A 57,218-nucleotide genomic window follows, 5' to 3' on the forward strand; every position below is an offset into this window, starting at 1 on the left:
TACCCCGGTTGGCCCCCTCCGTCCCCCCCCGGCGGCGGGGGCGGGCGCCCCCCCCCCCCCCCCGGCGACGGCAATGCGCAGCAGACTCTTGTCGCGGAGCTCAACGAGCTCCTTTGGCGAGCGGCCCGCCGCACCGGGCTTGATCGGGAGAGCGCTTCGGACGTCGTCCAGACGGCCTGGCTTCGCCTGTGGCACATCGGCAAAGAGCTGGACGAACCTCGCGCGCTGACCAAATGGCTGCTCACCACGGTCAGCCGCGAGTCCTGGAAGCAGATCGGCCACATGCGGCGCGAGGTCGTCGCCGACCCGATCGACATCCGGGAAGAAGTGGCGATCGAAGGCGTCGAGGACGGGCTGGTCCGCGATGTCGAGCGAGAAGCGGTGCGCCGTGCCTTCCTTGCCCAAACCGAACGGTGCCGACGGCTGCTCGCCTTCGTGGCGACGGTCTCCCGGCCCGACTATGACGTCATCGCCGAGGCGCTCGGGATGAAAAGGGGGAGCATCGGACCCACTCGGGGACGCTGCTTGGACAAACTGAGAAGAACGCTCTTGGACGATCCGTCCTGGAGCGGAGGTGAGGAGCGGGATGAAAATGCGACCTGAATATCAGAGTCAGGGTGAATACGAGCCATTGGATTCCTGCGACGAGCGGATCCTCTCGGTGATCAACGAACTGCATCACCGAGATGACCCGATGCCAGAAGACCTGAACGAACGGGTCGAGCTGGTGCTCGAACTCGAGGCGCAACTCGACGCCCGCATCGCAAAGGTATCCCGTTCCGGCGAGCTGGTCTTGACGCGCGGCGAAGCCGAACTGACCGTCGGCCAAGGGGATCCGGCCTCGATCACCTTCGACTGCGAATCGGTCACGGTAATGGTCACTCCGCGACCCTCGTCGCTCCAAGAACTGCGACTTGACGGATGGATCGGGCCGGAAGGAACCTACGAGGTCGAACTCAGAAGCCCGGATGGATCGCGAAGGGCCTCAAGCGATGAAACCGGAAGGTTCGTGCTCGAAGGCCTACCGGACGGGCAGATGTTTCAACTGGTGGTCCGGCCCAGCGAGGCGCTCCAGCGTGAAGGACTGCCAGCGGTGGTAGTGACTCCCGCAGTGCGGCTGTAGCATGTGAAGAATGCTTCAACGTGCCTGGCGGCTGATCTCAAGAGGTCAGCGTCTGCACCGTCGTGGTCGCATGATGGAGGCCGGGGACGCGCTTGAGGAAGCCCTTCGGCTCCTCGAATGGAATCCTGAACGGCCTCCCTTGAAGGGGACCGCTCGGGCGCGCCTGATCACCAAGGCGCTCATGGCAAGGTCGACGAACATGGCCACCCAAGGCAACTCCGCCGGTGGTCTGCGACTGCTCGACAATGCCGAGGGGTTCTCCCTGCCGGAGGATCGCGGCATGCTGTTGCATCAGCGCGCGTTCATCCTTTGGCAGAGCGGCCGACTCTCCGAGGCCCTGCAATGGTTCGACGAGGCAGAACCGCTCTTGGCCAGTTATGGGCCGGATTACTTCTATGCGATGCTCTTCCATAATCGTGCATCGTTGTTCAGGGATCTCGGCGAGCTCCAAAAAGGCATCGAAAATATTCGACGTGCGGTCGAGTTGTACCGGCACGTGAATGTCCCCGCGAACGAGGCGAAGGCAATCCATGCCGAGGCGCTGCTTTGGCTCGACCTCGGCGAGGTCGCCAAGGCGCTCATCGCGTTCGACGACGTCCGTGAACTCTACCGGAAGTACGCGCCTGACCTGGAAGCCTTCCTGCACGGCTCGCATGCTGAAGCGCTGCTGCACGTCGGAATGAACCGCCAGGCGATCCTTCGATGGGCAGAAGCGATTGCGGCACACCGGATGACAGGCGACTTCAGGACCGCTGCCATCCAGGAGTTCTGGCGTGCGGTCGCGGCGTTCGAGGACAAGCAGTTCGAGGTCGCCGAGCGTTGGGCCGAGCAGGCCATGGAATCGCTTTACCGGCAAGGAAATGAGCCGATGGCCTTCCTTGCGAGACTGCTCATCCTGCAAGGCCGGTTCGATGCCGGTCAAGTCGGTCCGGACTTCGCCGATAAGGTCTCGCGCCTTTGCGACGCACTCGAGCAACGCGATTGGACATTGCGCCTCAACCAGGCGAAGATTCTCGCAGCCCGCGCCAAGATCAGGGCCGGTCAGCTGGACGAGGTGGAAGCAGTCCTCGAGGAGGGGCCTGGGCCAGGCGGCCCCGGCTATGACGCCCTCGCTGAAAGTCTCGCCCGGCACCTTGCTCGAGCGGAGCTCGCAGGCGCGCGGGGATCGGACCCGATGCAAGAGCTGAAGAAAGGGCTGGACCTTCTCGACGAGTACCGAATGACGTTCGGCTCGGTCGAATTCCAAGCGGGAGTATCGGCGCTCGGCGAGCAACTTTCCAGCAAGGGGCTGACGTACACCACGAACCATGGCTCTCCTGCGGACATGCTCCGGTGGGCAGAACGCAGCCGGGCCCAGGCACTTCGCATTCCACCTGTGAAGTCCTCGGCTGATCCGGATGCGCGTGAAGCGCTGGGTCGACTTCGGCAAGCTCGCCAGGAACTCTGGGATCTTCAGTCCGAAGGCAAGGATGTGGCCGAGGCTCTTGAGCGGGTCCGTGAGCTCGAAGAGGCGATCCGCAACTACGATCGCACGAAGCCCGGCCCTGGCCAGCAGGCTGATCGCGTCACGCCTGAGGCTCTCCAAGAGCTGGCCGAGTCCCGCAACACCGCGTTGGTCAGCCTCTACGAGGTCGGCGGCGATGTGCGCGTCGTCCTCGCCGGTGGCAAGGGGCTCAAGCACGTCCGGCTGATGTCGCTCGATGCGGCCTCTGAACTCGAACGGCGCCTCGGTGCCGACCTCGACGCTCTCGGTAAGCCCTTTAGGCTCCCGCCGCGCCTTCAAGCAAGCGTGGAGGGTTCCATCCGCCGCAACGCCGCCGCGCTCGCCGAAGGCATCTGGGACCCGATCGCCGACTATGTGGGCGACCGTCAAGTCGTGATCGTTCCGCACAGCCGACTCGCCTGGGTCCCTTGGCCTTTGCTGCCGCAGCTGCGCGGTCGGCCGATGACCGTGTCGCCCTCGGCCGAAGCCTGGTGGCGGGCGGTTCACCGACCCGCAGCCACCGGACCGGCTCTGGTTGCCGCAGGCCCGGCACTGTCCCGCGCCGGCGGGGAGATTGAAACGATTGCGGGACTCTACCCGGGCGCGAACCTGATCACCGCTGACCAGTCAGATCCCGAGATCGTCTTGAAGGCGCTCGACGGCGCCTCTGTCGCTCACATTGCGGCGCACGGACACCACGAGCCGGACAACGTGCTCTTCTCCCGCCTCGACTTCGGTCTCGGGCCGCTGAACGCGTACGAACTCCTGGGTCTCGACCAGCCCCCGGGTCACGTTGTGCTCTCCTCATGCGACCTCGGCCGATCGACCGTGGCGGTCGGGAACGAGACGCTCGGCTTCACCGCCGCGCTCCTGCACGCCGGGACCTCGACCGTGGTGTCCAGTCTGGGCCGCGTCCCGGACGACATGGCCGCCGAGATGATGATCGAGTACCACCAACGCTGCGCCGCCGGCGCGACCCCGGCTGAAGCCCTTGCCGCCGTGGGGGAGCACCGCCCGTGGCATCCGTTCGTCGCGTTCGGTGCGTGACCCCGCCCGCCAACTCCTGAAAAGGTCTACCCCCGATGACCGAAGCCCCGCCCAAGCCAGCGCCCAAGTCGATGTTCCGCAACCCCGACTACCGGAAGATCTTCGTCTCCGTCGGCGCCAGCCAGATCGGCCTGCAGGTCGCGTACTTCTCGATCTCAATCATCGCGGTGGTCGTGCTGGATCTCAGTGAGTCGCAGATCGGCGTCCTGTACGCGATGGACCAGATCGCGCTGGTCATGTTCGGCCTCCTCGTCGGCGTGTGGGTGGACCGGTTGCGGGACAAGCCGATCATCGTCACGAGCGAGATCCTGCGCGCCGTGGTGATGGTGAGCGTTCCGGTGGCGTGGGCGCTCGACGCGCTCGCGACCTGGCACGTCTTCGCGGCGATGTTCCTGCTCGGATTGACCTCTGTCTTCTTCGATGTGGCCCAGTCGAGCTACGTGCCCAGGCTGATCGACAACAAGCGTCTCGCGAGCGGCAACTCCCGCATCCAAGGCATCCGGTCAGCTTCCGACACGGGCGGACCGCTCGCCGCCGGGCCGCTGGTCTCGCTCCTCACCGCGCCGGTCGCGATCGTCGTGGCGGTGGTGTCGTTCGCGGTGTCGGCGTTCTCGGTGGCCCGCATTCAATATCGCGAGGAGGAGCCGGAGAGGCCCGAGAAACCGCATCTCGGTGCGGAGGTCGTCCAGGGCGTCAAGTTCATCTTCCGCGACTCGATGCTGCGGAGCATCCTGCTCGTGAGCGCCTGGTGCAACCTGTCGGTCGGCGCGTTCCAGGCCATGCTCATGGTGTTCCTCATCCGGGAAGCGGACCAGTCGAGCGAGGTCGCCGGGTTCGTCCTCGCGGGTTCCGGCGTGGGCGGCGTGCTCGGGGCGATGCTGGTCGGCCGGATCTCGAAGAAGGCAGGTGTCGGCCCGACCGCGATTGCGGCGCTTGCGCTTTCGGGTCCCGGCATGGCGATTGTCGCGGCTTCAGGTCCCGGTTGGGGCGCGGCGGTCGCGTTCGTCGGGCAGGTCGTGTACGTGGCGGCGATCGTCGTGTTCAACGTGAACGTCATCAGCTACCGCCAGGCGGTGACCCCGGACGACATGCAGGGCCGGGTCGGCGCGACGCAGCGCGTGATCTGCTGGGCGGGGCTCGCGGTCGGGTCGATCGTCGGCGGGTTCACCGGCGACCTGTTCAGCGCCCGCACGGCTCTGCTGATCGCCGCGGCGATGCTCTTCGCGGGGTCCCTGCCGCTGCTGCGCACGCCGCTGCGGAAGCTGAAGGAGATCCCCGAGGAAGGCGCGCTGGCGTCCTAGTCCGCAGCCGAATTCCGAGTCGTTGGCACGCAGTAGATTCCAGAGGATGAAGGAAACCTGGGACCCGGACGCTCCTGGCGTCCTCCGCCTGCCCTCCGGCCGTCTCGTGCGCGGCCGCGGACTCGCCCGGCCCCTGCCGGAAGGCCCGACGCCGGACTTCGCGCTCTATCTCCTAGGCAAGCAGCCGCCCGCTGTCGCATGGGAAGCCGAGTGGGTCCGCTGGCCGGACTTCCGGCTGCCCAGCGACAAGTCCGACTTCGCCGCCAAACTCCGCGCCGCCTGGGCCCGCGCCGAGACCGAACGCGTCGAGTTCGCCTGCCACGGCGGCCACGGCCGCACCGGCACCGCCCTCGCCTGCCTCGCCGTCCTCGACGGCGTCCACGCCACCGAAGCGGTCGCCTACGTCCGCGCCAACTACGCCAAGAGAGCGGTAGAAACCCCCTGGCAAAACCGCTTCGTCACCCGCTTCCGCTGAATCGTCGCGATCGGGGGCTCGAATCTGACTTCGTCATCTCAACTGGAGTTGTCGAGTCGATCGTCATCTCAAATCTCGGCCCTGAGACTTGAGATGACGAGGCGGGCGGGCCAGAGCGAACCATGGCGATCGGCTCGCCTTAGCTTCCACGGAGCGCGGCAGTCGATTCGATCAAGCCGGACCGTTCGAGACGCGCGAGCACGTCGTCAATGGTCTCGGGCGGATTCCGCCGGGAGTCGGCTATGCGCTGCAAGCAGCCCCAGAGACGCTTGGCGTCCAGGTCGATCAGCTCGAGCAGGAACTCGTCAGGGCTCCATGCTTCGATGCCCCACTGTGCCAGCGCATCCTCGGGAAATCGCTCAGGTTGAATGTCACGATGGCGTCAGCCCGGCAGGCGATCGCAGCCGCGAGCACATGGCGGTCGTCCGCATCCGGCAGCTTGAGGCCGTCGATGAGTGATTCGTACCCTTCCACCTCGCAGTCGCGAAGCGAAGCGTTCATCCGATCCCGCAGCACTGCGAGCTTCGCCGGATCGATATCCGGTCGGTTCCTGCGGATGGCTCGCTCCATCTCGTAGAGAATGCTCCTGGTCCAACGGGCTTGGACGAGGTTCGCCTGGGCGACCCGGATCAGGATGTCGCGGAGCGTATTCGGGTACAGGGCGTTCGCGTCGTACAGGGCTCGAAGCGGCACTGTCAGATCCCCAGCTCCTGGCCGAGGTCGCCGAGCTCGTCGGCGGCCTTTCGGCGCTGTTCGTCGTCGGTCCGCTTGTACTCCAGAAGATCCGTGAGGAGGATGCGGCGATGGCGGCCGACCTTGCGGTGGGGGATCACGCCGTCCTCCAGGAGCCCGACCACGTAGGGGCGGGAGACACCGAGCAGGTCGGCGGCCTGCTGGGTCGTGACCTCAGCCTGAGACGGGATCACCGACACGCCGCGCCCTTCGGCGAGTTGGGCGAGGATCTGTGCGAACAGGGTGACCACGGGACGGGGCAGCACGAGTGAGGGCTCCCCGTGCTCCACCATCACCTCGATCATCTCCGGCTCAACCGGGTGTTTCGCGAGGTAATCCTTGATCCGTCGCAAAGCGCGTTGCGACACCTCCGCATCGACATCGCCGGGTTGCACGGAGCTGACCGATCCGATTCCAGTCATGACGAGCACCTCCTTCACCGGCCATCATGCGAAATATTCGAAATAAACGCAACCAATGAATGTTCGGTTCGATTAATTCGGGGTTTGCGAACATTCGCGAGGGCCTCCAAGGGTGGTAGGCGGTTGCAGCGTCGTTGGCATATGGTGGGGCGCGTAACCCCTGAAGACCGAGCACCCCTGTTGAGGTCCCGTATGGCGCAACCCGAACCGCAGCCGCGTCGAACCGCGGTGATGCGGCGCTGGCTGCCCGTCCTGGTGGTGGTCGCCGCGCTGCTGGTCGTCGGGCTGGCCGCGCAGGGGGCCGGGCTCCAGTGGCAGGAGGCCGAGCTCCCGCCGTCGACCGGCAGCCAGGAGTCGCCGCCGCCGCTGCTGGAGCAGACGCAGGAGATGCCGACCGACATGGTCGAGGGCGAGCCGCGCGACTCGTTCACCCTCCCGTCCTGGATCACCTGGCTCGTCCTCGGCATCCTCGTGGGCGTCCCGGCCTTCTTCATCCTCCTGTTCCTGACGCGCAAGCTCATCGACTGGCTCACGAACGCGCCCCCCAGCGACGGCGTCGCAGATCCCGAACCCGAGTACCTGCGCCGCGACTTCACCCTCGTCGAAGAGGCGGTCAACGCCGCGCTCGCCGAGATGGACCTGGGCGACGACCCCCGCGCGGCCATCATGGCCTGCTGGCTGCACTTCGAGCGCGCCTCCGAAGCCGTCGGTATCGAACGCGAATCCTCCGACACCCCTTCGGATCTCGTGCGCAAACTGCTGGTCCGCCACGACCTCGACGGGGCCGCGCTCCGCCGCCTCTCCGAGGCCTACCTGCGCGCCCGGTACTCGCCGCACCAGGTCGGCGAGACCGACCGCGACCAGGCCCGGGACGCGCTCATCGCGCTCCAGGCGCAGCTCGGCGTGAGGACCGGCCGATGAGGGAGTTCCTCGCCCCGTTCGGGCGCCTGCGGCTGTGGCCCGCCGTCGGGGCCGTCGCGCTCGCCTTCGTGTTCTGGGGCGCCGCCCGCATCAGCGGCGTCGACTTCGCGATCTGGCAGCTCGTCCTGCTCTCCCTCGCCGCACTCCTCGCGAACTCCGTCGTGAACGGGATGCGCGCCGACCACGAGAAGGCCCCGCCGCTCGTCACCAGCAGCGTGAACGACCCGAGCTGGCGGCCGTTCACCGACGTCAACCGCTGGGAGGACCGGCTCATCTTCGCCGAGGCCAAACCCGGCCGCTTCGAAGGTACGAACGCCAAGCAGCAGCTCGTCGAGGTCGCCTCCGAACGCCTCCGCCTGCGCCGCGGCCTCTCCCTCGCCGACCAGCCCGACCAGTGCCGGGAGCTCCTCGGCGAGACCACGTTCCTGTTCCTGACCCAACCCGCGCCCGACTGCCCCACCCCTCGGCAGCTCGGCGAACACCTGCAAGCCATCGAGGAGATCTAATGTCAGACACCCCGAGCGTCAGCCTCGACCAGGTCGCCCACCACGCGGGCGCGGTCCTCAAATCCGTCCAGTCCGTCATCGTCGGCAAGGAGGAGCCGCTCAAGCTCGTCCTCGCCGGCATCCTCGCCGGCGGCCACATCCTCCTCGAAGACCTTCCGGGCCTTGGCAAGACGCTCACCGCGCGCTGCTTCGCCCAGAGCCTCGGCCTCGACTTCCGGCGCCTCCAGTTCACCCCCGACCTGCTCCCCGCGGACGTCACCGGGTCCCTCCTCTACAACCAGAAGAGCGGCGAGTTCGTCTACCGCAAGGGCCCGGTCCACACCAACCTCCTGCTCGCCGACGAGATCAACCGGACGCCCCCCAAGACCCAGTCCGCGCTCCTCGAGGCCATGCAGGAGCGCCAGGTCTCCGTCGAAGGCGAGACCCATCTGCTCCCCGAGCCGTTCACGGTGCTCGCCACCTCCAACCCCGTCGAGTTCGAGGGCACCTACCAGCTCCCCGAAGCCCAGCTCGACCGCTTCCTCCTCCGCGTCTCCTTCGGCTACCCGACCCCCGACGAGGAGTGGGAGGTCCTGCAGCGCCGCATCTCACGCCGCGCCGAGACCGTCGACCTCGCGCCCGTCATCGACGCCGCGACCCTCGTGGGCATGCAGAAGGCCCTCGAGAACGTCACGGTCGAGGACTCCGTGGGCCGCTACATGGTCGCCATCACGAACGCGACGCGCGGCCACGCCCAGGTCCAGGTCGGCGCCTCGCCCCGCGGGTCGCTCGCCCTGCTGCTGGCCTCCCGCGCACTGGCCGTGCTCGCGGGACGCGACTTCGTGACCCCGGACGACGTCAAGGGCGTCGCCGGCGCGGCCCTCGCGCACCGCATCACCCTCAAGCCGGAGCTGTGGATGCGCCGCATCGACCCGGCCTCCGTGGTCGCCGACATCTGCCACGGCGTCGAGGCGCCCCAGACCGCCCAGGCCCCCACCTACTCCGCTCAACGATGACACTCGCCGGCGACCCCGCGCTCAGACTGCGCACCGACAGCGCCCGGCCCGCCGGCCGGGTCGCGGCCGAGCCGCCCGTGACGTGGCGCCGCACGCCGGCCCTGACGCGGGCCGTCGCCCTCGTCGCCGTCTGCCTGCTCGTCTCGGTCGCATTCGGCCGGATCGACCTGGTGCTCATCGCCGCGCCCTTCGCGATCGGCACCGCCGTGCTGCTCCAGCACCGGCCCACCCGCGTGCCCGAGGCGAAGCTCGCCGCGCTGGACGACGCGACATCCGCCGAAGGCGCGACGGCCGCCGCGAGCCTCACCGTGTTCAACCCCGAGCCCGTCCCGATCACGACCCTCGTGACCGCCGCCGCCGACCCCTGGATCGACCTGCACACCGGCAAGGGCGACTTCGCCGAACGCCTCGCGCCCGGCTCCGGCCGCGAGATAGTCGTCGCCGGACGCGCCCGCCGCTGGGGCGGCCACCACCTCGGCCCGATCCATGTGCGCTCGATCGCGTGCGGCGGCCTCCTCGAGACCACGGTCCAGCGCCTGCACGGCGCGACCGTCTGGGTCCTGCCGGTCCCCGACTGGTTCGACTCCGCCGAGACCCTCCCGTTCGCGGACGGCGTCACCGGCGTGCACCGCTCCCGGCGCGGCGGCGACTCCGGCGAGCTCGCCGAGGTCCGCCTCTACCAGCCCGGCGACCGCCTGCGCCGCATCGACTGGCGCACCTCGATGCGCAGCCAGGACCTCTACGTCAACGCCACCTTGTCCGAGCGCGACACGGACGTGACCCTCATCCTCGACCTCCAGGTCGAAGCCGGGATCTCCGGCGGTATCGACGGCGCCGCCTCGATCGCCGACCTCACCGTGCGCGCCGCCGGGGCCGTGGCCTCCCACTACGCGCTGCAGGGCGACCGCACGGCCTGCATCGAGTTCGGCGCGCGCGGCCGCCGCATGCGCGCCGGCGCGGGCCGACGCCATGCCGCCGCGACGCTCCGCTGGCTCGCCTCGGTCGACATGCCGCCGGACCCGCTGCCGCCCTCGCCCGAGATGCTGCGCCGCCAGCTCGCCGGCCAGCGCAGCCTCAACGTCGTGTTCACGCCCTTGCTCACCGACCGCTCGCTGGCGCTGGTCGCCGCGATCGCCCGCGCCGGTCGGCCCGTGCTCTGCGTCGACACGCTCCCGCCGCACGTCTCGCCGCCCGAGCGTTCACATTGGACGCCGTATGCGGAGCGGCTGTGGCGGCTCACCCGCGCGAACACCGTGATGGAGCTGCGCGACCTCGGCGTCGCTGTCGAGCCCTGGCAGGGTTCGGCCTCCCTCGACAACGTGCTCGCCGAACTGAACCGGAGGCGCTACCGATGAGCACCCCCTTGACGAAGCTTGCGAGTCATAAATGAGCACTGCCGAAGCCTGCGAGTCAAGAACGAGCGCGCTGACGAAGCCTGCGAGTCATGAATGAGTGACGCCCACCGGAGCCGGACCCTCGTCCAGGCACTCAGCGAAGGCACCCGCGACCGCTTCAAGGCTGGCAGGGCCGGCGGCGTCTCGTGGGCCCGCCGCGTCGCGCCCGCCGGGGTGCTGCTGCGGCTCGCGATCGCGCTGCCGCTGTTCCTCGCCGCCGAGCTCGCGGTCCCGCCGGAGTGGGCCGCCGCGGGGTTCTACGTGGGCGCGGCCGCGCTCTTCGCGCTCGTCGCGGCCCTGCTCCCGGGCGGTATCGCGCCGGTGCTCGCGATCCTGTTCGTGCTCTCCTCGTGGCTCATCAGCGGCGCCCTGAAGGAGGGCGACCCCTCCTTGTGGACGGCCACCGCCCTGGCCTGCCTGCTGTACACGGCCCACGCCACGGCGGCGGTCACCCAGCGCTTCCGAACAACTACCGCAATGGACGGTGAGATCATCCTCACCTGGGCCCGCCACCTGGGACTCGTCCTGGCGTCGACTGTGGCCGTCGCCGGTACCCTGGCCCTGTTCACCGCGTATTTCACCGGATTGGCCGCAGGTCTCGTCATCGGAGCCGGGATCGTGTCCGCGGTAACAGTGATCTACGTCCTCGCGCGTTCACTACACAAGAACCCCTGAGTAAGGACAGAATTGAACCCGTGAAACGTATAGTCGTGATAGGTGCCGGTCACGTCGGTTTTTACGTTGCCGAACGCTTGAGCAAGAAGCTGAAGAGCGATATCAAGCGCGGTCAAGTTGAACTGATGGTCATCGACCCCAACCAGCACATGACCTACCAGCCGTTCCTGCCCGAGGCGGCCGCTGGCTCCATCTCCCCGCGTCACGGTGTCGTGCCGCTCCGACAGGCCCTCAAGCTCTGCACCATCCTCACCGGTGCGGTCACCGAGATCGACCACGCCGAGCGCAAGCTCGTCGTGCAGCCCTTCGTCGGACCCAGCCGTGAGGTCGAGTACGACGAGGTCATCGTCGCCCCCGGCTCTGTCACCCGCCCCCTGCCCATCCCGGGCCTGGCCGACGTCGCCATCGGCATCAAGTCGATGGGCGAGGCCATCTGGCTGCGCAACCACGTGCTCCAGCGCTTCGACATCGCCGCGACCACCGAGGACCCGGCCGTGCGCCGCAAGGCCCTCACGTTCGTGACCGTCGGCGGCGGCTTCGCGGGCGCCGAGACCCTCGGCGAGCTCGAGGACCTCACGGCGAACATCGTGAAAAACTACCCGATGCTCGACGCCGACGAGATCAAGTGGTACCTCGTCGAGTACGCGAACAAGATCCTCCCCGAGGTCGGCCCCGAGATGGGCGCGTACGCGGCCCGCGAGCTCACCAAGCGCGGCGTCGACATCCGCCTCGGCACGACCCTCAAGTCCTGCATCGACGGCCACGTCGTCCTGACGGACGGCGAGGAGTTCGACACCGACACGATCATCTGGACCGCGGGCGTCATGCCGCACCCGATGCTCAAGAAGACGGACCTGCCGATCGGCCCGCGCGGCCACCTCGAGTGCAACACGCGCCTCCAGGTCGCCACCGGCGTCGAGGCCGGCAAGCACACCATCGGCGAGGTCGTCGACGGCGCCGGGGGCGCCGGCGACTCCACGCAGGTGCCCGACACCTCGGACTTCCCGATGGACTGGTGCACCCCGTCCGCGCAGCACGCCGTCCGCCAGGCCGCCGTGCTCGCCGACAACGTGTACGCCAAGCACGTCGGCCGCGAACTCAAGCCGTACGAGCACAAGTACATCGGCTCGGTCGCGGGCCTCGGCCTGTACAAGGGCGTGGCGAACACCTACGGCTTCAAGGCCAAGGGCCTGCTCGCCTGGCTCATGCACCGCGGCTACCACCTGTCGCGCGTGCCCGGTACCGGCCGCAAGGGCCGCGTCCTCGCGGACTGGATCGTCGGCTTCTTCACGAAGCGCGAAATGGTCCAACTCGGTGAAATCCAGGCCGGCCGCGAGCCGTTCGAGGCCATCGCCGCAGGCACTGACCCCGCACGGGCCGCCAAGTCCGTCGGTTAGTCGTTACAGTTGGAGCACCACGGGTATGAGACCCGTGGTGCTTCAGCCTTTAGCGAGGTGGAAAACTGGTGTCCATGAGAGCACGTGTACTCGTCGTTGACGACGACCCGGCCCTGGCGGAGATGCTCGGCATCATCCTCCGGACCGAAGGCTTCACCCCCACGTTCGTCACCGACGGCGAGAAGGCGCTTGCCGCGTTCAAGGAGCACCGCCCCGACATCGTCCTGCTCGACCTCATGCTCCCGGGCATGAGCGGCATCGACGTCGCGAAGGCGATCCGAGGCGAGTCCGGCGTGCCGATCGTCATGCTCACCGCGAAGTCGGACACCGTCGACATCGTGCTCGGCCTCGAGTCGGGCGCGGACGACTACATCGTGAAGCCGTTCAAGCCGAAGGAGCTGGTGGCCCGCATCCGCGCCCGCCTGCGCCGCGGCGACGACGTCACGCCCGAGCGCCTCGAGATCGGCAAGCCCGGCCTGCAGGTCCAGATCGACGTGCCGGCCCACCAGGTGACGCTGAACGGCGCCGAGGTCAAGCTGACGCCGCTCGAGTTCGACCTGCTCGTGGCCCTCGCCCGCAAGCCCCGCCAGGTCTTCACCCGCCAGGTCCTCCTGGAGCAGGTCTGGGGCTACCGGCACTCGGCCGACACGCGCCTGGTGAACGTCCACGTGCAGCGCCTGCGCGCCAAGATCGAGCCCGACCCCGAGCGCCCTCAGCTCATCCAGACCGTGCGCGGCGTCGGGTACAAAGCCGGATTGGGTTAATGGCGGCGGATCAGGGCCGGACTCGCGAGAGGCCGGCTTGGCTGCGCCGCCTCGCCGGGGGCGCCGCCCGCTTCGCGGGCCGCGTCTCACGCCCGCTGGTCGACCGCTTCCGGGCGTCGCTCCAGCTCCGCGTGGTCTCCTCGACCCTGATCGCCTCCACGATCCTCGTCCTCATCTTCAGCTTCGTCGTGGCCGGATCGGTCACCTCGGGGCTCCTCGACGAACGCCAGGACACGGCCGTCGAGGAGACCGAGAACGCGGCCGAGCGCGCCGCCGAGCAGCTCGGCTCCTTCTTCACCTCCTCTGACACGACGCTGCCCTCCCGGATGCAGCTCATCGTCAACGAGCTCGCCGAGGACCCGGTCTACGCGCCGTACATCATGCTGCGCACCGCGGACGGCGCCGTCGTCAAGACGCACCCGGTCGCGGGCGGGGCCGAGCCGAGCGAGGAGCTGCAGACCACGGTCGCCGAAGGCAAGGTCGCGACCCAGTACGCCGAGTTCGACCTCGACGGCGAGGGCCCGCAGCCCTACCTGGTCGTGGGCTCGTTCATCGACCTGAACATCGGGTACGAGATCTACGCGTTCTACCCGCTCGAATCGCAGCAGGACGCCATCGGCCTGCTCCGCACCAACCTCGCCCTCGCCGGGGTCGCGCTGGTGCTGCTCCTCGGCGTGATCGCCGCGCTCGTCACCCGCCTCGTCGTCACCCCGGTGCGCGAGGCCGCCCGCACCTCGCAGCGGCTCGCCGCCGGGCTCCTCCACGAGCGCATGGAAGTGCGCGGCTCGGACGACCTGGCGCGGCTCGCCGGGTCGTTCAACCTCATGGCCGAGAACCTGCAGAACCAGATCCGCAGGCTCGAAGAGATGTCGATGATGCAGCGGCGCTTCACCTCCGACGTCTCGCACGAGCTGCGCACGCCGCTCGCGACGATCCGCATGGCCGCGGACCTGCTCTACGACAACCGCGACGAGTTCGACCCGCTCACCAAGCGCTCCACCGAGCTCCTGCAGCACGAGATCGACCGCTTCGAGGACCTGCTCCAGGAGCTGCTGGAGATCTCCCGCTTCGACTCCGGGTTCGCCTCGCTCGAAGTGGAGGCCGTGGACGTCGGCCGCATCGCCGAGGACGTCGTGGAGGGCTTGGGCCGCCTCGCCGGCGAATGCGGCGTCGAGGTCACCATCGCCAAACCCTCCCGCCGCGTCATCGCCGAAGTCGACCAGCGCCGCGTGCACCGCATCCTGCGCAACCTCGTCTCGAACGCGATCGAGCACGCCGAGGGCCGCCCGGTCGAGGTCACCATCGCGGAGTCCGAGACGGCCGTCGCGGTGGCCGTGCGCGACCACGGCGTGGGCCTCAAGCCCGGCCACGCCGACCGCGTCTTCGACCGGTTCTGGCGCGCCGACCCCTCCCGCAACCGCAAGACCGGCGGCACCGGCCTCGGACTCGCGATCAGCCTGGAGGACGCGAAGCTCCACTCCGGCACGCTCCAGGCCACCGGCGCCCCCGGCAAAGGCACCCTGTTCGTGCTGACCCTCCCGCTCCAGGCGGGGAACCGGGTCATCAACTCGCCGATCCCGCTGCGGCTCGAGCAGAAGAAGGAGGCGCCCCGTGCGACGCAGGACTAGCCTCGCCGCCGCGGCGGCGTTCAGCGCCGCCTGGGCGCTGACCGCGTGCGGCATCCCGACGGACCGGGCGCCGGAGGTCGTGGGCGACGCCCCCACGGACTTCGACTCGTCCTCGAGCGCCAATCCCACCGTCTTCAAACCCACGACGAGCGCCGAGGAGACCGTCGAGAACTTCCTCAAGGCCTCCTCGGGCGACCCCGACAGCCGCGACGACCGGCTCAACGCCTTCACAGCGAGCGGCGACCAGCCCTTCTCGGCGCCTTCGGACGGCATCCGCCTCGTCTCGGCGCTCGACGTCACCGTCCGCGACTCGGAGGACTTCCACTCGGCGACCGTGAAGGTGACCGGCTCGGTCGTCGGCACCTACCAGCCCGACGGCTCGGTCCGCATGAACCCGACCGCCAGCGCCTACGACGAGACCTTCACCCTCCAGCGCGACGACATCGACGAGCTCTGGAAGATGAACACGCTGCCCAAGCAGGTGGCGCTCGACTACGAGTACTTCACCGACGCCTACGAGCAGTCGCCCATGTACTTCCAGGCCGGGCAGGCCGAACTCCTCGTGCCCGACCTGCGCTGGGTCTACAAGGACCTCGACACCGAGACCCGCCAGCGCCTCCTGTTCTCCTGGCTCTCCTCGGGCCCGGCCGACGACTTCGCTGAGATGTCGGCGAGCAACGCGATCCCCGACGGGACGGTCGGCAAGATCTCGATCTCGAACGACGACGACAGCGTCCAGGTCGACCTCTCGCCGAGCGAGACCATCGAGCAGGAGACGGCGAACGCCATTGCGGCGCAGATCGTCTGGAGCCTCGGGCTCGACGGCGCCTTCACCCTCACCACGGACGGCGACGTACGGGAGGAGGGCGAGGCCGCGCAGTGGCGGTCCTGGAACGCGATTCCGCCGAGCCTGCCCGAGACCGCTTACTTCATCGCGAACAACACCGTGTGGGAGTACTCCGCCGACCAGACCGTCACGCAGAACTCTGCCGAGCATCCGTGGGTCGGCTACAAGGCCAACGGGCTCCGGCAGCTCGCCGTCGGGCCGTCGCAGAAGGTCGCGGCGATCGTCGGCGGTTCGGGCGGGGACGTGCTACAGACGGGCGCGTCGACGTCGACGATGCGCGACGTCGCCGACGTCAGCGGGGCGCTCGCCGACCCGCAGTGGCTCGACGCCGGTTCGCTGCTCGTGATCGACGACGGCGTGCCGACCCTGGTCATCCCCTCGACCGGGGCCGCGCAGCCGCTCGGCGTGGGGGAGAACGTGACCGCGATGGCTCTCGCCGCCGATGGGCGGCGCCTGGCCTTCGTCGAGGACGGCCACGCCTGGGTCGCGCCGCTGGGCCTGGACGCGGACGGGAACCTCACGGTGGGCGATCCGCGGCGGATCGGGCTCGACATCGAGAACGTGGCGGACGTGGCCTGGAGCTCCGAGAACTACCTGTGGGTGGTGGGGGAGCGCGGCGACGACGAGCTGTTCCGGATCGCCATCGACAATTCACGGACCGTGCCGCAGGAGGGGACCGGCACGTTCCCGACGATCATGCAGATCGCGGCGAACCCCGCGGACCCGGCGCGGCCGAACGCCGACCGCGGCGAGCCGGTCATCATCGTGGCGAACTCGACCCTCTACCGGGTCTTCACCGCCAGCCTGGACCCGGTGACGAACGGCGACGAGCCGGTGAACGGCACGGCGCCGTTCACGGTGCTCTACCAGTAGCCACGCGAAAGGCCCGGAGCGTTCCCGCTCCGGGCCTTCGCAATGCATGAGTTCCTATGCGCCGACCGAGCTGTGCTTTCTGTTCTCGGCCCGTCGCCTTCGCAAGCTCAGGCGCCGACCGAGCTGTGCTTTCTGTTCTCGGCCCGTCGCCTTCGCAAGCTCAGGCGCCGACCGAGCTGTGCTTTCTGTTCTCGGCCCGTCGCCTTCGCAAGCTCAGGCGCCGACCGAGCTGTGCCTTCTGTTCTCGGCCCGTCGCCTTCGCAAGCTCAGGCGCCGACCGAGCTGTGCCTTCTGTTCTCGGCCCGACGCCTTCGCAAGCTCAGGCGCCGACCGAGAAGCCGACGGAGCGGACGTTGCTCGCCGCGACCTCCACGTAGGCGATCTTCTCGACGGGGATGTACACCTGCCGGCCCTTGTCGTCTTCGAGACGGAGGACGCCGCCGTTCGTCACGGCCTGCTCGATCGTCTCGGACAGGTCCTTCGGCGACAGCTTGCTCTCCAACACCAGTTCGCGTGGGGCGTACTGGACACCGATCTTGACCTCCACGGGCCCTCCTCAATCGAAATACTGTGACGTCTCTACGGTTGCAAGACTACTAGCGGCCACCGCCTGCGACCGGTGCGGCGCAGTGCGCCGAGAGCGAACGGAACCAGGGGCGGGGACGTGGCGGAGCTCACGAGAATCGCTTCGACGATCCGCGTGTCACTGGTGCTCGGCTTCGCCTTCGCGTGGGCTGTGCCTCTTCTACCCGTGCTCGGCTTCGCCGTCGCGCGGGCTGCGCCTCTTCTACCCGTGCTCGGCTTCGCCTTCGCGTGGGAAGTGCGAGATCCCGCGCCAGGCCAGGGTGCTCATGAGCTGCACGGCGTCATCCTTGGGGATGGCGCGGCCGGAGGCGATCCACTTGCGCGCAGAGATCTCGGCGATGCCGAGGAGGCCGGTGGCGAGGAGTTCGGCGCGGGCCTTGTCGACGTGCGTGTCGCCCATGATGGTCTCGGCCATGGCGGCGACGCAGTCGGCCTCCATCTTCAGGACCCGCTCGGAGACTTCGGGGTCGTTGCGCTGGTCGGATTCGAACACGAGGCGGAACGCCTCGCCCTGCGCGTCGACGAACTCGAAGTAGGCGCGCATGGCGCGGTTGACCCGCTCCTTGTTGTCCTCAGTGGAGTCCAGGGCGTGGCGCACCTGACCGACGAGCTCGGCCGCGCGGCCGTCGAGCAGGGCCAGGTACAGCTCCAGCTTCGACGTGAAGTGCTGGTACAGCACGGGTTTCGAGACGCCGGCGTTCTCGGCGATGTCGTCCATGGAGGTGCTGTGGTACCCCTTGGACACGAACACGTCCTGGGCGGCTCGCAGCAGTTGCGCCCGGCGTTCGCTCCTGGGCAGTCGGACCCGGCCCTCACCAGCGCTGTTCACCACGGCACCTCTCCTCGGCACATGTCGGCCATCCGTCAGCGGTCCGCTCTTGCGACCTGAACGAAGTTTACGGAAACCTGAATACAGTCTCCCAGCGTACGGGGGCGACAAACGCGGGTTCGAGTCACTGGGCGCGCCACGGTACCTTGAGACCGGGAATATGAAGGAGTTGTCTAGTGGTGTATGACCAGAACCGACCGGATGAGCCGCAGCGTCCGAGCGGGGAGGAACGACCCGCCCGCAGGCGCATCGGCAGGTCTTGGGGACCGCCCGCCGAGGAGGCTCCCGAGCCCGCCGAGGAGGCGCGGCAGGGGATGGGCCAGGCGCCGGAGCAGTACCGGTTCGATCCGGACCGGGGGCGCCGCCACCGCTACAGCGAGGACCCCACCGGGCAGGTGCCGAACGTGCCGGTGGAGATCGCCGAGACCGGCCCGATGGTCCCGGCCACTCGTCGCCCTTCGCCCGGCGACCAGTTCGAGCCGATCCCGCCGGCCCCGCAGCATTCCCAAGCGCCCCAGAACTATCAGGGCGATCAGCAACAGCAGCAGCAGTCGCCGTTCGCGCCGCCGGGTGCGAACCAGGAGTACAGCCCTCAGCCCGGCGCGAACCAGGACTACAACGCTCAGTCCGGCGCGAACCAAGGCGGCAGCCAGGAGTACAGCGCCAGCGCCCCGCAGCAGGAGCAGAGCGCGCCTCAGCAACAGCAGCAGCAGGACTTCGGTGCGCCGCAACAGCACCCGGGTTACAGTGCCCCGCCGATGCCCGGCGACTACGCGGCCCAGCAGCACCCGAACCAGGGCCCGCCGCAGCCGAACCAGGAGTTCGCCCCACCGCCCGGGGGCCAGGAGTTCGTGCCGCCAGGCGCGAACCATGAATACAGTGTGCCGCCGAGCGCCAACGGTTCCGGTCCCGCGCCACAGGAGTACGTCGGCCAGCACGACCAGAACGCCCCGGCGCAGCAGTTCTACAGCGCCCCGCGTCAGGCCATGCCGAGCGCGCCGCCCGCGAACCCGCAGTTCGGCCAGCCCGTGCAGCACGACTACAGCGCCCAGCCGAACCAGCAGGACCACAGCGCACCGCAGCACCCGAACCAGGAGTTCAGCGCCCCGCCTGCCATGAATCAAGGGTTCGTCCCGCCGAGCGCCAATGGCTCGGCCCCCGCCCAGGAGTTCAACGCCCAGCCCGCGACCCCGCAGGAGGCCCCGGCCCCCGAAGCGCCGCAGGACCCGACCGCGCCGCCGCCGCTCCAGCCGCCCGGGCCGCAGCAGCACACCGGCCCGATCGAGCTCCCGCAGCAGGCCGCGCCGCCGGCGCCGAGCGCGCCGACCCCGCTGCCGCACGGGATCCCGAACGCGGAGCAGCAGACCGAGCAGTTCCCGATCGTGCAGCCCCAGCCGCCGGTCACCGAGGTCTCGCCCGCGGCGGTCCCGAGCCCGCCCGTCACCGAGCAGGCCCCGCTGCGAGCCGCGGCGAACCGTCCGCCGTTCGCCGAGCCCACCCCACCCGCGACAGTAGAGAAAGACGTGAACGACCCCGAATCCGTGCGCCTCGTCGACGCTGTGCGTCAGGTCCCCGGCGTCCGCGACGCCTTCCACGTGACCGCCCCCGACGGCAACTCCAGCCTCCGCCTCGAACTCGAGGAGGGCGTCGACCCCGACGAGGTCCACGCGGTCGTCTCGGCCGTCGTCGCCGAGCAGCGCGCGGTCGAGCCCGGCCCGCAGACCGCCGACGAGCTCGAGGTCCACGACCAGGTCGAGTCCCCGTCCGCCGAGGTCGCGGTCGCGAAGGTCGGCCCGGTCGAGCTGCGCCGCGTCGAGATCGAGTCCGCCGGGCTCGAGGCCGAGGTCAGCGTGACCCTGGCCCTCGGCGACGTCGACTCCACCGGCAAGGTCGCGGTCCCGCCGATCGACTGGCACATCCAGCACGCCGCCGCCGCGGCCACCGTCGAGGCCCTGCGCCCGCGGCTGGGCGCGAACGACGTGCGCGTCGAGGTCGAGCACGCCTCGATCGTCCCGACCGGGCCGGTCAAGACCGCCGTCGTGGTCATCCTCTGGCTCGACGGCCGCTCCGTCCGCCGCCTCTCAGGCGCGTCGGTGGTCACCGCCGAACGCTCCCGCGCGGTGGTTTCGGCTACATTGGGCGCGCTCGCCGGTGAAGTGACACACTAGGTTCCATGAAACGGGCACGGCTGGCCGAGGCGGGCGGGGTTCGCAATCCGACCCGCCCCCACCCGCCGTTCCCGGGCATGGAACACCAGCTCAGCCGCCGTCGCCTCTTCATCCGGCACACGCCGCCGACGGCACCGGGCACCGAGCCCGCGGTGTTCGTGCACGGGCTCGGCGGCTCTGCGCAGAACTGGACCGACCTCGCGGACGTGCTCTCGGACCGCCTCATGGTCGACGCGATCGACCTGCCCGGATTCGGGCACTCCGCGCCGGCCCCGCGCGTCACCGTCCCGCTCCTCGCGCAGGACGTGGCCGCGTGGATCATCGAGTCCGGGCGCGGCCCGGTGCACCTCGCGGGCCATTCGCTCGGCGGGGCCGTCTCCGTCTACCTGGCCGCGACCCGCCCGAACCTGGTGCGCACGCTGACGCTGGTCTCCCCGGCGATGCCGTTCGCGAACCCGCGCCGCTCGCACCAGTCCCGCTTCGTGCCGATGCTCGCGGTCCCGCGCATGGCCTGGTTCGCGGACCGGGCGATGAAGTCCCGCACGCCCGAGCAGGTCGTGGACGACCTCATCCTCGGCACCTGGGCCGATCCCACGACGATCCACCCGCAGCGCCGCCGCGAGGCGATCGCCGAGGCCCGCCGCCGCCTCGCCGTCCCCTGGAACTCGCGTGCGTACATCCAGACCTACCGGGGCCTGATGGCCTCGTTCCTCCAGGCCTTCGTGCCCGGCACGCACTCGCTGTGGCGCCTCGCGCGGCACATCGAGTGCCCGACCCTCATCGTCTGGGGCAAGCAGGACCGCGTAATCGACGTGCGCCAGGCCCCACCAACCGCGCTCGCGATCCCCGATTCGCGGCTGCTCATCCTCGACAAGACCGGGCACGTGGCGATGATGGAGCGCCCGCAGGCGGTCGCCCGCGCGATGGTCGCGATGCTCGACGAGGCCGAGGATTTGGACGCCTCTGATAGTGCTTTGTCCGTATTGTGAACAAGAACCGCGCCACACGGGTCCCCGGGTGTCGGCCCCCCGAAGCCGAGTCTGACTTAGACTCGGCACGTGACTGAGGGACGGCTGGACCGCAAGCGCAGGCTCCGCAGGAGGCGTCGCTTCGTCTTCTTCGCCATCCTCGTCGTCATGGCGGCCGCGGGCCTCTACTTCGCCTTCGGCATCGGCGGCTCCGAGAAGCCCCAGGCCCTGGACGAGGACGAGCGGATCGTCCCGACCACGGTCGCCGACCCCACTTCACCCGAGGCCGTGCCGCCCACGCCCGAAGTCGAAACCCAGGTCACGCCGCCGCTGTACTTCTCCGGCACCGGCACCTGGACCTACGCCGAACCCGCGAACGACACGATTGCCGGCGACGCCGGCACGCTCCTGCAGTACGACGTGGCCGTCGAGAACGGCCTCGAGCTCGACGCGACCGAGTTCGGCGCGTTCGTCAACGCGACCCTCGCCGATTCCCGCTCCTGGACCGCCGGCGGCGCCTGGCGCTTCCAGCAGGTCGCCGAGGGCGCGGGCGCGGACTTCACGGTCTACCTCGCCAGCCCCGAACAGCGCGCGATCCTCTGCGGCTCCCAGAACACCACTGTCTCGTGCCGCAACGGCGACAACGTCGTCATCAACTCGGCCCGCTGGATCACCGGCGTCGACCACTGGGACGGCACCCTCGAGACCTACCGCCAGTACGCCGTGAACCACGAGGTGGGCCACCGGCTCGGCCACGGCCACGAGGTCTGCCCCGCCGAGGGCGAGCTCTCCCCGGTGATGGCCCAGCAGACCTACCAGCTCGCCGGCTGCGTCGGCAACGCCTGGCCCTTCCCCGACGGCTCGACCTACGTCTCCGGTCCCGCGGGCGACTACAACGGGCCCGATCTTCCGCCGGATCACTACATCGACCAGTAGGGCCGCGACCGGACTTGTTCCACCCCGACCGGCCGTGTCCCGCCATGCGGGACATCGCGTCCCATTCGCGTGAAGAACCGCACACCGGGCTTCCCTGTGGAATATCCAGCCCGTGGACATGCATTATTGACCATATGAGTTTGCCGCCGCTGGTCGAACCAGCCTCCGAGCTGTCGGTCGACGAGGTGCGCCGCTATTCGCGCCACCTCATCATCCCCGACGTCGCCATGGACGGTCAGAAACGACTCAAGAACGCCAAGGTGCTCTGTGTGGGCGCGGGCGGCCTCGGGTCCCCCGCGCTGATGTACCTGGCCGCGGCCGGGGTCGGCACGATCGGCATCGCCGAGTTCGACACGGTCGACGAGTCGAACCTGCAGCGCCAGATCATCCACGGCCAGTCCGACATCGGCCGCCCCAAGTCCGAGTCCGCCGCCGAGTCCGTGCGCGAGATCAACCCGTACGTCAACGTCGTCATCCACAACACGGTGCTCGACAACGACAACGTGTTCGAGATCTTCGAGCAGTACGACCTCATCATCGACGGCACGGACAACTTCGCCACCCGTTACATGGTCAACGACGCGGCCGTGCTGCTCGGCAAGCCGTACGTGTGGGGCTCCATCTACCGCTTCGACGGCCAGGCCTCGGTCTTCTGGGCCGACCAGGGCCCGTGCTACCGCTGCCTCTACCCCGAGCCCCCGCCGCCCGGCATGGTCCCGAGCTGCGCCGAGGGCGGCGTCCTCGGCGTGCTGTGCGCCTCGATCGGCTCGATCCAGGTCACCGAGGCCATCAAGCTCCTCACCGGCATCGGCGACCCGCTCGTCGGCTCGCTGATGGTCTACGACGCGCTCGAGATGAGCTACCGCAAGATCAAGGTCCGCAAGGACCCCAACTGCGCGGTCTGCGGCCCGAACGCCACCGTCACGGAGCTCATCGACTACGAGGACTTCTGCGGTTCCGTGACCGACGAGGCCGCCGAGGCCGTGATCGGCTCCACGATCACCCCGCGCGAGCTCGAGGCCTGGATCAAGGAAGGCCGCGACATCGACCTCATCGACGTGCGCGAGCCCGCCGAGTACGAGATCGTGCGCATCCCCGGCTCCCGGCTGATCCCCAAGGGCGACATCGTCTCCGGTGCCGCGCTCGCCGATCTGCCGACCGAGCGCCAGGCGGTGTTCTACTGCAAGGCGGGCGTCCGCTCCGCCGAAGCGCTCGCCGCGGCCAAGGCCGCCGGCCTGAAGAACGCCGTCCACGTCCAGGGCGGCGTGCTCGGCTGGATCAACCAGGTCGACCCGAGCCTGCCCGCCTACTAGTAGGCACAGGCCAAGGGGCACAACGGCATCGAAGGGCGTGCGGTCGCGGGCCGCACGCCCGTGTCCAAGCCTGCGGAGCGCCGGTCGGGGGCCGCGGCCGGGTATGAGATATCGAACCCCTGATGAACCGCGAAATCCGATGTCGGGCCATTGACTCTCGCTTGACCGGTTCCGTACCCTCGCAAGGATGATCCGCAAAAGCGAACCATCTCCCCGCCGCTCCACCCCGGGCCGCCTCACCCCGAGCCGCCGCAACCTGCTGCGGATAGGCGTGCCCGCCGCGGCCGTCCTCGTCGGGGGCGGGGTCGTGGCCACGGTCGCCGCGAACGCCGCGGAGAACGGGACCGGCCTCTTCGGACCGTCCCGCGAAGACCTCGAAGCCGACCTCAAGACCCGCATCGACGAGTACCTCGCGGGCACCGGCACCGCCGTGGAGGCCTCCGTCGCCATCGAGCGCGGCGACATGCGCCTCGACTACAACCCCGACCAGACCCACATCACCGCTTCCATCGTCAAGGCCGAGATCCTCGCGATGATCCAGCAGTACTGGGGCTCCGTCGACGCCATCCCCGCCGACCAGCGGGAAGAACTGCAGCTCATGATCACCGAGTCCGACAACGACTCCGCGACGAGCCTCTACAACTACCTCGGCGGCGCCGCCGCCCTGGAGGCCGCGCACGAGCGCTACGGCCTCCAGGACACCACTGTGGACGCCCAGGGCCGCTGGGGCGTCGGCTGGTCCAGCGCCTCCGACCAGCTCATCATCACCGACCTCAACCTCTACGAAGGCGTCCTCACCGCCGAGCAGGTCGAACTCGGCCGCGAGCTCATGGGCGGCGTCATCGAAGAGCAGTCCTGGGGGATCTCCGCCGCCGCAACGGAAGACGAGACCGTCTGGCTCAAGAACGGCTGGGACGTCGAGTCCCAGCTCGACGGCCTCTGGGTCGTCAACTCGATCGGCGTCCTCGGCGGCGACGGCGACGATCCCGTCAAGCTCGCCGTCCTCACGAGCGGCGCCGTCGACGACGTCGAGGGCATCCCGATCGTCGAGGAGATCGCCAAGATCGCCCGCGAGGTCATCGAGACCGCATAAACCGGCTCTCGGAACATATTGCGGCGCAAGCGAAGTCAACGGGCGTCCGGCCTCGGCCGGGCGCCCGCCGCGCGTCCGCGGCCCGGCCGAGACGTGTTGGGTGACACCGGCCTCCATCACTCGTGAGGCAATCTCATAATCTTGCGCAATGACGCACGCCCCCGAACGACGTCCCTCCCGGCGCCTCCTCCTCCGCGCCGGCATCCCCGCCGCCCTCGCCCTCGCCGGCGGCACCGCGATCTACGGCGCCACCGTCGCCTCCGCGGCCGGCCCCACCGACGCCGAGCTCTCCACCGAACTCACCTCCCGCATCAAGACCTACCTTTCCTCCACCGGCACCAAGACCGAAGCGTCCGTTGCCGTCTCGCGCGGCGTCCGCCTCGTCACCTCCAACCAGTCGCAGATCCACGACACCGCCTCCATCGTCAAGATGGAGATCCTGCTGATGCTCCTGGAGAAGTACAACGGGATCGCCGCGATCCCCTCGGACATCAAAGAGCACGCCCGGCAGATGATCGTCTGGTCCAACAACGACTCGACCACCAAGGTGTACAACCACCTCGGCGGCTGCACCGCGCTCTCGGCGGCCCACGTCCGCTACGGGCTCCAGTACACGAAGGCCTCCTCGGACTGCCGCTGGGGACTCACCACCACCAACGTCACCGACCAGCTCAAGGTCATGGGCCAGCTCCTCTACAAGGGCCGGCTGACGCAGGAGGAGGTCGACCACGCCCGCTGGCTCATGGGCGGCGTCGCCTCCGTGCAGCGCTGGGGCGTGAGCGCCGCGCTGAAGTCCGGCGAGAAGCTCTGGATCAAGAACGGCTGGGACTCCCGCTCCTCGCTCGGCGGCCTCTGGGTCGTGAACTCCTGCGGCGTCATCACCTACCCGGGCCGCACCGCGATCCGCATGGCGATCCTGACCAGCAAGGCCCCCAACGAGTCCACGGGCATCGGCATCGTCAAGGAGATCGCCAAGATCACCCGCTCGGTGATCGACAAGGCCGTCCTCTAGACACGCGAAAGCGGCCCGGACCGAATGGTCCGGGCCGCTCTTTCATGCTCTAGTAACGGTAGTGGTCGGGCTTGTACGGCCCTTCCACGTCCACGCCGATGTAGTCGGCCTGCTTCTTCGACAGGGTCGTCAGCTTGACGCCGAGCGCGTCGAGGTGGAGGCGGGCGACCTCCTCGTCGAGCTTCTTCGGCAGCGTGTAGACGCCGATCGGGTACTGGTCGAGCTTGGTGTGCAGCTCCATCTGGGCGAGCACCTGGTTCGTGAAGCTGTTGCTCATCACGAAGCTCGGGTGGCCGGTCGCGTTGCCCAGGTTGAGCAGGCGCCCTTCGCTGAGGACGATGATCGAGTGGCCGTCGGCGAACTGCCACTCGTGCACCTGCGGCTTGACCTCGAGCTTCTTGATCCCCGGCTCGGCGGCGAGGCCGGCCATGTCGATCTCGTTGTCGAAGTGGCCGATGTTGCCGACGATCGCCTGGTGCTTCATGCGGCGCATGTGGTCGATCGTGATGATGTCGCGGTTGCCGGTGGTGGTGACGAAGATGTCGGCGTACTCGACCGCGTCCTCGAGGGTCAGCACCTCGTAGCCGTCCATCGCCGCCTGCAGCGCGCAGATCGGGTCGACCTCGGTGACGATGACGCGCGCGCCCTGGCCGCGCAGCGACTCCGCCGAGCCCTTGCCGACGTCGCCGTAGCCGCAGACCAGCGCGACCTTGCCGCCGATGAGCACATCGGTGGCGCGGTTGATGCCGTCGACCAGCGAGTGGCGCACCCCGTACTTGTTGTCGAACTTCGACTTGGTCACCGAGTCGTTCACGTTGATCGCCGGGAATGGCAGGCGGCCCTCGCGCTCGAGCTCGTAGAGGCGGTGCACGCCGGTGGTGGTCTCCTCGGTGACGCCTTTGACGGCGGCCGCCTTGCGGGAGTAGCGGTGAGGGTCCTCCTTGAGGGAGCGGGCGAGCAGCGCCAGCACGACGCCCTCCTCTTCGCTCTCGGCGGTGGACAGGTCCGGCACGACCCCGTCGGCTTCGTACTTGGCGCCGTTGACCACGAGCATCGTGGCGTCGCCGCCGTCGTCGAGGATCAGGTTCGGCTCCGCGTCGCCCCAGTCGAGGGCGCGCTCGGTGCACCACCAGTACTCCTCGAGGGTCTCGCCCTTCCACGCGAACACCGGGACGCCCTGCGGCGCTTCGGTAGTGCCCTGCGGGCCGACCGCGATCGCGGCGGCGGCGTGGTCCTGAGTGGAGAAGATGTTGCACGAGGCCCAGCGGACCTCGGCGCCCAGCGCCGTCAGCGTCTCGATGAGCACGGCGGTCTGGATCGTCATGTGTAGGGACCCGGTGATGCGGGCACCCTCCAGCGGGCGGGACGCGCCGTAACGCTCGCGCAAGGCCATCAGGCCGGGCATCTCGTGTTCGGCCAGGCGGATCTCGTGTCGGCCGAAGTCGGCCAGCTTGAGGTCGGCGACCTTGTAGTCGTCGGCACGCAGCGTGTTCGTCATGGCAGAAATGCTACGCGCCGCGCCCTGAAGACCTGAACAACGCCACTGCGGGGGCAGCGTGGAGCACTGCGGCGCACGCCACGGAAAAAAATTTTCCAACAACGCGTGTTTCTGCTTGACACTGCCGAGGCTGTGGGTAATATTGCAGATACACAGCGTCACGGAGATGCGGAGGGCCCACAGGGTCCGGAACCGTCACCGAGGCGCCGGGGAATACCAAACCGGGGGGAGTGCCGGGCGGTCTGGGGTGGCCGCCCGGCACATTTTTGTGCACGGTCTTCTGGTGCACGGTCGCTAATTCGATTGCGGGCCTTCCCGTGATGCGGGATCGTACGGTCATCATGAGCGACATTGAAATCCTTCCGATCGATCCTCTCGACAACGCCCTCGTCGACGCCTGGATCGCGATGCAGAACGCGATCGCCGCGCACGACCGGCCCGGCGACGCGCTTTACAGCCCCGCTCACCAGCGGCTCCGCCTGTTCCTCTACCCCGCCTCCGTCGCCGTCGAGCGCTACGTCGCGCAGGTCGACGGTCTGGTCGTTGGCGGCTTCGAGCTGGTCCTCTTCCTCCAGGACAACCAGCACCTCGCGAGCTTCGAGCTGGAGGTCCACCCCGACCACCGCCGCCGCGGCGTCGGCACCCGCCTGCTCGAGTTCATGGAGCAGCGCGTCGCCGAGCTCGGCCGCGACACGCTCCTGGCCGGCGTCTCCGAGACCGTCGAAGGCGGGCCGGCGATGGACCACTCGGGCCGCGAATTCGCCAAGGCGCGCGGGTACAAGGCCGTGGACAACGAGATCCACCGCCGCAACGACCTCTTCGCCGTGGAGGACGACGACCTCGCGACGCTCTACGCCGACGCCTGGGCCAAGGCCGCCGGGTACGAGCTCGTGCAGTGGGTCAACCATGCGCCCGAGGACATCGTCGAGGGCATCGCCGCGATGCGCGCCCGCATGTACACCGACCCGCCGATGGGCGAGGAGCTGGACATCCGCCCGGCCCACTTCGACGTCGAGCGCGTGCGCGACGAGGAGCGGGTGCGCGCCGACCGCGGCGAACTCCAGCTCGCGGCCGCCGTCCGCCACGTCGAGTCCGGCGAGGTCGCCGGCCTGACCGACATCCTGGTCCTGCCCGGCGACGAGACCCATGCGGGCCAGAACGACACGATCGTGGACCCGGCGCACCGCGGCAAGCGGCTCGGCACCATCCTCAAGATCGCCAACCAGCGCCTGCTGCGCGAGTACCGGCCGAAGCTGCGGTACGTGCACACCTGGAACGCCGAGGTCAACTCCCACATGATCGCCATCAACGAGGCCATCGGCTACCGCCGCTACTGCCGCGACATCGACGTGCAGAAGAAGCTCGCTTAGTACGCAGATTCCCGCGTTGCAGATGGGAACCGGCCCCCGGCGCACACGGCGAAGCTTGCGAGCCGTGAATGAGATCAGTGGCGAAGCTTGCGAGCCATAGTGAGAACAGCGCTGGGGGCCGGTCTTTCGTCTTGGGGCGTCAGGCGCTCGCGATGAACAGTTCGCCTTCGCCGCTCGCGATGATCGGACCCGCCGTGCCGGCCGAGAAGGCCGCGCGGCCGGGGGAGAGGGCCACCTCGCCCTCGTCGTCCGCCACGGTGACGTTCCCGCCGGTGCTCAGGCAGATCCGGGGGCCGTCGATGTCGATCCGGAGCGGCTCGCCGGTGAGTTCGATACGCCGGAGCGTGAAGTCCTCGATCGGGACCGGCCAGGTGCGCACCACGCCGGCGTCCTCGATGAGGGCGCGCGGCTCGTCGATCGCGTTGAAGTCCAGGACGCGCAGCAGCTCCGGCACGTCGACGCGCTTGTTGGTGAGGCCGCCGCGCAGCACGTTGTCGCTCGCGGCCATGATCTCCACGCCGAAGCCCTTGAGGTAGGCGTGCAGGTTCCCCGCGGGCATGTACACGCCCTCGCCCGGTTGGAGCGTGATGTGGTTGAGCAGCAGGCTGACCAGGACGCCCGGGTCGTCGGGGTAGGAGCGTGCCAGGTTCACCAGGTCCGCCGCGTCCGCGGTCGCGAGTTCGGCGGCGGCCTTCGCGGCCGCGTCGATGATGCCGCGGCACTCCTCGCGGCCCAGCCCCAGCAGGTCCGGGACGGCGCGGCGCAGGCCGGCCTTCGGGTCGCGCAGGGTGGCGACCAGCGATTCGAGTTCGGGGACGCCGAGCGCTTCGATGTCCGCGGCGGCCGCGAGCGGGTCGCGGAAGCCGCACATCGCGCGGAACTCGGTGAGCGCCACCAGGAGTTCGGGCTTGTGGTTGTCGTCGACGTAGTTGCGGTAGGCCGCGTCGATGCCGATGCGCAGCTCGCGCTGGTGGCCCGAGTTGGCCTGGCGCAGGTTCGGGTGCGCCTGGAGCGACAGGGGCTTGCCCGCCGCGAGCAGCTTCAGCAGGAACGGGAGCTTCGGGCCGAAGCGGTCGAGCACCCGCTGTCCGAGCATCTCCGCCGGGGACGAGGCGATCGCGTCGTCCAGCGGCCGGCCGTCGTGGAGGGTCGAGGGGGCGCTGTGGTGGGCCCCGAGCCATTCCTCGGCTTCAGGGAGGTCGGCGGGGACCTCCCGGCCCTGCAACTGGGCGATGTCGACTTGCGATCCCCACGCGTAGTTGCGGATGACACCGTAGAGCCCCTGCACCGCCGCTCCTCACTGTTCGGGTTGAAGGCCTCAACTCTAACGGTTCGGCCCGCGCGGCCCGCCACCCCGGCCCGCCTGAGCGCGGGACGGCGAAGGCCGCGGACGGCATCGCCGTCCGCGGCCTTGAAAGTGTTGCGGCCCTTATGGTTCCGCTAGTCGGAACCGAGGGTGGCGTCCTTCATCTCGGAGACTGCCGGGACGCGCATCGGGTCGAGGCCGTGGGCGAGCGCCAGGTACACCGACGCGAAGTCGGGGACGGCGATGAGCGAGGCCAGCCGTTCGAGCGAGCAGCCGCCCTCGGCGGGCAGCACGTCGCAGCGGACGCCGCGGCGGGAGGCCAGGTCGGCGACGGCGTCGGCGCGGCGCACGTCCGGCTTGGGGCCGGTCTCGTCGCCGTCGAGGCCGTCGTCGCGCATGAGCACGATCCGCAGGCGGGTCAGCTCGTCGTCCTCGGGGTCCGCGAAGATGTCCTTCTGGCCCTCGGCGAGCGAGCCGAACACGCCGTCGAGGAGGCCGACGCGGCCGCGCCCGACCTCGCCGAGTTCACCGGAGACGACCGGGTAGCGGGAGTTCGCGGCGAGCATGTCGCCGAAGCGGCGGGCGGCCACTCCGGCGAGCGGGCTCGAGCCCCACACGACCGGGATCGACCCGGCCAGGTTCATCGCGAGCTCCTTCGCCGGGTTGACGTACGCGTCGGCGTCCGGGCGGCAGCGCTCGGCGTCCTCGTCGAGCCGCCGCGCGGTCTCGGCGATGTCCGCCTCCACGAGGTTCACGAGCCCGAGTTCCCTGGCGGCCATGAGGACCGGGACGGTGAGCGCCCACAGGCTGAGGCGTGCGGGGGCGCGGCGGGGGACGGCCACGAACGGGGCGCGGGCGCGCTCGGCGAGCGACTGCAGCTCCGAGTCGGGGGCGCCGATGGCGACGAGGCGCGCGCCGCGGCGCCAGGCGGCCTCGGCGGCGGCCAGCGCCTCGGGGCTGCGGCCTGAGGCCGAGACGGCGATGACGACGTCCGCGGCGCCGACCCAGCCGGGGACGCCGGCGGAGCGGTGGCCGAGGATCGGCACGGGGCAGCGGGGCCCTGCCACGGTGGCGAGGATGTCGCCGGTGCGCGCGGCGGTGCCGACGCCCGCGACGACGACCGCGCGGGGGCGGCCTTCTTCGGCGAGCGCGGTGAGGCCGGCGTCGTTGGCGAGCGCGGCGGACTCGCGGAGCTGCGGTCCGGCCGAGGCGAGCGCCCAGAGGGCGCCGCCGGGCCGGATCGACTCGCTCAGGTCGCCTTCGATGCGGCGCTCGTCGGGGAGCCGGTCGCCGGTGATCCCGGCGAGGCCGTCGTCCTCAAGACCCATGCTGTACTCCTCCTTGGCCTGCGGCCCTGGGCGGTTCGCTTCGTTGCCGGGACGGTTCTCGCACTGCCTCGGGAGCCGAGGCGGGCGCTGCTACTCCGGGCCGTCGAGGAGCATCACGGGGATGCCGTCCTCGACCCGGAAGACCTTGGCGCACTCCGAGCAGGTGAGCGCGTTCGCCTCGCGGTCGTACGAGAGCGGGGCGTGGTGGGGCTCGGGGCAGCGCAGCAGCTCGAGGAGCACTGGCTTGGGAGCGGTGGCGGGCATGGGCTAGTTCCTTACGGTGCGGAGGATGTCGTCCCGCAGCCGCTCCATGGACGCCTGGTCGGGGCCCTCGGCGTTGAGGCGCAGCAGCGGTTCGGTGTTGGACGGGCGCAGATTGGCCCACGAGCCGTCTTCGAGGTTGATCGTGAGGCCGTCGAGGCGGTCGGTCGTGACCCCTTCTCGCGCAGCGTACTGCGCGGCGACCTCTTCGATCTTCGCGTGCGGGTCGTCGACCTTGGAGTTGATCTCGCCGGAGGGCACGTAGCGCACGAACTCCTCGGAGAGCTCTTTGGCGGTGCGCTCGCTCTCGCCGACGGCGGCGAGGACGTGCATCGCGGCGAGCATGCCGGTGTCGGCGAACCAGAAGTCGCGGAAGTAGTAGTGCGCGGAGTGCTCGCCGCCGAAGACGGCGTTCTCCTCGCCCATGACGGCCTTGATGTAGGAGTGGCCGACGCGGGTGCGCAGCGGGCGGCCGCCGTGCTCGGCGATGATCTCGGGGACGGCCTTCGAGGTGATCAGGTTGTGGCACACCGCGGAACCGGGGTGCTTGGCGAGTTCGCGGGTGGCGATGAGCGCGGTGATCGCGGACGGGGTGACGGGCTCGCCGTCGGCGTCCACGACGAAGCAGCGGTCGGCGTCGCCGTCGAAGGCCAGGCCGAGGTCGGCGCCGACTTCCCTGACGCGGGCCTGCAGGTCGACGATGTTCGCCGGTTCGAGCGGGTTGGCCTCGTGGTTGGGGAACGTCCCGTCGAGCTCGAAGTAGAGCTCGTCGATCTCGAGGGGGAGCGCGGCGAGGACCTGGTCGCCGAGGACGGCGCGGACGGTGTGGCCGCCCATGCCGTTGCCCGCGTCGACGACGATCTTGAGCGGGCGGATGTTCGAGAGGTCGACGAGGTCGCGCAGGTAGGCGGCGTACGCGGCGAGGAAGTCCTCGCTCGTGGTCGTCCCGGGCTTCTCGGCCTCACGGGCCGGTTCGCCGTCGAGGATCGCCTGGGCCTTGTCGCGGATGTCCGCGAGGCCCGTGTCGAGGCCGATCGGGCGGGCCGCGGGCAGGCACAACTTCAGGCCGTTGTAGGCGGCCGGGTTGTGGCTGGCGGTGCACATCGCGCCGGCGACGTTCCGCTGGCCGGCGATGAAGTAGAGCATGTCGGTCGAGCAGAGACCGGCATTGATGACATCTGCGCCGGCGCGGGTCGCGCCGCGCGCGAAGGCTTCGGCGAAGCCGGGGCCGGAGTCGCGCATGTCGTGGCCGACGGCCCACGTCTTTTCACCGGTGACGGCCACGGCCGCTGCGCCGATGGCCTCCATGACCTCGGGCGTGAGTTGCGAACCGACGAGTCCGCGCACGTCATAGGCCTTCACGAATTCGCTGAGATTGGGAGCCACTCAGTTGCCGCCTTTCCGGTGTTGCGGGTCCGGTGGGGAGACGTTCGGCACCCTCGCCAAGGCCGCCCCGTGACGAGACTAGCGCTGTAGGTCCTCGTCGCCGGACACCACCCGGAGGTGACGCCGGGCACCGATCTGCGGCGCAGAGGGGCGGAGCCCTTGGCGCGGAGACGCATCGGGGTCCTCGTACCGGCTCCCCGTCATGGGGGCGGGCTCGGACGCGTCGATGTCGTGCCTCTCGCTCACGGCGGCTTCCCGCACGGCGTTGGCCAGGGCGACCAGGTCGTCGTCGGTGGGCATGGGCACCGCGTAATCGCCTTGATGGCGGACCAGTTCCCAGCCGTGGGGCACGGTGAGGCGCCGGGCGTGCGCATCACACAGGTCATAGCTGTGGGGTTCCCGCGTCGTCGAGAGCGGGCCGACCACAGCCGTCGAATCCGAGTAGATATATGTCAAAGTGGCCACCGCAGGCTGGCGGCAGCCGTTCCGGGAGCAACGCCGATCCGACCTCACCCCACGAAACTACCACTCGCGGTGGCGAAGTCAGCGACGCTGAACTGTGGTCCGATGCGGAATTGTCCGGATCGGGATCGCGGGGACCGAAATCGTCGGGCGCGAACGCTATGGTTTCCCCATGCGCAGAGATCGACACGGACGGGGGATGCGGGGGCCGCTGGCGCCTCGCGCACTGCCGCTGCGGCGCACGCCCGTCGAGCAGTTCGACGCGCTGGTGATGGATTCGGTGGTCGAGATCGAGCGCCGCCTGGCGGAGTCGCTCGGCTCGAAGTTCACGGACCTGCGCCACATCGAGTTCGCCGTGGACGAGGTGCCGCCGGAGTCCCAGAACTACGACGCGGACATCGTGGAGGACCGCGGGGTGCCGCTCTCGAAGCTGTACCCGGCGCAGCCGGGCACGGTCGCGGCCTCGCCGCGGATCGTCCTGTACCGCAGGCCGATCGAGCTGCGGGCCGAGGGCAAGGGCGAGATGGAGGGCCTGGTGCGCTCGGTGCTCGCCGAGCAGCTCGCGTCCCTGCTCAACCTGCCGCCCGAGGACCTGGAGTTCTGAGCCTCGAGCACAGCGCAGGGGCGGGACATCGATGTCCCGCCCCCGCCGCTCGCTCGCAGGGATGTGGTTTACGCGGCGACCGGTATGCGCTCCTGCACGGCCGGTTCCTCCGCGAGTTCGCCGATCGGAGCGGGCAGGCGGGCGCCGACCAGCTCCTCCAGCAGGTCCACCTGACTGCCGATGCCGCCCCCGACCAGGACGGGCTCGACATGGCGCTGCTCCGCCGCGAAGACGACCTCCGAAGTCAGCGCGGGGTTGATCATCGGGCTCGGGAAGCACACCACCACGGGCAGGCGCTCCGTGCGCCGACGTGCCGCCTCGCGCGCCTGGCGCTTGATCTTGCGGCGCTCCCTTTCGGAGAGCCCGCCCCAGATGCCGAAGCGCTCATCGTGGTCGAGTGCGTACTGCAGACAGTTCTCTTTGACCTCGCACCGCGCGCAGATGCGTTTCGCATCCCGCGTGGACCCCCCTTTTTCGGGGAAGAACGCCTCCGGATCGGTCTGCGCGCACAATGCGCGAGCCTGCCACTCCGGAACGTTACCCAAAAGGTCGGCCAAGTAGTCACGGCCGTCCATATACGTCCGCCTCCTCGTTCGCGCACCGGTCGGACCGGTGCTCCCCCCTTGCAATCACTTGCGCTGCACCGGGATGCGGATGGCGGGCTGGACGCGTTCCCTCCCCTGAAAACGCGTACGGCCCTGCTGCGGACGAGCCGGTCGTCCGCTGGTGCCTGTCCTGCATGGTTGTGCTTCTGGTGAAGCCCGGTGCCCGCGGGCGGCCTGTAGATGGGGCCGCACCGCCATTACTCGTCGCTATGGACGATGAGTGCTCATCGCTATTCGGTCACGGTTCGATATCAGACGATAGCGCACAGTGAACTGAATGATGGAAGGACCCCTCAGACTCACGCTTGTGGGGGACTTAACTTGACAGGTTTCGGAGTGGAGGATCGCTCACGAGTTCCGTTCCACCGCACCAAGACAAGACCGATACCGGCCAATGTCAACCACACCGCGTCGAGCAGCAGTCGCTCCACGGCGGCGCGGGTGTCGATGAAGACCTGTCCTTCCTCAGCCAATTGCCTGGCGTCGTCGAATCCGTACCGGGCTGCCGACAGCGTCAGCAGTACACCGATAACGAGGTAGGCGACATAAACGAGACGGGTAAGGCGGACTGTCACCCGTCCGGGTCGCGTGTCGGGTGCGACGAACGACGCGAGCGCAGGCAGCGCGACCGGGAGGATCGAGAAGAGCGTCGCCCGCGCCTCGTCGGTGAAGCCGATGCCGGCGGCGCGGCGGAGGGTGTCGTCGCGCGGGTCGAGGCCGACCCCGAAGAGCCACTGGGACAAGGCGACGGCGATGAACACCAGTGCGCAGGCGAGCAGGACGGCCGCGATGACCGAGCGCTGCCGGGAGGTGATCTGGCGGGACCCGAGCTTCATGGGCGCCATTACACCAGATCGGTTCTATTGGCCTGCTTGAGTTCCTCGACCAGGCCCTTGACCTCCTGGGCCCGGTCGCGGGGGCACACCAGGAGCGCGTCCGGGGTGTCCACGATGATGAGGTCGTCCACGCCGACCGTGGCGACGAGCCGCCCGGCGGCCGGCACGACCACGTTCCGCTTCGACTCGGTCAGCAGCGCCTCGCCCGAGCCGCGCAGGATCACGTTGCCCACCTTGTCGTTGGCGGGGAGGACCTGGCCGAGCGTGTCGTAGTCGCCCACATCGTGCCACTCGAAATCGCCCGGGACGACGCCGACCTTCCCGGCGGCGGCCGCGGGCTCCATGACGGCGTAGTCGATCGAGATCTTCTCGAGGGTCGGCCAGAGCTGCGCGAACAGCGCCTCGCGGCGGTTGGAGTCCCACGCGGCCGCGAGGGTGCGCACCGCGTCGTGCAGCGCGGGGCGGTGGCGCTTGAGCTCGGCGAGGTAGACGTCGACGCGCCACACGAACATGCCGGCGTTCCACAGGTAGTTCCCGGCCGAGACGTACTCGACCGCCGAGACCTGGTCGGGCTTCTCCACGAACGCCCCGAGCTGGTAGCCGGGGCCGACCGGCGGGCCGAGCCGCAGGTAGCCGAAGCCGGTGTCCGGGCCAGTGGGGGTGATGCCGATGGTCATGAGCAGGCCCGTGGAGGCCAGCTCCATCGCCTTCTGCACGGTCTTCGCGAACGCCTCGCCGTCGAGCACGAGGTGGTCGGCGGCGAAGGAGCCCATGATCGCGGTCGGCTCGCGCTCGGCGATCACCGCGGCGGCGAGGCTGATCGCGGCCGCGGAGTCGCGCGGGGAGGGCTCGACGAGGATGTTGTCGCCCGGCACCTCGGGGAGCTGGCGGGCCACGTCGACGGCGTGCGCGGCCCCGGTGACGACGTAAACGTGGTCGGGGTCGGACAGCAGCCGGGCCCGCTCGACGGTCGATTGCAGCAACGACGAATCCGTGCCGGTCAATGGCAGCAGGAACTTGGGTCGTTGCGCGCGAGACAGGGGCCAGAGCCGAGTTCCGGAACCGCCCGCGGGGACCACCGCGTGAAGCATGCCAATAGTCTTGCATGCCGCTCCCACGTGCCCGTTCACCACCTGCGGCGGGCCCGGTGCGGTGACACGGCGGTTGCGAGGGCGTGAAGAACGCGGCAACTCCGCGTCTTCTCGAGTAGTGATACCGGTTTCTATAGGCGGCGGCCGCCGGGGCAGACTGGACCCGATCTGATTCTGAGGAGACAGCAATGCCCATCCGTTTCGACGAAGCCGCCCTCGCCTGGCACCTCACCGGGCCCGGCCTCTCCTACGTCGTCGGCCTCCAGGACGGCCTGCCCCGCCAGCTGCACTGGGGCCCCGCGGTCCCCGACGAGGCCGTCCCCACCCTCGCGGTCGCATGGCGCGAGGCCTACTCGTGGGACGACCGCCTGCACACCGGCGCCGAACTCCTCGGCGAGCTCGGGCCGCAGTTCGCGACCCCGTCCCTGCAGCTGCGCCACCCGGACGGCGCCAAGGGCTTCGCATGGCACTACGCCGACCACACGATCGATGACGATCACCTGGCGATCCGGTTCACCGACCGGGACCTGGCGCTGACCCTGCACTACCGGCTCTGGGACACCGGCGTGCTCGACCGCTGGGCCTCCCTCGAGGCCGCGGCCCCGGTCGAACTCACCCGCTTCGACTCCGCCGCCTGGACCCTCCCGCACTGGGGCGACTACCGGCTCTCCCACCTCAGCGGCGAATGGGCCGCCGAATGGCAGCTCCGCCGCGTCACGCTCCCCGTCGGCGAGACCGCACTCGGCACCCGGCGCGGGCTCACCGGCCACCAGTCGAACCCCTGGACCGCCGTCGACGACGGCACCGCCACCGAGACCGCCGGGACCGTCTACTCCACGAACCTCGCCTGGTCCGGCTCCTGGCGGGTCCTGCTGCGCCGCTCCGCCCAGGGCCGCGTGTCGATCACCGGCGGCGCCGGGCACGAAGGCCTGCGCTGGACCCTCCGCGCCGGCGAGACCTGGACGACGCCCGTCTACTCCGGGCTGTTCACCGACGCCGGCTTCGGCGGCGCCTCGCGCGCCTGGCACGAGCACCTGCGCCGCCATGTGATGCCCACCCCCGAAGAGGACGCGCCCGTCCTCTTCAACTCCTGGGAGGCCGTCGCCTTCGACGTGGCCGAGGAGCAGCAGCTGCCGCTCGTCGAACTGGCCGCGCGCATCGGCTGCGAGCAGTTCGTCGTCGACGACGGCTGGTTCGGGCAGCGCGTCACCGACGACGCCGGGCTCGGCGACTGGCACCCCAACCCCGACCGGTTCCCCAAAGGCCTCGGGCCGCTCATCGACGCGGTGCACGCCACCGGCATGAAGTTCGGCATCTGGGTCGAACCCGAGATGGTCAACCCCGACTCCGACCTCTACCGCGCCCACCCCGACTGGGTCCTGCACCAGGCCGGGCGCGACCGCACCGAGCTCCGGCAGCAGCTCGTGCTCGACTACGGCCGCCCCGAAGTCGCCGCCTGGGCCTACGCCTGGCTCGACGACCTGTTGAGCGGCAACGACATCGACTACGTCAAATGGGACCACAACCGGCCCTGGACCGAGGTCGGCCGCCCCGGCGACGCCGACCCCGACCGGGCCTGGTTCGAGCACGTCGAAGCCGTCTACTCCATCAAGGAGCGCCTGCGCGCCGCGCACCCGAACGTGCGCATCGAAGGCTGCGCGGGCGGCGGCGGCCGCGTCGACCCCGGCATGCTCCGCTACGTCGACCAGGTCTGGACCTCGGACAACACCGACGCCGGCGACCGCGTCGCCATCCAGTACGGCTTCAGCCAGGCGTATCCGGCGCGCGCCATGGACACCTGGATCACCGACGAGCCCAGCGGCTTCAACCAGCGCACCACCTCGCTCCGATTCCGCTTCCAGGTCGCCAGCGCGGGCGTGCTCGCGGTGGGCGGCAACCTCACCGAATGGACTGAGGCCGAACTCGAGGAGGCCGCCGAGCATGTGGTGCAGTACAAGCGGCTGCGGCCGGTCGTGCAGCACGGCGTGCAGTACCGCCTCGGCGACCCGGAGGCTTCGGCGCTCACCGGCGTCCAGTACGTGCACGGCGACCGGATCGCGGTGCTGGGCTTCAAGACACCCTGGCACTGCAACCGGCCGCTGGCGCCGCTGCGGCCCGAGGGGATCGCGGCCGACTCGCGCTGGCAGGACGAGGACACCGGCGAAATCCATTGGGGAGCGACACTGAACGTGCTCGGTCTGCCACTCCGATTCACGGGTGCGGACTGGGACTCGGCGATCATGCGACTGCGGAGAGTCTAATAACGACTCCATTGCGTCATTTTCATTGGAATGAACACGATCTGTAATCGTCCTGGTCCGAACGGTTGCAGTGACCAGTATCTCGCGTATCGACCGGTTGACCACCGTTATGCGATTTGCGCCGTTGCCATAGACTCCAGGCTGTTCCGCCCGAACAACCCGATCGATCGATTTCAATAGGAGTTACCCCGTGGCTTACCCGCCCGCCCCGGCCCCCATGCAGCAGCCCGTCCCCGTCAAGCAGGGCAACGGCTTCGGCGTGACCGCCCTCGTGCTCGGCATCATCGGCCTCGTCTTTGCCGTGATCCCCGTCGTCAACGTCTTCACCGCGATCCCGCTCGGCGTGCTCGCCCTCATCTTCGGCATCATCGGGGTCGTCAAGGCCGGCTCGCGCGGCGGCAAGGGCAAGGGCACCGGTGGTACCGGTCTCGTGCTCGGCATCCTCGCCATCGGCGTTGCCATCGCGATGAACGCCCTGGTCTTCAATGCTGTCAAGGACGAAGCCGACAAGATCGAGCAGGACACCATCCAGGACTGCGTCGACTCGGGCTACGGCACCGAGGCGGAGTGCCAGCAGCTCTGGGACGACGCCGAGGACTTCGAGGTCGAGTAGCCTCGAGTACTGCAAAAGGGCCGCAGCGGTTACGCTGCGGCCCTTCGCCGTTCGTCTAGAAAAGCCTCGGCTGGCTCTCGTCGATCGCCCCGCGCAGGTCGTCGTAGTCCAGTACGACGCAGCGGATGCCGCGGTCCTCGGCGAGGACGCGGGCCTGGGGCTTGATGGCCTGGGCGGCGAAGACGCCGTCGACCGGGGCGAGGAGCGGGTCGCGGTTGAGCAGCTCCAGGTACCGGGTCAACTGCTCGACGCCGTCGATCTCGCCGCGCCGCTTGATCTCGACGGCCACGTGCTTCCCGTCCGAGTCGCGGCACATGAGGTCCACCGGCCCGATCGCGGTCGGGTACTCGCGGCGCACCAGCGACCAGCCCTTCCCGAGCGGCGCCGTGTCGGCGGCCAGCAGCTCCTGCAGGTGCGCCTCGACGCCGTCCTTCTGCAGTCCGGGGTCGATCCCGAGCTCATGGCTCGAGTCGTGGAAGACCTCTTCGATGCTGATCTTCAGCTGGTCCCCGGTCTTCTTCGAGGTCACGGTCCACTCCGTGGCCCCCTCGACGACCGTGCACGGCGGCGTCATCCAGTTGAGCGGCTTGTACGACCCCCCATCGGCGTGCACCAGCACGCTCCCGTCCGCTTTCCATATTAGCAAACGGGTAGCCATGGGCAAATGGGCAGAAAGCCGACCTGTGTAATCAACCTGGCACCGTGCCACCAACAAACGCATGCCCAGCACCCTACCGGCAGCTCTGCGGCAAGGACCGCGCGTGCAACCGTCTGTGCGGTATGACGGGTCTAGGGTCGCGAACGAATGTCACACCTGTCTCATAGCCTTACTCCTATGAAGAGAGTGAACCCCTCCGCCCCTCGCCAGCTGCCCGATGAAGACCTGCTTGAGCTGCCCAAATCCTGGAAGCAACACACCTTCGACTGGCCCGGCCGTGGAGCGCCTCGGCCGGTCGAGATCAAGGAAGACGCCCCGGCCGAACTCAACAAACGATTCACCGAGGGGGCCCGGTATCTCGAGTACGCGTTCCGTGCGCTCCCCGATCCCTCCCTCGAAGCGCCCATTCGCGCTGGTATCGCCGGAGAACCGGACCCACTCGGAGCCGCGCTGGCATTGAAGCTGCTGGATTGGGTGGATGCTTCTCGCGACAACCGGGAGCTCGCCCGCGATGCCTGGATCGCACAGTACGGAATCGGCTTCACTGTAAAAGCCGCGGTCGAACTGTTGAGTACCAGCGTTACCTGGCTGCATCCTCGGATCGTCTCTCGGCAACAGGTCCGAATCGGGCCGATGCATATCGCGCACTTGGCAGGGACTTGGGGAGTCGCCAGCTGGATCAGCCCCATCCGGTCGTTGCTGGCTGCGCTCGACTCTTCGGCGTACGCGGAGGTTGTTGCCTCGGTCGGTGGCATGCGATCGGATGATTCGAAACGATTTGCCAGCGCCATGCTGATCCCGGACCAGGAATCCTGGGTAGAGGAGGCTTGTCTGCTCCATGCATCGCACGGCCCGCTGAACGTCGGCAAGGATGCCCTGTGGTCCTGCGTGTCGAGGCGGGAACACCTCGAAGCCAGCGGCGCATCAATGATCGATGCCTATCAGTGCGAGGTGGGGACGGTGGTCCGTCTCGTGGATGCGCTGGGAGTCGAGGCGCTTCCGGTCCTGGTGAAGTCCCTTGGCAGCCGGTCGGTCAAGCGTCCTGAGGTAGCACGGGCGATGGTTGACGCGCTCGGAATCCTGCCTTCTGACCCGGCGATCGAATACCTTCTCGAACGTAGTGGCGAAGCGCGGCCGATGGCTGCGGCGCGTGCCGCAGCGAAGCGCTTCCCGGTCCGGACCCTGCGAGCGATCGCCTCGGTGTCGGAGGCGTCTACTGGTCCTGCCAAGTCCAGGCTTGCCGGAATCTCGCAGTCGAACGCCCTGATACAGCAGGCTGTTGCGATGCTCGACGAAGTCGATCGCCAGGCGATCGAGCAGCTTCAGGCGATGTCAGCGGGGGTTCCGGTGGCTGATCCATCGACACTGCCGGAGCGCTTCACATCGCCGCCTTGGGCGGCTTTCGTGAACCGAGCAACACCGACCCCGCTTGCTGGACTTTCTGCACCCCCATTGAACGAACTGCGTTGGAACGAAGGCGAACAGGAGGCCTTCCAGGTCCTTGCCGATGGCGAGAACCACGTCGCCCACCAGGGGTTCTGGGAACGTTCGATGCCTGACGGCCCGCGAGCTGATCACCCCTGGCTCCCGGAGTTCCTCGCTTACGCCTCCGAAGAACTGGTCGGATCAGCGCTCGACCAATGGGATGGTGGGGCTCGCTCGGCCTCGGTTTCCACGGTGAAGGCGATCCTCGGCCGGCACTCGCTAGCCGCGATCGACCGTGTCATGCAGAACGTCCGGTCGAAGAAGGACTTCCGTCCCGCCATGCTTCCCATCGTGAACATCGATGCGGCGAGGACTGCAGCTGACAGCATGACGCGGTCGCAGAGCGACCGCGCCGTTGCATTGGCCTGGCTCGACAGGCATCCCGACGCTGCGGCCGCGCTCCTCATCCCGGACGCGTTCGGTCCAGACGCGAAGCTGCGCGGGCCCGCTGTCAAAGCGCTGCGGTACCTGGCCGAGTCAAACCGGGAAATCCTGGACACCCAGGCGAACCAGTACGGCGTGTCTGCTGCGGAGGCGGTTCGAGCGCTGATCGAGCCTGATCCGTTCGACCCGAAGCTCGACAGCCTTCCGCGTATCGGCACATGGGCTGATCCGCATTCGCTGCCACAGGTGCTGCTCGCAGGCGGTGCTGCCGCGTTGCCCACGGATGCAGTCAAGACACTGATGATCGCGCTGGCGATCGACGGGCTTGAGGGCCCCTATCGGGGGGTCGACGTGCTCGTTCGCGAATGCGATGCGGCTGGACTCACCGCGTTCTCGTGGGCCCTGTACGAGCTGTGGACCGCCGCGGGCTGCCCCTCCAAGGACGTCTGGGCCATGACGCAGTTGGCGAGGTTCGCCGACGAGCGCACGGTGCGACGTCTCGCTGCGCTCATCTGCGAATGGCCCGCGAAGGGGCAAAGCACCAAAGCCGTCAGGGGCGTCGAGATTCTTGGCGCCATTGGGACCGAGGCGGCGCTCTGGGCGGTACGGGGGATTGCCGAGGAAACGAAATTCAAGGCGCTCAAGAAAGCGGCCGCCGATCAGATCGACGCGATCGCGCAGCGGCTCGGTCTCGATCGCGAACAGCTCGCCGACCGTCTCGTCCCGGACTTCGGCCTGGATGCGGCTACACCGCTCGTCCTCGACTATGGTCCCCGCTCCTTCACCGTCAAGTTCGACGAGCAGCTGCGGCCCTACGCGGTCGAGGACTCCGGGAAACGTCGCGCCAATCTGCCGAAGCCCGGCGCAAAGGACGACCTCGACCTCGCCCAGCCGGCGTACGAGCGATTCACCACGATGCGCAAGGACCTCAAAAAAGTCGCGGTGGAGCAGGTTCGCCGCCTCGAATCAGCGATGGTCCACGGCCGCAACTGGACCGGCGATGAGTTCCAGACGTACTTGGTCGGTCATCCGTTGCTGTGGCACCTGACGGGCCGCCTGGTCTGGCAGGCCGATTCTGGTTCAGGATGGACCTCGTTCCGCCTCGCAGAGGACCGCACTCTTGCTGATCTCGAAGACGAGCCGATGGCCCTGCCTGGCGAAGCCGTCGTCCGACTCGCGCACCCGGCCACCTTGGGCGATGAAGTCGAGCAGTGGGCCGCGGTCCTTGCCGACTACGAGACCCTCCAACCGTTCGATCAGCTCGGACGCCCTGCGCTTTCACTGACCGAGGAAGAGCGGCTGTCTGGGCGGCTGAGCCGATTCGAGGGCCAGGCAGTGGACGGCGGCCCTCTGATGGGGCTTCTCAAACGCGGCTGGCGGTATGGCGACCCCGACCCCAGAGGAAGCCGACGGAGCATCTACTTCGAGTTCCCCGAAGGCGGGTTCATTGCACTGGAGACCGAACCGTCGTTCTATCCGTCCTACCGCCCGGACGACAACCTCACCCTGGACCACGTCGAGTTGGCTCTGCCAACTCCGAACCACACGATCGATGCTGTCGCTATGTCGGAGGCACTCATGGCAATCGCCAAGGTCGCACGGAACCCGCAGAGGTAACAACCGACTCAGGTGAGATTTGCGGACTAACAAGACCCGTCCGCTTTCCATATTAGCAAACGGGTAGCCATGGGCAAATGGGCAGAAAGCCGACCTGTGTAATCAACCTGGCACCGTGCCACCAACAAACGCATGCCCAGCACCGTACCTGTGCCACAGGCCTGCCCTTGACATGCCGCAGCTAGCCTGAGACCCGTGCATAAGGAGTTCGCGAGTGTGTGGGAGAAGTGTTGGCAGTTGGAGCTGCTCGCGACTCCGTACGAGTTGAAGCACCGCTATCGCGACCGGTGGGTGAGGTTCCACTGTCTGCCTGAGTCGAAGCGCTACGCCGAGAGCGAGTCAGAGACTGCCGTGATCCTCGACCGGTACAACTCCGTGCTCGATGAGCTGTTCGGCGGCGGTGAGGTGTGCGTGGTTCGTGCCGAGTACAGCGGCAGGAGAGCTCGGCGCGGACTGCAGAAAGCTTGGCGCACCACCGTCTACGACGTGGACCCCGAGTTCGGCCCCTCCCGCGCGGACCTATTTCTCACCCGCCATGTGTGGCAACGTGGCCTGCTCGACCCGAGACTCCGGAAGGTCGCCGATGACCGGGAACCTGGCGGCATCATCACCGATCCCGGTGCGCGCTGGCTCTTTCACCCGTACGACGGTGGCATGGACGTCATCGCCCCGACAGCAGCGGACCGCGATGCGCTTCGAGACCGGCACCAGGACTGGTTGTCCAAGCACCCACAAGAGTTCTGAGCCCAGTCGCTCAGTTGAGGCGTTCGAGCTGGGTGTGGTGTCGTAGTGCTTCGCCTTGTCGTGTGAGTCGCAGGGACTCTTCGAAGTCGGGGCCGGGTAGGCGGATGCTGCGTAGTACGGGGTCGCTGGGGTAGCCGCGGAACGTTGTCGCCGGGGCACCGTGGTCGTCGGGGGTGTAACCGAAGCCGTCGAAGAAGGCCCAGCCTGTCCCGCTTTCCGGTGCGTAGCAGTAGACGTACTTGTGGATTCTGAAGCTCGGAGGTCCGAACGCCTTGACGATCTCGCTCAGATGGGCGTCTCTGCCGTTAAATGCGGAGTCGGCTGCAGCGAGCAGGGCGGACCAGGGTTCGTCCGGGAGGAGTCTGTCTACGGTGAGGTATCCGTAGCCGTGGAAGATCTCAGCAAAGAGTGAGGCGACCTCGCTGTGGAAGCGGGTGTCAGTGCCGAAGGCTTCCCGAAACAGCCCGGGGATGCCGCATGACCGGTACTTGTCCGACAGTCCGAGGTCGTCTCTGGTTGGCTCGGGGAGGCCGTCGAGGAAACGCAGGTCATCAAGCCGCAGTTTGCACATCGACTCGAAGTCCTGGTCATTGATGACGTACAAGCCGGGGCGGCGCAGCATCTGCGTGACCTGCTCGATAAGCCGGGTGCGCATGGCGGCTGCTTTGTCCATGGATGCAGCGTAGTGCCGGATGCAAGACTTCGCGAGTGGAGGAAACGTTTGCGGCGCAGCTCGAATGGTGGGCCAACTCAACCATCTGCATGCGTTTCGACGTGTTGATCACGATCGAGGAGAGGAGCGCAGACCTGGCCGCTCGTGGTCGACTCGCCGACGATGCACTCGCTGACGGTGAAGCAGTAGAGATCTGGGATCTCCTGTGTGAGGCGAGCCCGTTCTTCCGGCTGGCCTTCGAGGATGGTTCCGCCTTTGAGGTTGTGCTGCGGGCAGGCAATCGGCCAGGCGAATTCACCGTGTCTGAATGTGGATCGGATTGTCTGCTGTGAGCGGCCGACGATTCCCACGCGGCTTTCGACTTCGCGACCGGCAGTCAGCGAAACCGCCGTGTTCCCCGGCTGGTGGTCGCGAGTCAGTCGAAGAGCACGTCACTCTTCGTTCGATCTGGATGTGGAGGACCGAGCGCGCGCCTTCGTCTACTCCTATGGAGCGCGAACGAACTCCGCAACTCGACCGGTACCGAGAGGACTGGATCGGTGGCGGCGTGCCCTCGGAGTTCGTTGATCGGGCGATCGCGTTTCAAAGGTTGTGGGGTGGTCTCGTCCTGCCGCCGGGTCCGTTTTGTGACGGTTGCTTACGGGTTCATGATCGGGCCCGATGGAGCGTTCGGGATCGCTGAGGTGCGTTGGGCGGCCCTGCACGCGTCGATTGAGGGCTGGATCGGGTCGCTCGCCCTTGCGCACGGTGCCTTCACCTACGCCGAGCAGGTCACCAAGTTCACCAGTAGCCGTGTTGATTCGGTCGACTTCACCGGTCTTGATCGGGTCGAGGAGGTCCTGCAGCGCCGTTGCTAGCCTGAGACCCGTGCATGGGATTTCGCGAGTCTGTAGGAAGCACTGTCACCTGGGCGAAGAAGTCATGCTCGTCTACGTCGAACCTGAGCGATATCAGCTGCCCATGTCACCTAACGACTCCGATCGGAATCTGGTATGCAGAGGTTCGGATGCACTGCCGCTTGGTGATTTGGCGCGGCCAAGGTGAAGCGACTGGCCCTCGCCGTGAGTCGCCGGTATCTTCGGGATGAGTTGTCGGTGGGGCCGAGTATGGTTCCGGCATCCTGCCGGACAGAGATCGCAAGGAATTCAGAGCAATGTACGGCGGGTGCGGGAGATCTATGGCTGCCAGGTCGGGCCTGTCGCTTGAAGCCACAGCACGGGAAGAGACGGAGGCGTGAATTGCCTGCAAAACGAGGCGTAATTTATGTGCTCACAAATCGGTACTTCGCACGGAATATTGTAAAGATCGGGATGACCGAGAGAACAGCAACGCTCCGCGCTCGTGAGCTCTCGACCGCAACTGGGGTGCCTGATGATTTTGAAGTAGCTTACGAGCAGATTGTCAGTGATGCAATTACGGTCGAAAGCAAAGTTCATGAGTTGCTTGCTGATTACAGACTCAACAAGCGCAGGGAATTCTTTCAGCTTCCCACAATGAAAGCGATTGAGGTTGTTCGATCAGTTGCTGCGGAATATCTTGTGGATGAAGAAAACGAAGCTGATGAGATCGATGTGCTTCCTGGATTTGAAAGTCGAATGCGCCGCTGGCTAAGGTCAGATCTTGTTGCGGTTAGCTATCATCAGTTTTCGGACCTCTGCGTAGTCAAATGGGTAACCCAACCAGACCTTTCATCCGAGGGTGCAATAGAGCACATATTTGATTTGAGTGTCATTGCCGGTCATCCGCTAGAAAGCGTACCACCCTACGACGGTAGATGGTTCAGTCCAGTCCGGAATACTCCGGAAGAAAACGCTAGAGAACTCCTCGTCCTGGATGCGTACTCGATGATCATGACCGGGCTGGACATTCTTTCAGAAGAAGCAATGAGGTATGTTGCTGACCTATGGGAACTACATAAGACAGAGCCTCCTATTCAGCTTTCCTGGCGCGTTGTTGAACAACGGCTTGATATGTGGGGAAACAATGAGTATCCGTCGGTGGACTCTTGACGGACTGTTATTATTGGCAGGACCTTCATTGAGCTCGTTTAAAGTTCGTGGGTGCAAGTTAGGAGGCCTGAATCCGTTTCGTCGAGTGGCATCGACGGAGGAGTTCGTGGGTTGTGAACCGAGGGTCGTGTTCGACGTCTGCTTGTGCGGATGTTCGGGGAAAGTCTTTAAGATGGCCGATAAGGCCACTTCGTGCGCGACTATCTAGCTTCGCGGTTCTTCTCCTCGCCGGAGGATTCTTCGAGCTGTAGCTCGCGCTTACGCTGCTCTTCGACGATCTCCTCAACTCTCTCTGCAAAGAGCGTCAGTCGTTCCACGTCGCTCTTGCCGCGATAGTCATGAAGTCCAAGCTCCATTGCTTGAGACTCGCGAGCGATGGAGTCAGCAGTCTGCTGTTTTGCGATGCCTCTTTCGCGAAACTTAAAGAATCCAGTTGCGGCTGAGGCGATCGCTACGACCATGCTCATGGCGGCTGCTACCCATTTGAACCAATTTGTGTCAGAGATAGTCGCAGCGGAGGCGCTGGTAGAGCTGGCGGCGATCACTGCCCCAACAATAATCAGCCATTGAAGAGTGTTGCCGATTTTTCGGCTTTGAGTTGCCTGCTCGCGGTACCTATCCATGGCTGACCTTGCATTAATCCGATAGATTCGTAGAGATTCTTCGTGATTCAGGGCGTTCTTTGCCGCAAGGTGAGCCCTCTGGGTATAGAGATGCACGAGTTGGTTGTCATGCTGCGCGAGTTCGGATTGTCTGGTGAATATGAAATAGGCTGCAGCGCCCGTGGAACCAACTGCAGCTAGGAATCCTATTATGCTGAACGGCTCTCGGTAATTGGTCCAAATACCGACAAACATCGACCAACCCAAGAAGAGCGCTACGACGAGGCTGGAAGATAGCCAGATTACCTTCATTAGGCGCTGTGCGCGCAAGGTTCTATTTTTTGATTCTTCAAGCGCAATATCCTTACTGTTATTTCTGAGCGCTTCATCGCTCTGTGCGGGTATTTCGAGAGACACGGATACCTCCGACTGGATCTAAGATGATTCGGTAGAGATCGTACCGACAGTCCAGGATTTCGAAGGGATGAAAATATTCGCAAATGACGTAAAGCACTCGAATCGAGAGTCAAGTTTATGACACACCTCGTTCCAACGCAAGCCCGCACTTTCACTTTGATCTTGTTCCAGCTTCATCGCAAGAATTCGCGCGTTGACAGACGGATGTACAGAAGGTGTCAGCTCGTGTGGATTTGTCCCAGAGGCGAGCGAGGGGGCCGCCGCGAGGGGCCGGCGCGGAGGGAAGAGCCGAAAGTCAGCTGGCGGTTCGTGGTCACGTATCCACAGAACTATCATGGCTGTATAGGGACTGCGCAAGGGGCTCCGTGGAAGGCGGATCGGCCGGGCTGCGAGCGCCCTCTTGCACGGTGATAAGTGAGGAGCCAGCGTCCCCGTCTCGTCGAGGCGGTCGCGTCATCGAGGTGTTAGGGGTTGATCCGAAGGAAACGCGCCGATAGGCTGGGCTGAAGTATCTCAAGCACTCATATTGCGTAAACTAGGAAGTAACATGAAGCTTACTGAGGTCACCATCAAACGCTTCAAGCAGTTCACTGAAGAAAATCTGAAACTCCGTGAAGGAGTGACGATTGTAGCGGGTGGAAACAACGCGGGAAAATCCTCGCTGCTACAGGCTCTCGCTGTTTGGGAATTCTGTAAGGTCGCCATTGTTGCGGAAAAGGGGACTACCGCTCTTACAGGAACCAGCCTAGGCGCTCAGGGTTTGGGAATTGGTGATGACGAGTTTTCTCCTATTAATATTCCAACCCTTAATCATCTGTGGACGAACCTGAGATCGTCCAAGAATCCGGAGACAGATCCGGATGGTTATACTCTTTCGATCGGATGCACTTGGCGTGACGACGCGGACGCAGAGAAGCGGCTGAAGTTTTCGCTCTCGCTAGCCAATGATCGTCTTTTTGTGAAGTTGTCGGATTCAAATCTTGACGAAGACGATCGGACTCCAACTATTGCCTATTTGCCGCCGTTCGCGGGTATATCTGCCCGGGAAGAGCGGGCGACAGGGGCAATGCGAAGGCGCAGAATTGGCGAGGGGCTTGCGGGTGCAGTGTTGCGAAATCTTCTCCTGGATATGCGGCTAGAGAATGTTGCAAAACGAGATTCCCTAGGAAAGGACAAGACGCGCGTTCCGGAAAAAGATCTCGTTAAGCTTCGCGATGAGGACCCATGGGAAATTCTTCAGCAGACACTGAGGGAGGTATTTTCAGCGGAAATTCTTATGGCAGAGTTTAATGAGGAATACCATTCGTACATTCAGGCGAATGTTGATAAAGGGTCTGTGGCCGGGTACAAGCTCACAAGGTTCCCGAAGTATAAGCCACATGACTTGATGGTTGAAGGAAGTGGGTTCCTTCAATGGCTTAGTGTTTACACACTTGCGACGTCTCCTTCGACTGATATTCTCCTATTTGATGAGCCTGATGCACATCTTCATGCTGCGCTTCAGATGCAAATGGTGGAAAGATTGGCGATGCTTTCTGGTCAATTTGAGAAGCAGGTTCTTCTAGCTACTCATTCGACCGAGATTATCCGCTCGACCGATCCTCACAACATACTTGAAGTTAGAAATAGCGGTCAATCTCGCTTCCGATACCTAACGGAAGATTCTCAAAAGACAGGACTTCTTGTTGGGATTGGGAGCGATTATGCGCCGCGTATCGATCAGGTTCGAAAGAAGAGGCGAGTGTTCTTCTATGAAGGAAAATCGGATAGATTGATACTTCAGGCCCTTTCTGCGATCGCAGAGGTTGAGTGGCCTGAGAATGTTGCCGAATGGCAAACGAGTGAGAGTGTCAAAGAGCGAAAGAAGATCTGGCAACTCCTGAGTCATGAGTATGGTGAAATTACTGCCCTTAGTCTTCGCGATCGAGATGATGAGGCGTCTGGCACCACTGGATCTGATCTCCTCGATAAGGGGTGGAAGGTCCCGGAACATTTCAAGGCAGTGAAGTGGCGTCGACGCTATATCGAAGCGTATCTAATCTGGCCTGAAGCGATTGCTCAAGCGGCAAAAATGTCGCGAAGCAAGGTTGAGTCGGATCTCAGCTCGAAGTTCGGGCTTGGTTCTTTCGACGATAGGTGGAAACGCACGGATGCCGCTCAAGCATTTATGGATGCGCGCGCGAAAGACATTCTTTCTCATTTCAATGTTCGGCCGGTGGATGTGGCTAAAAATATGAGGGCCGAGGAAATTTGTGAAGACATTATGACCTTCTTTTCGATTCTCAAGGAATTCGCTGGCGAGGGGGGAATTCCGGGGTCTGAAGCGAAGGAATCTGCGGGGCTTTTCTAGGATCTGAGGCTGCATACTCGGTTACCTTTCAGGCAATAGTGCTCAAGGTTCGCGATCCAGGAAGCACCGGGCCGGAATGGGAGAGCCCACGGTTGGGTCGAAGGATGCTCGGACGTTTGATCATGCTGTTGTAATGTTCGGCGCGGCCCCCTATTTGTCGTAACGACGCCCTACGTGTCGGCTATGGGACGGCACTTCTAAGTTAGGTTGTCTTCATATTTTCTTTCATGAGCTCACGCTGTCTGTGCGAGAGCGGCTAGGAGCCACCGGGATACTGGAGCGTTGCTGAGATCGCCGACGTTGGAGATCCACCGTGCCTCCGCGAGTTCTGGTGAAGTGGTGACGGTTGTTGTCGGAGTGGCAGCGGTGAGGATGGTGAGCGTGTCTCGCTTGGCCTCAAGGGTTGTGGTGATGGTGTTGAGTTCGACGAAGTCGTTCGGGTTAAGGGTGAGACTGAGTTCTTCTGCAACCTCGCGTGCCCCAGCTTCGGCAGGTGTCTCTCGGGTTGGGTGGTAGCCGCCGCCGGGGAGGCCCCATCGTGTGGGGTCTGAATAGGAGTGGCGGACGACGAGGAATCGGCCGGCGTCGTCGCGCAGCAGGACCTTGACACCAAAGGTGTTTGGTTTGCGGACCCGCCACCATAGGCGGTGCATGGGCGCGAGAGCGCGCAGGACGGACGCCGGTAGGCGGACGTGTTTCATGGCTTCAGTGTGACGGTCCGGTAGTGCGGGTCGTCGTAGCGGAAGCGGATCATGCGGCGGGTGCCGTTGAACGGCTGCCGAGCATGAATCATGGCGCGGTTGTTCACCACCAGGAGGTCTCCAGCTCGCCATTGGTGCACCAGCACAACGGCCTCGGCCAGCGCGGATTCGACATGCCCGTACATCTCGTCCTCGCTGAGGCCAGTTGGAAGGCCGAGGACGCTGTTCGTCTCCAGCTTGGAGCGGAAACGGAGCGCGGGCCCGTGGACGCCTGGATTGATGAGCGGGTGTGTCGCCTTATTGGGGCGCCACTTGGTCGAGTACGTGATCCGAACCGAGGTGAAGCGGTGTTGCTGGGCGAGGAGGGTGCGCGCAGCCGCTCGCCCGTCGAAGAGGCAGGTTGCGCCGCCTTCGGTGGCTGGGATGAGGCAGCCGAGCGCGAAGAAGCGAAGGGGCTCCTGGTCGTCGAGCTGTTCGGTGTGCCGGGGGAGCCATGTCGGATCGTTCTTGGCTGTAAGGGTTCGCGAGCCCATCCAGCGTGCGCCGAGATGGGTCCCAAGTACGCTCGCGGCAGCGGTCATGGCCTCGGGTTCCGGCTCGGCCCGAATGAGGGTGTAGCCGCGGATGTGCAGGTCTTCGGCAAGGTCGTTAAGGGTTCGGGTCAGTGTGAGCACGGCGTTCTCTTTCTTCCGGTAGTCGAGAGGAGGGCCGCTGTTCCCGCCACCCTGGTAACAGCGGCCCTCGGACCCCGCTATGCCCGTAGCGAGGCTGCCGAGCGATCCACCAATGACCCTTTCGCTCGGCTGGTTGGCCTTCCGCGTGGTGTGGCAACGCGGAGGACGCAAACGGGCGGTGCGTGGTTCTGGGGAGGCATGCCCGCCCGAGTCGTTAGGTCCTGCCTGTGGTGGCGGGGCCGTCGTGGAGTGCGGCTACTGCTGCAGCGATGTGTTCCCGCAGCTCGGGCTGGCCGATGGCGTATCCGCCGATCCAGAAGGGCCGTTCGCCGTATTCGAGTCCTCGGGTCATCACGGTGAACGGGTGTTCGCTCAGCTCGGTGACCTTGAGGTGTGGGCCGCCCATGTCGTTGCGGTACTCGGCGAGTTCGTACTGCTGGCCCTCAACCTCGAAGGTTTGCGGGTTGAGCGCTCTCGGGTTCGGTCGCATGGTGGATCACCCTTCGCAGATTCGGACCGTGCCGACCGCGCGCACGGAGGCGAATGGTTTGGCGTCACGGGAGACGTAGGCGCGATACGCGCGCTCTTCGAAGTCGTCACGCCACTGATCGGGGTAGTCGCGCCACGGCTGGCCCCAGTTCGCTTTCATGTCACCGGAGTTGAGGCCGGACACGACGAGCACGAGCGCGCTCCGGTCCCCAGCGGGATACACCCGCATGGCCTCGGGAGCGTGCTCGCTTGAGGCGCACACGTCGAACGCTGAACCGTCCTGTACGAAGGACCCGCGTTTCACTTCGGTTGTAGGTGCTGTCATCGCTATACCCCTTCGAGCGATCGTGAAGGCCGTTCTCTACTGCGGGGGCGTAGAGCCTTTCTCCTTCGATGCTGCTCTTGTGAAGGGGCCGTTTCTATCCCTGGACAGGTATCTCACGATGAGATAGCGTGTGGGTGCTATGTCTAGGGACATGTACGAACCGATTCGCATACCCGATGCGGTATGGGACAAGGACGATGTCCAAAAAGCGCTTACGAGTCGCGACGTAGCCAAGCTCTTCAAGATCGCTCAACAGTGGGTCGGCTCCAGCCAGTCTCGTATCGGGATCGCCATCGGCATGCCCCAGGGACGGGTCAGCGAGATCATCCACGGCCACCGCGAAGTGACCAGTATCGAAGTACTGCAACGGATCGCTGATGGGCTCAACATGCCGAGCCGGGCGCGGCTGCGCCTGGGGCTCGCTCCGCGGCTTGAGGATTCCATCGAATCCATGTCGCAGCTCGATCGAGTTGGCATCACTCAGATTTTCGCGTCGCAAGGCGAAGCCGCCGGCGAGATTTCCGGTCGCGCGACAGACGCGAAGCGAATCGATCTCCTGGTTGTACGTGCGCTCGGGTTGATCGGACTCAACGAGTCCTTGCTGCGATCCGCGGTGACGGGCGACAGGCGGGAACCGCTCCGGTTGCGTGTCCTGCTGCTCGATCCCGATTGCGAGGCGGCGAGTGTCCGGGCGAAGGAGATCCGGGAATCGCCCGCCTCCTTCCGGGCGGGCATCAACCTGTCAATCGCTCGGCTGGAAGAACTCACGGGACGGCAGAACGTCGACGTGTCGGTGCGGAAGTACCGCGCGCTTCCTGTCTGGCGTTGTATCAGGCTGGACGACGTGCTCTATCTGTCGATGTTCCATCCTTCATCGGAAGGGCACCAGTCGAGCGTGTACAAGCTGGTAGCGGCGCAGTACAACCTTTTGTGGACGGGGTTTGAGCGCCAGTTCGATGAAGTGTGGCAGTCCTCGGCTGTCGTGATCTAGCGAAGGGAGTCCTCGTGATTGAGGCGGAACTCAAGGCGCGTGTCAAGGACGTTGCTTCGGTCAAGGACTGGTTGGGCAGGCAAGCCACTCCAGAGGATGCTACTTACCAGGACATCTACTACGACAAGGGCGACGAGCTGACCCGCAGCGACCGAGAGCTCCGCATCCGGACCGTCAGTACTGCGAAGGCTCAGCGCTCAGTCCTGACCTACAAGCAGGCACGCGTCGATGAGGAGAGCGGGTCGAAGCCCGAGCATGAGACCCAGGTCAGCGCCCCGAATGCCGTCGCGAGTTTGCTGCTCGACATCGGGTTCACAGAGTACGTCCGGCTGACGAAGCACTGCCAGAACTACACGTTCCAGTTCGCCGGCTACGACATTCTTGCCACACTTGTCCATGTACCCGAGCTTGACGGGGCGTTTCTTGAAGTAGAGACCCTCGTTGGTGACGAACAGTTCGACGCGGCGCTCGAAGCGCTGAAGGGCTTGCTCAGGGAACTGAGGCTTGAAAACGAGCTTGAACCCGGTACTTATACGGATGCAGTCCTCGAAGCACGGTCACGCTAGACCTGACGAATGTTCCGCGTCCCAGGGGTCCGCTCCGGCCTCCGGTCAGCAGCGTATCCCTCGCGGGTCGTCTGGGTCCCAGTTGTTTTCCGGCGCCATCTTGCATGCGGCGTAGTCCCCACGAGGCGACGTTAACGCGGTTGCCGACGCGGCGGCGAGTGGTTGTGCGGGTCCGGCTGCCCCGCACAACCCCGCACGACAGGGTCACCGTGACAGCTTGTGACCGGCGGCGGTTCCACGTGACCGCCTATAAACCCGGTCCGTTCCGATTCTGTGCTGAGCTGCGGTTTTGGCTGTCACAGCGGAGGCTGTGCGGGTGCTTGTGACAGTCATGTGCTGTCACAAACTGTCACAACCCCTTGACGGAGGCCCCTGACACGAGCGTTCATGGAGGGGGCAGCGAACAGGCGCTGGAGCCGCGGGCAGTGCATGTCGCGGTTGACAACTTGGAGGTACCGAGCATGGATGTAGTGGTTCGCTTCGCGCGATTTCATTCGACTCCGACTCGCTGATCGGGTGTGTAGTCGGTGAATCGGATTGGCTCGTGAGCCGGTCACCTTTGTGCTTGTCCATGCGCAATCGTGAGATTTTGCCATAACAATTTGATAAACGAGGGCTTTCGGGGTGCGGAAAACTGGCCTCTGGTTGCCTATACCTATGGGGCTAATGTTTCAGGCACCGGACCGGTCGCCCATCGACCCGTACCCGTCCTCAAACGACGGGCGCAGATTCTTCCGGCAGCAGGTTCGGTTACCGATCTGCCGAGGGCAGGGTCATCGAGGGTTATCGGCTACTGGCGATTCTGGTAACCGGGCTTGAGCTGGAGGGTTACCGGAGTGCTTGACAGTAACCGCAGTAACGAGCTCAACTGGATGTCCATCAACTTCACAGGTGGTGTGAGTCTCCTACGGCCCGCGGTGCGCTCCGAAGCGTCGGCGGAGTGCCGTTCATTCTTCTCCTTGACAAGCGGTCTCGAGTGTCCTCGATTGACGTCACTTGTCTCCAGATTTCTCAATTGAATAGCCGATGGCAGTCGCTGGCCTATAGCGGCTGTCGTGTGGCTAGCTGCCGGTTCTGGATGGCCCGGCGGCTGTCTATCAGTGTGCTCAATCAACGAAAGAGAGGTTCTACATGCACACGCAATCGAACATTAACATGCCCGCGCTCATCGAGAGCGGGCCGTGGGGACTGCTCGCCCATTTGGGCCAGACCCCGCAGGTACGAATGGCTGCCGCGGTCCTCGCAGCGGCCCTGACGGCACTGCTTGCGGTGCAGGTGGTGCGGCGGGTGCTGCACGGCCGTGAGCAGGCCCGCTGGCGGGCCGGTTCACGGTACGTCGAGATCGCAGCGCCCGGCCAGGTGCCCGAGTCCGGCGGGGAGGTGTTCTGGGACCACCTCGGTTCGATCGCCCGGCCCGCCTGGCGGCGGTACTGGTTCGGCCAGCCGCACCTGTTGTGGGAGCTGCGCGCCGATCGGCGTCGGCTGACGGTGCGGGTGTGGGTGCCCTCGTGCATCGACACCGCGCTCGTCGAGGGGGCGGTCGAGGCCGCGTGGCCCGGCGCTTCGACGACGGTGGTCGAGGCCGAGCCGCCGCTGCGGATGCAGCCGCTCGCCAAAGGCGGCAGGCTTGCCTGGGCCCGAGGTCTTGACGTGCCGGTGGCACCCGGCCCCGCGGGGTTTGATGTGATGCGGTTCCTGCTGCACGACATCGGTGAACTCGACATCGACACGTGCCTGGTGGTGCAGGTCGCGGTCTGTCCGGCGAGTCGGCGGCAGATGTCGCGGATATCGAAGGCCGCCTGGTCGAACGGTGGGGGCGGGGGCTCCTCGTTCATGAAGAGCCTAGCCAACGAGGCGCTCGACTTCGTGCATCCAGCCTCGTCACCGGGTTCGGGGTCGACCCGCCCGGCACCGGAGACCGCCTGGGTTTCGCACAAGCGCAAGCTTCTGCAGGACCGGGTAGCCAAAGGGGCGTTCTGGTCGGCTTCGGCGAGGTGGGCGCTCACCGCACCCGAGAGGCACATGGCCCGACTGAAGGCCACCAACAATCAGGTCAGTGCCTCGGTCTATTCACTCGCCGGCGCCAACGGGGTCTATCGACGCCGGATTTTCCGGCCTGATCGGCTGGTGAACACCTGGGCGCTCGGTTCGACGGTCACGTTGAACACGGCAGAAGTCGCCACGCTGGCGCATCTGCCGTTCGACGAGACGGTGCCGGTGTTGGAGCGGGCCAGGGCGCGCCGGGTGCGCCCGGTCGAGGCGGTCCGGTCCGGGGGGCGGAACGTCACGCCGCTCGGGCGGGCTGCGCAGGGCGGCCGGAAGATCGGGCTCGCTGCCGCTGATGCTCGTCAGCACGTCCACATCCTCGGCTCTACAGGTACGGGGAAGTCGACGCTCGAGCAGAACATGATCCTCGCCGAGATCAAGAACGGGAAGGGGATCATGGTGATCGACCCGAAGGGCGATCTGATCAACGATCTGCTTGACCGGCTCGATCCGGAGACGGTCAAGGGCCGCCTGGTGTTGATCGACCCCTCGGAATCGAACGGGCACGGGTTCTTCCCGTTGTCGGGGCCGAACAGTGAGATCGCGGTCGATCACATGGTCGGGATCTGCAACAAGCTGTGGGAGCGGCACTGGGGTCCTCGCGCGGACTACATCCTGCGCAACGGGCTGCGGACCGTCCTCGCCGCGAAGTTGGATCTGGTGGACCTGCCCGGGCTGATGATGAAGCCCGATTACTGGCGGGAGGTCGTCAAGCGCCTTGACCCCGATGATGAGCAGCTGCTCGGGTTCTGGGTCTGGTGGGAGGACATGGATAAGACCAGTCGCTACCAGGCGATCGGGCCGATCCTCTCGCGTTTCGATGCGCTGTTCGGCAACGAGTTCATGCGCTCGACGTTTGGCAAGCCCGTGAACCCCGTCGACATCGGTGAAGTGCTCGACAACGGCGGGATCATCTTTGCGCGCTTGCCGAAGGGCGAGATGCCTGAGTTCTCCGTGCCGCTGATGGGGTCGGTGCTCGTGGCGAAAGCCTGGCAGACGGCCATGCGACGCTCGGAGCTGCCGGAAGGCAAACGGCCGGATACGGTGCTGTACATCGATGAGGCGCACAACTTCCTCAATCTGCCCTACGCGATTGAGGATCTGCTCGCCGAGGCCCGCGGGCTGCGCATGGGTCTGGTGCTCGCGCATCAGCATCTCGGTCAGCTCAATCGCGAGCTGGCGGACGGGATCTCGGCGAACGCGCGGAACAAGGTGTTCTTCAACGCCAGTCCCGAAGACGCTCACCGGCTCCAGCGCCACACGCTGCCCGAGCTGAGCGAGGAGGACCTTGCTCGAATGGGTGCCTGGGAGGCGGGTTGCCGCTTGATCGTCGACGGGGTGGCGGCTCCGGCGTTCACGCTGCGGACGGATCCGCCGGC

At 66.6% G+C, this 57,218-nt stretch carries 52 protein-coding genes and 2 pseudogenes (1 of these 54 running past the window's edge); 33 read left to right on the plus strand and 21 right to left on the minus strand.

Features of this window, described 5'->3' with window-relative positions; translation table 11 throughout:
* From O2L01_RS14530 to O2L01_RS14550, 5 genes are all read left to right on the plus strand, one after another.
* Positions 1-603 (plus strand): sigma-70 family RNA polymerase sigma factor (locus O2L01_RS14530; protein ID WP_270122675.1); only part of this gene is annotated, 603 nt, incomplete at its 5' end.
* Entirely contained in the window at positions 593-1,123 is a 531-nt protein-coding gene (locus O2L01_RS14535; RefSeq protein ID WP_270122676.1) for a hypothetical protein, read from the plus strand. The genes O2L01_RS14530 and O2L01_RS14535, both read left to right, overlap by 11 nt.
* Before the next feature lie 10 nt (positions 1,124-1,133).
* Entirely contained in the window at positions 1,134-3,653 is a 2,520-nt protein-coding gene (locus O2L01_RS14540) for a CHAT domain-containing protein (RefSeq protein ID WP_270122677.1), read from the plus strand.
* Positions 3,654-3,688: 35 nt separating this feature from the next.
* Complete coding sequence (locus O2L01_RS14545) at positions 3,689-4,954, plus strand: MFS transporter (protein WP_270122678.1); 1,266 nt, start codon at positions 3,689-3,691, stop codon at positions 4,952-4,954.
* 46 nt (positions 4,955-5,000) lie between these two features.
* Positions 5,001-5,429 carry a protein-tyrosine phosphatase family protein gene (locus O2L01_RS14550; protein WP_270122679.1) on the plus strand — a complete coding sequence of 143 codons (429 nt, stop codon included), beginning with the start codon at positions 5,001-5,003 and terminating at the stop codon, positions 5,427-5,429.
* A gap of 285 nt (positions 5,430-5,714) precedes the next feature.
* On the opposite strand, the gene O2L01_RS14555 is transcribed toward O2L01_RS14550, so the two are convergent.
* Positions 5,715-6,122 (minus strand): PIN domain-containing protein, encoded by a 408-nt coding sequence (locus O2L01_RS14555; protein WP_270122681.1) that lies wholly within the window; start codon positions 6,120-6,122, stop codon positions 5,715-5,717.
* Positions 6,123-6,124: 2 nt separating this feature from the next.
* Positions 6,125-6,601 (minus strand): helix-turn-helix domain-containing protein, encoded by a 477-nt coding sequence (locus tag O2L01_RS14560; RefSeq protein WP_270122682.1) that lies wholly within the window; start codon positions 6,599-6,601, stop codon positions 6,125-6,127.
* A 174-nt stretch (positions 6,602-6,775) separates the two neighbouring features.
* Here O2L01_RS14560 and O2L01_RS14565 point away from each other — a divergent pair, with 174 nt between their 5' ends.
* From O2L01_RS14565 to O2L01_RS14605, 9 genes are all read left to right on the plus strand, one after another.
* Positions 6,776-7,504, plus strand: coding sequence for a DUF4129 domain-containing protein (locus O2L01_RS14565; protein WP_270122683.1), 729 nt, complete (start codon positions 6,776-6,778; stop codon positions 7,502-7,504).
* Positions 7,501-8,010 (plus strand): hypothetical protein, encoded by a 510-nt coding sequence (locus O2L01_RS14570; protein ID WP_270122684.1) that lies wholly within the window; start codon positions 7,501-7,503, stop codon positions 8,008-8,010. The genes O2L01_RS14565 and O2L01_RS14570 overlap by 4 nt, the downstream gene beginning before the upstream one ends.
* A complete protein-coding gene (locus O2L01_RS14575; RefSeq protein WP_270122685.1) occupies positions 8,010-9,005 on the plus strand; it encodes an AAA family ATPase in 996 nt (331 codons plus the stop codon). The genes O2L01_RS14570 and O2L01_RS14575 overlap by 1 nt, the downstream gene beginning before the upstream one ends.
* Entirely contained in the window at positions 9,002-10,360 is a 1,359-nt protein-coding gene (locus O2L01_RS14580; RefSeq protein ID WP_270122686.1) for a DUF58 domain-containing protein, read from the plus strand. The genes O2L01_RS14575 and O2L01_RS14580 overlap by 4 nt, the downstream gene beginning before the upstream one ends.
* Before the next feature lie 93 nt (positions 10,361-10,453).
* A complete protein-coding gene (locus tag O2L01_RS14585; protein ID WP_270122687.1) occupies positions 10,454-11,074 on the plus strand; it encodes a hypothetical protein in 621 nt (206 codons plus the stop codon).
* A 20-nt stretch (positions 11,075-11,094) separates the two neighbouring features.
* Entirely contained in the window at positions 11,095-12,471 is a 1,377-nt protein-coding gene (locus O2L01_RS14590; RefSeq protein WP_416259805.1) for an NAD(P)/FAD-dependent oxidoreductase, read from the plus strand.
* A gap of 74 nt (positions 12,472-12,545) precedes the next feature.
* Positions 12,546-13,235 (plus strand): MtrAB system response regulator MtrA, encoded by a 690-nt coding sequence (mtrA, locus tag O2L01_RS14595; protein WP_030155693.1) that lies wholly within the window; start codon positions 12,546-12,548, stop codon positions 13,233-13,235.
* The gene (gene mtrB / locus O2L01_RS14600; RefSeq protein WP_270122688.1) at positions 13,235-14,863 is read left to right on the plus strand and encodes an MtrAB system histidine kinase MtrB; all 1,629 of its coding nucleotides are present in this window, start codon (positions 13,235-13,237) and stop codon (positions 14,861-14,863) included. Before mtrA ends, mtrB begins: the two co-directional genes overlap by 1 nt.
* Positions 14,847-16,583 (plus strand): LpqB family beta-propeller domain-containing protein, encoded by a 1,737-nt coding sequence (locus O2L01_RS14605; RefSeq protein ID WP_270122689.1) that lies wholly within the window; start codon positions 14,847-14,849, stop codon positions 16,581-16,583. The genes mtrB and O2L01_RS14605 overlap by 17 nt, the downstream gene beginning before the upstream one ends.
* 319 nt (positions 16,584-16,902) lie before the next feature.
* Here the strand turns inward: O2L01_RS14605 and O2L01_RS14610 are convergent, their stop codons facing one another.
* On the minus strand, positions 16,903-17,130 hold the full coding sequence (locus tag O2L01_RS14610; protein ID WP_270122691.1) for a DUF3107 domain-containing protein: 228 nt from the start codon (positions 17,128-17,130) through the stop codon (positions 16,903-16,905).
* A gap of 240 nt (positions 17,131-17,370) precedes the next feature.
* Complete coding sequence (locus O2L01_RS14615; RefSeq protein ID WP_374727663.1) at positions 17,371-17,997, minus strand: TetR/AcrR family transcriptional regulator; 627 nt, start codon at positions 17,995-17,997, stop codon at positions 17,371-17,373.
* A gap of 176 nt (positions 17,998-18,173) precedes the next feature.
* Here O2L01_RS14615 and O2L01_RS14620 point away from each other — a divergent pair, with 176 nt between their 5' ends.
* The 6 genes from O2L01_RS14620 (at position 18,174) to O2L01_RS14645 (ending at position 25,487) form a co-directional block, all read left to right on the plus strand.
* Entirely contained in the window at positions 18,174-20,165 is a 1,992-nt protein-coding gene (locus O2L01_RS14620) for a hypothetical protein (RefSeq protein WP_270122693.1), read from the plus strand.
* A gap of 5 nt (positions 20,166-20,170) precedes the next feature.
* Complete coding sequence (locus O2L01_RS14625) at positions 20,171-21,154, plus strand: alpha/beta fold hydrolase (protein WP_270122694.1); 984 nt, start codon at positions 20,171-20,173, stop codon at positions 21,152-21,154.
* 69 nt (positions 21,155-21,223) lie between these two features.
* Entirely contained in the window at positions 21,224-22,069 is an 846-nt protein-coding gene (locus tag O2L01_RS14630; protein ID WP_270122695.1) for a DUF3152 domain-containing protein, read from the plus strand.
* Positions 22,070-22,203: 134 nt separating this feature from the next.
* Positions 22,204-23,382 carry an adenylyltransferase/sulfurtransferase MoeZ gene (moeZ, locus tag O2L01_RS14635; RefSeq protein WP_270122696.1) on the plus strand — a complete coding sequence of 393 codons (1,179 nt, stop codon included), beginning with the start codon at positions 22,204-22,206 and terminating at the stop codon, positions 23,380-23,382.
* Positions 23,383-23,569: 187 nt separating this feature from the next.
* Positions 23,570-24,475 carry a serine hydrolase gene (locus O2L01_RS14640; RefSeq protein WP_270122697.1) on the plus strand — a complete coding sequence of 302 codons (906 nt, stop codon included), beginning with the start codon at positions 23,570-23,572 and terminating at the stop codon, positions 24,473-24,475.
* A 148-nt stretch (positions 24,476-24,623) separates the two neighbouring features.
* Positions 24,624-25,487: a serine hydrolase gene (locus O2L01_RS14645; protein ID WP_270122698.1), complete on the plus strand. Its 864-nt coding sequence runs from the start codon at positions 24,624-24,626 to the stop codon at positions 25,485-25,487.
* Between the two features lie 49 nt (positions 25,488-25,536).
* Here the strand turns inward: O2L01_RS14645 and ahcY are convergent, their stop codons facing one another.
* Complete coding sequence (gene ahcY / locus O2L01_RS14650; RefSeq protein ID WP_270122699.1) at positions 25,537-26,985, minus strand: adenosylhomocysteinase; 1,449 nt, start codon at positions 26,983-26,985, stop codon at positions 25,537-25,539.
* Between the two features lie 341 nt (positions 26,986-27,326).
* Between ahcY and O2L01_RS14655 the strand changes: the two genes are divergently transcribed.
* Positions 27,327-28,355 carry a GNAT family N-acetyltransferase gene (locus tag O2L01_RS14655; protein ID WP_270122700.1) on the plus strand — a complete coding sequence of 343 codons (1,029 nt, stop codon included), beginning with the start codon at positions 27,327-27,329 and terminating at the stop codon, positions 28,353-28,355.
* A gap of 139 nt (positions 28,356-28,494) precedes the next feature.
* On the opposite strand, the gene manA is transcribed toward O2L01_RS14655, so the two are convergent.
* The 5 genes from manA to O2L01_RS14680 all read right to left on the minus strand — a co-directional run bounded on the left by manA (position 28,495) and on the right by O2L01_RS14680 (position 33,149).
* The gene (gene manA / locus O2L01_RS14660) at positions 28,495-29,643 is read right to left on the minus strand and encodes a mannose-6-phosphate isomerase, class I (protein WP_270122701.1); all 1,149 of its coding nucleotides are present in this window, start codon (positions 29,641-29,643) and stop codon (positions 28,495-28,497) included.
* Positions 29,644-29,795: 152 nt separating this feature from the next.
* Positions 29,796-30,989 (minus strand): SIS domain-containing protein, encoded by a 1,194-nt coding sequence (locus O2L01_RS14665; protein ID WP_270122702.1) that lies wholly within the window; start codon positions 30,987-30,989, stop codon positions 29,796-29,798.
* 90 nt (positions 30,990-31,079) lie between these two features.
* A complete protein-coding gene (locus tag O2L01_RS14670) occupies positions 31,080-31,253 on the minus strand; it encodes a Trm112 family protein (protein WP_205326859.1) in 174 nt (57 codons plus the stop codon).
* Positions 31,254-31,256: 3 nt separating this feature from the next.
* Complete coding sequence (locus tag O2L01_RS14675) at positions 31,257-32,636, minus strand: phosphomannomutase/phosphoglucomutase (protein ID WP_270122703.1); 1,380 nt, start codon at positions 32,634-32,636, stop codon at positions 31,257-31,259.
* A gap of 78 nt (positions 32,637-32,714) precedes the next feature.
* Complete coding sequence (locus O2L01_RS14680) at positions 32,715-33,149, minus strand: DUF3499 domain-containing protein (protein ID WP_270122704.1); 435 nt, start codon at positions 33,147-33,149, stop codon at positions 32,715-32,717.
* Between the two features lie 121 nt (positions 33,150-33,270).
* Here O2L01_RS14680 and O2L01_RS14685 point away from each other — a divergent pair, with 121 nt between their 5' ends.
* The gene (locus tag O2L01_RS14685) at positions 33,271-33,702 is read left to right on the plus strand and encodes a metallopeptidase family protein (protein ID WP_270122705.1); all 432 of its coding nucleotides are present in this window, start codon (positions 33,271-33,273) and stop codon (positions 33,700-33,702) included.
* A gap of 323 nt (positions 33,703-34,025) precedes the next feature.
* Here the strand turns inward: O2L01_RS14685 and O2L01_RS25570 are convergent.
* The 3 genes and pseudogenes from O2L01_RS25570 to O2L01_RS14700 form a co-directional block, all read right to left on the minus strand.
* Positions 34,026-34,277 (minus strand): annotated as a pseudogene (locus tag O2L01_RS25570) (WhiB family transcriptional regulator); the annotation flags it as partial.
* Positions 34,278-34,606: 329 nt separating this feature from the next.
* Positions 34,607-35,143 (minus strand): hypothetical protein, encoded by a 537-nt coding sequence (locus O2L01_RS14695; protein WP_270122707.1) that lies wholly within the window; start codon positions 35,141-35,143, stop codon positions 34,607-34,609.
* An 8-nt stretch (positions 35,144-35,151) separates the two neighbouring features.
* Positions 35,152-36,234, minus strand: a complete 1,083-nt coding sequence (locus O2L01_RS14700) for a mannose-1-phosphate guanylyltransferase (RefSeq protein WP_270122708.1) — start codon at positions 36,232-36,234, stop codon at positions 35,152-35,154.
* 188 nt (positions 36,235-36,422) lie between these two features.
* On the opposite strand from O2L01_RS14700, the gene O2L01_RS14705 reads away from it, so the two are divergent.
* Positions 36,423-38,495, plus strand: a complete 2,073-nt coding sequence (locus O2L01_RS14705; RefSeq protein WP_270122709.1) for an alpha-galactosidase — start codon at positions 36,423-36,425, stop codon at positions 38,493-38,495.
* A 190-nt stretch (positions 38,496-38,685) separates the two neighbouring features.
* Positions 38,686-39,108, plus strand: a complete 423-nt coding sequence (locus tag O2L01_RS14710; RefSeq protein WP_270122710.1) for a hypothetical protein — start codon at positions 38,686-38,688, stop codon at positions 39,106-39,108.
* A 55-nt stretch (positions 39,109-39,163) separates the two neighbouring features.
* Here O2L01_RS14710 and nucS read toward each other — a convergent pair whose 3' ends face one another.
* Positions 39,164-39,829, minus strand: a complete 666-nt coding sequence (gene nucS / locus O2L01_RS14715; protein WP_270122711.1) for an endonuclease NucS — start codon at positions 39,827-39,829, stop codon at positions 39,164-39,166.
* A 114-nt stretch (positions 39,830-39,943) separates the two neighbouring features.
* On the opposite strand from nucS, the gene O2L01_RS14720 reads away from it, so the two are divergent.
* Complete coding sequence (locus O2L01_RS14720; RefSeq protein ID WP_270122712.1) at positions 39,944-43,252, plus strand: DUF4132 domain-containing protein; 3,309 nt, start codon at positions 39,944-39,946, stop codon at positions 43,250-43,252.
* A gap of 32 nt (positions 43,253-43,284) precedes the next feature.
* Here O2L01_RS14720 and O2L01_RS14725 read toward each other — a convergent pair.
* Positions 43,285-43,386 (minus strand): annotated as a pseudogene (locus O2L01_RS14725) (endonuclease NucS); the annotation flags it as partial.
* 61 nt (positions 43,387-43,447) lie between these two features.
* On the opposite strand from O2L01_RS14725, the gene O2L01_RS14730 reads away from it, so the two are divergent.
* Positions 43,448-43,996 carry a DUF3885 domain-containing protein gene (locus O2L01_RS14730; protein ID WP_270122714.1) on the plus strand — a complete coding sequence of 183 codons (549 nt, stop codon included), beginning with the start codon at positions 43,448-43,450 and terminating at the stop codon, positions 43,994-43,996.
* Positions 43,997-44,006: 10 nt separating this feature from the next.
* Here the strand turns inward: O2L01_RS14730 and O2L01_RS14735 are convergent, their stop codons facing one another.
* Positions 44,007-44,669 carry a hypothetical protein gene (locus tag O2L01_RS14735; RefSeq protein ID WP_270122715.1) on the minus strand — a complete coding sequence of 221 codons (663 nt, stop codon included), beginning with the start codon at positions 44,667-44,669 and terminating at the stop codon, positions 44,007-44,009.
* Positions 44,670-44,704: 35 nt separating this feature from the next.
* On the opposite strand from O2L01_RS14735, the gene O2L01_RS14740 reads away from it, so the two are divergent.
* From O2L01_RS14740 to O2L01_RS14750, 3 genes are all read left to right on the plus strand, one after another.
* Entirely contained in the window at positions 44,705-45,001 is a 297-nt protein-coding gene (locus O2L01_RS14740) for a hypothetical protein (protein ID WP_270122716.1), read from the plus strand.
* A 264-nt stretch (positions 45,002-45,265) separates the two neighbouring features.
* Positions 45,266-45,526 carry a hypothetical protein gene (locus O2L01_RS14745; RefSeq protein WP_270122717.1) on the plus strand — a complete coding sequence of 87 codons (261 nt, stop codon included), beginning with the start codon at positions 45,266-45,268 and terminating at the stop codon, positions 45,524-45,526.
* A 249-nt stretch (positions 45,527-45,775) separates the two neighbouring features.
* On the plus strand, positions 45,776-46,678 hold the full coding sequence (locus O2L01_RS14750) for a GIY-YIG nuclease family protein (protein WP_270122718.1): 903 nt from the start codon (positions 45,776-45,778) through the stop codon (positions 46,676-46,678).
* Between the two features lie 200 nt (positions 46,679-46,878).
* Here O2L01_RS14750 and O2L01_RS14755 read toward each other — a convergent pair whose 3' ends face one another.
* Positions 46,879-47,697, minus strand: coding sequence for a DUF4231 domain-containing protein (locus O2L01_RS14755; RefSeq protein WP_270122719.1), 819 nt, complete (start codon positions 47,695-47,697; stop codon positions 46,879-46,881).
* 547 nt (positions 47,698-48,244) lie between these two features.
* Between O2L01_RS14755 and O2L01_RS14760 the strand changes: the two genes are divergently transcribed.
* Complete coding sequence (locus O2L01_RS14760) at positions 48,245-50,047, plus strand: ATP-dependent nuclease (protein ID WP_270122720.1); 1,803 nt, start codon at positions 48,245-48,247, stop codon at positions 50,045-50,047.
* 233 nt (positions 50,048-50,280) lie between these two features.
* Here O2L01_RS14760 and O2L01_RS14765 read toward each other — a convergent pair whose 3' ends face one another.
* The 4 genes from O2L01_RS14765 to O2L01_RS14780 all read right to left on the minus strand — a co-directional run bounded on the left by O2L01_RS14765 (position 50,281) and on the right by O2L01_RS14780 (position 52,236).
* Positions 50,281-50,748, minus strand: coding sequence for an NUDIX hydrolase (locus O2L01_RS14765; RefSeq protein WP_270122721.1), 468 nt, complete (start codon positions 50,746-50,748; stop codon positions 50,281-50,283).
* Positions 50,745-51,422, minus strand: a complete 678-nt coding sequence (locus tag O2L01_RS14770) for a TauD/TfdA family dioxygenase (RefSeq protein WP_270122722.1) — start codon at positions 51,420-51,422, stop codon at positions 50,745-50,747. The genes O2L01_RS14765 and O2L01_RS14770 overlap by 4 nt, the downstream gene beginning before the upstream one ends.
* A 214-nt stretch (positions 51,423-51,636) precedes the next feature.
* Positions 51,637-51,912, minus strand: a complete 276-nt coding sequence (locus tag O2L01_RS14775; RefSeq protein WP_270122723.1) for a hypothetical protein — start codon at positions 51,910-51,912, stop codon at positions 51,637-51,639.
* A 6-nt stretch (positions 51,913-51,918) separates the two neighbouring features.
* Positions 51,919-52,236, minus strand: coding sequence for a hypothetical protein (locus O2L01_RS14780; RefSeq protein ID WP_270122724.1), 318 nt, complete (start codon positions 52,234-52,236; stop codon positions 51,919-51,921).
* A gap of 151 nt (positions 52,237-52,387) precedes the next feature.
* Between O2L01_RS14780 and O2L01_RS14785 the strand changes: the two genes are divergently transcribed.
* The 3 genes from O2L01_RS14785 to O2L01_RS14795 form a co-directional block, all read left to right on the plus strand.
* A complete protein-coding gene (locus O2L01_RS14785) occupies positions 52,388-53,227 on the plus strand; it encodes a hypothetical protein (RefSeq protein WP_270122725.1) in 840 nt (279 codons plus the stop codon).
* Between the two features lie 14 nt (positions 53,228-53,241).
* On the plus strand, positions 53,242-53,793 hold the full coding sequence (gene cyaB, locus O2L01_RS14790; protein WP_270122726.1) for a class IV adenylate cyclase: 552 nt from the start codon (positions 53,242-53,244) through the stop codon (positions 53,791-53,793).
* A gap of 1,131 nt (positions 53,794-54,924) precedes the next feature.
* Positions 54,925-57,218, plus strand: partial view of a type IV secretory system conjugative DNA transfer family protein gene (locus O2L01_RS14795; protein ID WP_270122727.1) — the 5' portion only. It continues 151 nt past the right edge of the window; only the first 2,294 of its 2,445 coding nucleotides appear in the window; it begins with the start codon at positions 54,925-54,927; its stop codon lies beyond the right edge, outside the window.

It is taken from the genome of Glycomyces lechevalierae, assembly GCF_027622945.1.
Classification (GTDB): Bacteria; Actinomycetota; Actinomycetes; order Mycobacteriales; family Micromonosporaceae; genus Glycomyces; species Glycomyces rutgersensis.

What these genes read in the sequence shown, in the direction of transcription:
- O2L01_RS14785 (WP_270122725.1), top strand. Translation starts at nt 52,388, where the DNA reads ATGTACGAACCGATTCGCATACCCGATGCGGTATGGGACAAGGACGAT.
- O2L01_RS14640 (WP_270122697.1), top strand. Translation starts at nt 23,570, where the DNA reads ATGATCCGCAAAAGCGAACCATCTCCCCGCCGCTCCACCCCGGGCCGC.
- ahcY (WP_270122699.1), bottom strand. Translation starts at nt 26,985, where the DNA reads ATGACGAACACGCTGCGTGCCGACGACTACAAGGTCGCCGACCTCAAG.
- O2L01_RS14685 (WP_270122705.1), top strand. Translation starts at nt 33,271, where the DNA reads ATGCGCAGAGATCGACACGGACGGGGGATGCGGGGGCCGCTGGCGCCT.
- O2L01_RS14695 (WP_270122707.1), bottom strand. Translation starts at nt 35,143, where the DNA reads ATGAAGCTCGGGTCCCGCCAGATCACCTCCCGGCAGCGCTCGGTCATC.
- O2L01_RS14670 (WP_205326859.1), bottom strand. Translation starts at nt 31,253, where the DNA reads ATGCCCGCCACCGCTCCCAAGCCAGTGCTCCTCGAGCTGCTGCGCTGC.
- mtrA (WP_030155693.1), top strand. Translation starts at nt 12,546, where the DNA reads ATGAGAGCACGTGTACTCGTCGTTGACGACGACCCGGCCCTGGCGGAG.
- O2L01_RS14760 (WP_270122720.1), top strand. Translation starts at nt 48,245, where the DNA reads ATGAAGCTTACTGAGGTCACCATCAAACGCTTCAAGCAGTTCACTGAA.
- O2L01_RS14750 (WP_270122718.1), top strand. Translation starts at nt 45,776, where the DNA reads ATGGTTCCGGCATCCTGCCGGACAGAGATCGCAAGGAATTCAGAGCAA.
- O2L01_RS14765 (WP_270122721.1), bottom strand. Translation starts at nt 50,748, where the DNA reads ATGAAACACGTCCGCCTACCGGCGTCCGTCCTGCGCGCTCTCGCGCCC.
- O2L01_RS14665 (WP_270122702.1), bottom strand. Translation starts at nt 30,989, where the DNA reads ATGGGTCTTGAGGACGACGGCCTCGCCGGGATCACCGGCGACCGGCTC.
- O2L01_RS14575 (WP_270122685.1), top strand. Translation starts at nt 8,010, where the DNA reads ATGTCAGACACCCCGAGCGTCAGCCTCGACCAGGTCGCCCACCACGCG.
- O2L01_RS14585 (WP_270122687.1), top strand. Translation starts at nt 10,454, where the DNA reads ATGAGTGACGCCCACCGGAGCCGGACCCTCGTCCAGGCACTCAGCGAA.
- O2L01_RS14565 (WP_270122683.1), top strand. Translation starts at nt 6,776, where the DNA reads ATGGCGCAACCCGAACCGCAGCCGCGTCGAACCGCGGTGATGCGGCGC.
- O2L01_RS14535 (WP_270122676.1), top strand. Translation starts at nt 593, where the DNA reads ATGCGACCTGAATATCAGAGTCAGGGTGAATACGAGCCATTGGATTCC.
- O2L01_RS14720 (WP_270122712.1), top strand. Translation starts at nt 39,944, where the DNA reads ATGAAGAGAGTGAACCCCTCCGCCCCTCGCCAGCTGCCCGATGAAGAC.
- mtrB (WP_270122688.1), top strand. Translation starts at nt 13,235, where the DNA reads ATGGCGGCGGATCAGGGCCGGACTCGCGAGAGGCCGGCTTGGCTGCGC.
- O2L01_RS14570 (WP_270122684.1), top strand. Translation starts at nt 7,501, where the DNA reads ATGAGGGAGTTCCTCGCCCCGTTCGGGCGCCTGCGGCTGTGGCCCGCC.
- O2L01_RS14540 (WP_270122677.1), top strand. Translation starts at nt 1,134, where the DNA reads ATGCTTCAACGTGCCTGGCGGCTGATCTCAAGAGGTCAGCGTCTGCAC.
- O2L01_RS14550 (WP_270122679.1), top strand. Translation starts at nt 5,001, where the DNA reads ATGAAGGAAACCTGGGACCCGGACGCTCCTGGCGTCCTCCGCCTGCCC.
- O2L01_RS14580 (WP_270122686.1), top strand. Translation starts at nt 9,002, where the DNA reads ATGACACTCGCCGGCGACCCCGCGCTCAGACTGCGCACCGACAGCGCC.
- O2L01_RS14705 (WP_270122709.1), top strand. Translation starts at nt 36,423, where the DNA reads ATGCCCATCCGTTTCGACGAAGCCGCCCTCGCCTGGCACCTCACCGGG.
- O2L01_RS14625 (WP_270122694.1), top strand. Translation starts at nt 20,171, where the DNA reads ATGAAACGGGCACGGCTGGCCGAGGCGGGCGGGGTTCGCAATCCGACC.
- O2L01_RS14645 (WP_270122698.1), top strand. Translation starts at nt 24,624, where the DNA reads ATGACGCACGCCCCCGAACGACGTCCCTCCCGGCGCCTCCTCCTCCGC.
- O2L01_RS14700 (WP_270122708.1), bottom strand. Translation starts at nt 36,234, where the DNA reads ATGCTTCACGCGGTGGTCCCCGCGGGCGGTTCCGGAACTCGGCTCTGG.
- O2L01_RS14775 (WP_270122723.1), bottom strand. Translation starts at nt 51,912, where the DNA reads ATGCGACCGAACCCGAGAGCGCTCAACCCGCAAACCTTCGAGGTTGAG.
- O2L01_RS14655 (WP_270122700.1), top strand. Translation starts at nt 27,327, where the DNA reads ATGAGCGACATTGAAATCCTTCCGATCGATCCTCTCGACAACGCCCTC.
- O2L01_RS14735 (WP_270122715.1), bottom strand. Translation starts at nt 44,669, where the DNA reads ATGGACAAAGCAGCCGCCATGCGCACCCGGCTTATCGAGCAGGTCACG.
- O2L01_RS14780 (WP_270122724.1), bottom strand. Translation starts at nt 52,236, where the DNA reads ATGACAGCACCTACAACCGAAGTGAAACGCGGGTCCTTCGTACAGGAC.
- moeZ (WP_270122696.1), top strand. Translation starts at nt 22,204, where the DNA reads ATGAGTTTGCCGCCGCTGGTCGAACCAGCCTCCGAGCTGTCGGTCGAC.
- nucS (WP_270122711.1), bottom strand. Translation starts at nt 39,829, where the DNA reads ATGCGTTTGTTGGTGGCACGGTGCCAGGTTGATTACACAGGTCGGCTT.
- O2L01_RS14545 (WP_270122678.1), top strand. Translation starts at nt 3,689, where the DNA reads ATGACCGAAGCCCCGCCCAAGCCAGCGCCCAAGTCGATGTTCCGCAAC.